Genomic DNA, 57,671 nt, shown 5'->3' with positions numbered 1-57,671 from the left:
TTTAATTAGAGGTTAAGTTGTTGGATGCAAGAAAAAATTCTGTATTAGTATATTTTGGACTTAATAATAAAGCGGACTTGGTAGTTTCAGTTGGCTTAATACTTGTTGTTGCTAGTTTTATTTTGCCACTTCCTGCATTTATTTTAGATGCTTTGATTGCAGTTAATTTGATAATAAGTCTTTTAGTTATGCTTATTGTCCTTTATTCTAAACGTTCACTTGATTTTTCAGTTTTTCCAACGCTTTTACTTGTGATGACTATTTTTGGTCTTGTTTTAAATATTTCTTCTACTAGGTTAATTTTGATAAAAGGAATAAGTTTTGATGGTCAAATGATAAGGGCCTTTGGAACATTTGTTGTTGGAAGTTCTGGAACTCAAGGTCTCTTTGTTGGTTTTATAATATTTCTTATTATAATTGCAGTTCAATTTATTGTTATCACTAAGGGTGCTACAAGAGTTGCTGAAGTAGCCGCTCGTTTTGCTCTTGATGCTCTTCCTGGAAAACAGATGGCTATTGATTCTGCCTATAGTTCTGGAAATTTAACAGAAGAGGAAGCTACAAGGCAGAAAAATGATTTGCAGGCTGAAGTAAATTTTTATGGTGCTATGGATGGTGCTTCTAAATTTGTATCAGGCAATGTGAAGGTTGGATTTTTAATAACGCTTATAAATATTCTTGGGGGACTTATAATAGGGGTTACTCTTCAAGGACTTAGTTTTAGCGATGCGGTTAATAATTATGTGTCTTTGACTGTTGGGGATGGACTTGTGTCTCAGCTTCCAGCGTTGTTAATTTCAACAGCAACAGGTCTTATTGTTACTAGATCGATATCAAAGAATAGTTTTGGAGTAGAGATTATTGAACAATTTACTTCTTATTCAGGAATTTATTGGATTGTATCTGGGTTTTTATTATTTTTGGCATTTCTTCCAGGGTTCCCTACATTAACACTTATTCTTTTAGGTGTGTTGATGGTCTTTTTAGCTTATTCACTGTCTAACTTAGATAAGAATAGGGAACTTCATGAGAGACAAAAAGCCGAAGAGCAAATATTAAGTTATGCTGATAAGGAGATTGCTCCTGTAGTGCCACTAGATCCATTGGCTTTAGAGATTGGATATAATCTTGTTCCAATAGTTGATGATTCAAAGACCTCAGAACTTCTTGATCGTATTGTGAAAATACGTCGTGAAATTGCTCTTGAATTGGGAATAGTTGTGCCTAAGATTAGAATAGTGGATAATATGCGACTTGAACCAAATGAGTATTCATTTAAGCTTAGGGGAGTAGAGATTGGCCATGGGGAAATTAAGTTGGGTAAATTTTTGGTTATAAATGTGGGATCTGATTCTGGTATTGAAGGAGATCTTACAAAAGATCCTTCATTTGGACTTCCATCTCTTTGGGTAAATGACAATGGGAGGGAAATTGCTGAAAAATTGGGTTATACTGTAGTTGATCCTCCTTCAATTATTGCTACTCATATGACTGAGCTTATTAAGAGGCATGCTTATGAGATTTTGACACGTCAAGATGTTCAAAATATTCTTGACATTTTTAAAAAAGATTATGGAGCTATTGTTGAAGAAGTTTTAAAGAATTTTTCAGTGGGAGAGATTCAAAGAGTGTTACAAGGTCTTTTAAAAGAACAAGTCTCAATACGTAATTTAGTTACAATTTTTGAAACAATAGCAGACTTTACGAGTATTACTAAAGATACATTTTTTTTAATTGAAAAATGTAGACAAGCAATTGGAAGGCAGATAGTTAGTGGATATTTAAATTCTAATTTAGAACTTAATGTGATAACAATAAATCCAGAATTTGAGCAAAAAATAATTGATTCACGATTTGAGACCAATAACGATCTTATAAGTTCTCTTGAGCCAAATTTAAAGACTAAATTTATTTATGAACTTTTTAGACTTGTAAATGAGGTTCAATCACAAGGATATTATCCTGTTATACTATCGAGTGAATCTGCACGACCTGTAATAAGGGTCTTAACCAGTAGAGAACTTCCAGATATTGTTATTATATCTGTTTTAGAGGTTCCTAAAAATGTTAAAGTTAATGTGCTTAAAACAGTAGAGGTTGAAGAGTAGTATTATGGTTCAGTATTTTACAGAAAGAGGTCCAACCTATAATGAGGTCATAGAAACGGTTAAGAGGAAATACGGAAAGAATGCTAGAGTTATGACTTATAAAACAATAGCTCATGGAGGAATATTTGGCTTATTTAGTAGAGATTGGATTGAAGTTTCGGGTTATGTTAGATATGACATTGGACAACAGCAAATAAATGTCGAAGAGGAGAAACGTAAAATTCTTCAAAGCATTAAAAAAGAAGAGAGTTCTTCAATTGAGGATGTAATTAAGGAAGTTAAATCTCTGAAAAATGAACTTGCACATAAAAAGGAACAAATTAATCATCCAACGATTTTAAAAATAGAAGATATTTTACGTAGTAATGATTTTTCCGAAAGTTATATTAGAGATATTAATAATTTTATTAAGAGAGAGTTTAGTTTATCAGATCTTGATGATTATGATAAAGTTAAAGATAGTGTTATAATATACATTGCTAAGACTATTAAATGTTCAGGTTCTATTATTGATAATCTTAAGAAAAGAATTTTTATTTTAGTTGGACCAACGGGTGTTGGGAAGACCACTACTATTGCAAAACTTGCAGCGATCTATGGAATTAATGGTGATGATAAAAGTTTGAATATTAAGATTATTACCATTGATAACTATCGTATAGGAGCTAAGAAACAAATTCAAACATATGGTGATATTATGGGGATTCCTGTTAAGGCGATTGAATCTTTTAAAGATTTAAAAGAAGAAATTACACAGTCAAAGGATTTTGATCTTGTTCTTATTGATACAATTGGTAAGAGTCCTAAAGATTTTATGAAACTTGCTGAGATGAAAGAACTTCTTAATGCTTGTGGTCGTGATGCTGAATTTCATTTGGCTGTGAGCTCTACTACAAAGACGGCAGATATTAAAGAAATATTTCATCAATTTTCTCCCTTTAGCTACAAGACCGTGATTTTTACTAAGTTAGATGAGACAACATGTGTTGGTAATTTAATAAGTTTAATTCATGAAATGAGAAAGGAAGTTTCTTATGTTACTGATGGGCAAATTGTTCCTCATAATATTAGTATTGCAGAACCGCTTACCTTTATCAAAAAAATAAATGGATATAGAATAAGTGATGATGTTGAATTTCTTCGGAAGCTAAAAGGTAAATCTTATTATTAAGGATAATATATGATAGAAGATCAGGCTCAAAGTTTACGTGATATTATGAGATTGAATAATAGGGCTAGTTTTGTTATTGATGATAAAATTCAAAATAATAGAACAAGATTTATTGCCGTTACTAGTGGTAAAGGTGGTGTTGGCAAAAGTAATATTGCTGTGGGTCTTGCTCTTAAGTATGCAAATCTTGGTAAAAAAGTTTTAGTTTTTGATGCAGATATTGGCATGGCTAACATTAACATTTTACTTGGAGTCATTCCAAAGTATAGTATTTATCACATGATTATGCAAGGGCGAGGTATTAAGGATGTAATAACAAAGACAGAATATAGTATTGATCTTTTAGCTGGTGCTTCTGGGACAACAGAACTTTTAGATTTATCAGAGACTGAGATGAATCAGTTTATAAAGGAGTTATTAAAAGTTTATGAATATGATATAGTGATAATAGATACCAGTGCTGGAATTTCAAGACAGGTTATTTCGTTTTTGTTTTCTAGTGATGATGTAGTTATTGTTACAACACCAGAACCTACTTCTATAACAGATGCTTATGGCATAATCAAGGTTTTATCTCATAAAATGGAAAATTTAAAAAATTTAAGACTGGTTGTCAATAGAGTAGCTAATTTAAGTGAGGGAAAATTAGTGGCTAAAAAAGTCATTGATATATCAAGTCAGTTTTTGAATTTGAATATTGATTATTTAGGATATGTTTATGAAGATAAAAATATTAGAAATTCTGTTTTTAAACAGAGGCCTTTTATTTTATTAAATCCCAATAGTAAGGCTAGTTATTGTCTTGATTCTATTGTGGCAGCTCTTGAAGAAATTACTCTTGATAATAAAAAAAGAAGGGGTGTCATAGGTTTTATATCTAAATTTTTTGGGATGGAATAGGTAATATGTTATTTACTAAGAGACGCAATTATGTTTTATTATTTAGTGCGTTTGCATTTGTTCTTGCGGTGATTCTTGGCATTTTTGCTCGCGTGTCTTTTATGATAGTATTGTTTAGAGCGGTTTTTCAGTTTATAGTTTTTTTCTGTATTGGGCTTTTACTTGAATTTATATACAAGAAGTATTTGTATGATCTGTTTCAAGATGATAGTTTGAGTGATGATACAAGGAAGAAGGATATTGATGAGGATAGTAACTGTAAGCTTGAAACAGATGGTAATAACTCTTTTTCTAAAAATATTACTCTTGATAAGAATAAAAGTGGTGATAATGACAATTATAGTCTTTCAGAAAAATTGAGTAACTATGATACAGTTGTTAAAAAGAGTAAATTAAATAGTAAGTTATTAGATCAAATTTCACATGTTGAGAATACTGATCCAAAAATTGTTGCTGAGACTATTAAGACTTTGATTAATAAAAAGGAATAATTATGGCTAAGATTAGCGATTTTGCCGATTTTAGGAATAGAATTAAAAATTATTTAGAAAGAGAAAATCGTATTAATTTAATAGAGGTGGAATCAGATACGCTTGAAGAGGCTTTAAATGATGCTTCTTTAGAACTTTCACTTCCTTATAAAGACTTGAATTATGAGGTCTTGGTACGTGGAAATAATGGACTATTTGGATATGGTAAGAAAAAGTGGAAAATAGTTGCTTATAAAAATTCTTATTCAAAGTTTGGTGTTACTGATGTTTTGAGTTCACAAAGTGAATTTGAAGAAGTTGCGTCTCTGGATGGGAAATTTTTTATCAGGAAAACTTTCAAGGGGGTATTTTTGAAGGTTACTCCTGCTCAAGGAGATGGGAGTGTTGTTAAGTTTAAAGATGTAATGGATAAATTTGCTTCATATAGTAACATTAAAGATTTGGATGAAAATTTTGTTAGATCGGTTGTTGAGGCTTCTAATGGTAAGTATGAACAAGTATCTACTTTTGAGGCTGATCTTGTTGAGAGTGTAACTATGATGGTTCATATATCAGAAGATTCAATGTCAGTAACTATTGAATTTACTGTTCCTGGACCTAATGGTGCTGAAGTTTTGGAAAAAGATATTTATAGTATTCTTAAAAAATATGGAGTATCAGATCGAGCATTGCTTAAGAATAGAATAAAAGAATTTGTAGATTATCCTTTTTATGGTGAACCAGTTGAGATGGCAAGGGGAGTAAATCCTGTTAAAGGAAGAGATGCTTATATTAATTTTGTTGCTAAGAGTAAGTCTTCAGGTGAGTATGGTGCTATAGGTAATGATTTTAGAAATGTTAATAGAGGAGATGAATTGGCAGAAGTTATTCCCTTATCAGAGGGTATTGAAGGGTATACTGTTTTTGGAAAAATATTAAGCGCAGAGCATGGTCGAGAGCTAGATTTGATTTTAGGAGATAATACCTTCATGGAAAGAAATAAGATTATTGCAGGATGTGATGGGTATATATCTATTGCAAATGGTATTATTTCTGTGCATGATGTTTATGTTGTTGAGGGTGATGTTGGACCTGGTACTGGAAATATAGTAAATAATGGTATGGTTCTTGTTAAGGGAAGTGTTTTAGATGGATATAATGTTATGGCTAAGAGTGGAATAGAAGTCAATGGACTTGTTGGTAGGTGTAATTTGAGAACGGATGGTTCTATTGTTCTTCGCAGTGGGGCTAATGGAAAGGGTGGTTCAGAGATTTGTGCAAAGAAGTCTATTAAGTCCAAATTTTTAGAAAATGTTAATGTACGATGTGAAGGCGATATTGAAGTTATAAGAGGAATTGTCAATTCATTTGTTTCTTGTACAAAGAAGGTGCTTTGCATTGGAAAAAAATCTAAGATAGTTGGTTCTGATATTCGTGCAAGAGAAGAGGTTCGAGCATATTCTATTGGATCTGAGGGTAATGCTGAGACTTCTATTTGTGTTGGGTGTGATCCTGAAATAAAAGTTTTACTATCTAGATTTACTGAATATCTTGTGAAGATTGAGAAACGGTTGGAAGTTTTAACAAAAGATATTTCTGTTTTAAAGAAGAACATTCAATTTACTGTTGATAAAGCTGAGAAATCTTTAAAAATTGAGAGTTGTAATGAGCTTATTAATGAGCGAGATATTTTAATTTTGGAAATAAAGATGGTAAAAGATAAGCAAGAAAGTTTACAAGATGCACTTGAAGATAGTAAGATTGATGGCAAAATTTTTGTTGAATACATAGCTTATACTGGCGTTAAGTTATATATTAAAGATGCTTATTATGAACTTCCAAGAGATTATCATAATATTACTTTTGTAGAGGATGACAATGTTATTAAAATGTTAGCTTATGTTCCTTTTAAATCTAAATAGGTTGTAAATTGTAGGAGGAGTTTTATGGATATTAATGGTTCATCTGAAATTGTAAAGATAATTACACAAGGTGCTTTTAAGACTAGTGAAATTTCAAATGAAGATTTAAGGAAGAAGGAGATAAGAGAGAATAAAAATCTGAGTTTAAATCAAAGCAAGAGTTATCATGTTGATTCTGAAATAAATAGCATATATCCGACTGATGAGATCACGAATAATAATGACAATTATATTACAATGTCAAAGGTTAAGACTGCTAAGAGAAATTCGCCTGGCATATATGATATTAATTTTCATGATCCAAAAATTGGAAGAAACATTGATATTGAGCGATAGTTTAAGTATAGGACATTCTGTATGTTTGTTGTTTTTTGTTTTATTTTGATTATATTTATTTTTATATATTTTCATGTTTATATTAGTTTGAAAATCAAATCTAATAGTATACTTAGGAAATTTAGGAGTGAGGTAGATAAAACTATTATTGAAATTAATCAAGCAACTGATAGGAATATAAATATTATTGAAATAAAGATTGAAAGCTTAAATAGGATTATTAAGGAAGTTGATGAGAGGATAGAAATACTTGATCAAAGATTATTGGGATTTAATGCTCATTCGGTTTCAATTGGAAGTAATAATTTTAGCATGAAAGGGGATAGTGGTGTTTATAAGAGTAATTTAGATTATTCAATACCTACTATTGAGAAAAATATAATCAAGGAAGGATATAATATTCGCCAACAAGTTATTTCACTTTATGAGCAAGGGATGTCTTTAGAAGTTATTGCTAAAAAGTTGAAATTGGATTTGGGTGAAATTGAATTAATTGTTTCAATTCATAGGGGTACTTGATGGGAAAATGGATAGGCATAGATCTTGGGACTACAAATACTGTAGCGTCTTATTTTGATGCTAATTCTAGGGTTATATTAAATGATAGGGGTGAGAGAATGACACCTTCTATTGTGTCTTTTACAGATTCTGGTGTTATTGTTGGTAGTATTGCTAGACATCAAATATTGGTAAATCCAGATAAGACTTTTTATAATTTCAAAGTTGATATAGGTACCGAAATCTCTTATGAAGTGGGTAGTAATACATATAGAGCTGAGGATATTGCTTCTTATTTACTTTTAAATGTGAAGATGAATGCTGAGAAATTTTTAGGTACAGAGATTTGTGATGTTGTAATCACTGTTCCCGCTTATTTTTCTGAAATTCAAAGAAGAGGTGTTGTAGAATCTGCAAGTCTTGCGGGATTGAAATGTCGTGCAATACTTAATGAACCAACAGCAGCCGCTCTATCTTATGCTTTTGAAAAACAAATAGATGGATTATTTCTTGTTTATGACCTTGGGGGTGGAACTTTTGATGTTACTCTTTTAGAAAAACAAAATGATACTTATACTGTTCTTGCAATTAAGGGCGAGAATAAACTTGGTGGAAATAATTTTAATGAAGTCATAGAAAGACATGTCTTAACCAGTTTTGAGAAAGAATATCCTGATATTAATTTAGATGATATTGTTATTATTGAACAGATAAGAGACAAAATTGAAGAAGCTAAAAAAAGTCTATCTATTATGGATGAGGTTAGTATTGTATTACCATTTCTTAATGGCAAACATTTGAATTATAAACTTAAGAGAGATGATTTTAATTCTATGATCAAGGAATTTATAGAGAAAACTATTAGTCTTACAAATGAATGTATTGCCGATTCAGGTGTTGATCTTGAACGTATTTCAAAAATAATACTCTCAGGAGGTTCAACAAGAATTCCTTTAGTTAAAGAGAGATTGAAGGAAATTTTTCCTAAAATTGAAGTATTGGATTCTTTAAATCAAGACGAAGTTGTTGCAAATGGTGCGGGAATTCATGCTTTTAGTCTTTCAAATAATAGTACTCTTATTGACTTTAAAGATGTAACGCCTTATTCTCTTGGCATTGAAACTTGTAATGATGGATTTTTTACGTTGATTAAGAGAAATACTTTATTACCTGTTTGTGAGCGAAAAATCTTTACAACAACTAATGATTATCAGGAAGAGATAGAGATACATGTCCTTCAAGGTGAGTATAGGAAAGCATCTTTAAATTATTCTATAGGTAGGTTCTTTTTTAGTAATATACAAAAGTCTTTAAGAGGTATTCCAAAGATAGAGATACTTTTTAGTTTGGATGAGAGTGGTATTTTAAGCATTTCAGCAAAAGATTTAGATACGCATGCTTCTAAGTCAATTCAAATAAGAATGACAAGTTCTTCTTTTGAGGGTGGTTTTGAAAACGAAGGTGTTCTTGCTTCATTAGAAGATATGGGATCTAATAGGGGGTCATAAGATATTATTAAATTGACTTGAACATTTATTTAAATTGAGATATTAATTTTGTTATTATAATTTTTTTTTACAGGCAGTATATTATTTTTCCAATAATATCATTGATATTTATAAATCCATATTCTCTTGAATCAAGGGAAACTTTTCTGTTTTCTCCTATTACCAGGTAATGATCCTTTGGGATATATATATTTTCTAAATTTTTTAGATATTCTTTATTTATACTAAAGTTTAAATTATGTATGGATATTACATTTTGTGGTAGCTTTGTAAATTTTTCGCCTGGTATGGCAAAAATTTTTTTAATGGATATTTTTTTTGTTATAGGGTCTTTAATAAGTACCATTTCGTTTTTTTTAGGCAAGCTCCATAACACAATATATGTTTTGCTGTTCTTTAGTCTTATTCCATAAGCTAGTTTGTTATTGATTATCCAATTTTTCTCTAAAATTTTTGGTGACATTGAAGAACCTTTGACTAAATGAAAAGACAGAGATATTTTGATGATTGATATCATTAATAATAAAGCCAGTATAATGGGTATTAATACTTGTTTATAAGTTTTGATCACTTTTTAAATTTCCAATTGAGATCTTTTAGCAAATTGAAATTTCTAGTGTATAATGAGTCATATCATGATTATACCAAAAAAGGATCAGAATGTATTAAAGAGAAATAGAAATTTTTTATTTGATAGGTCTATTAAAGGTAATTTTGAATTGAGAGATTTTGGTAATGTTCGTGACTTTCATAGAAAAAAACGGAAAAAATTTTTTCGTTTTATGAATATTCCAAAAAAACTTTTAGAAGTAATTCAGTTATTATTTTTGACTTTATTTGGTAGGATGGTAATCATTGATAATTATGAGTATAGATCTTCTTATAATAAGATTCGACTTAAAATGATTAATGATATCAGTCTAACTTATAGTTTTATTTTTAGATTTAATGCGATAATTTTTGTTTTAGTATTAGTTTTTTACTTGAATATTTTTTCGTATTATGGTTCGTACATTTTTTTAAATAAACTGAGTTTTCCCAAGGATTATTTTATTGATACTTTTTTATATTATAGCGATCAAGATTTAAGTCAGATCAATAATCATCTATTTGGAGTGGATACAAATAATTATGAGGCAACTGTAAGGAAACCTTTTGTTTTAAAGGTAGTTAAACATAAAATTAATCCTGGGGAGACACTTTCTCATATTGCAGCCAGATATAGCATAACGAGTGAAACTCTAATTTCTTATAATGATATTAAAGATGTAAGGAGCATTAAGCCTAATTTTGTTATTAATGTGCCTAATATGAAAGGCGTTCTTTATACTGTTGAGAAAAGTGATTCTCTCTCATCAATTGCAAAAAAATATAAAATTCCCAAAGTAGATATTCTTGATGCTAATAATCTTGATAATGAAGTTTTGTATTTAGGTCAAAAATTGTTTATTCCTGGGGGAAGAATGGCTAAAGAATTACTTAGAAATGCTTTGGGCGAGACTTTTTTATTTCCAACTCAAGGTATTATTACCTCAGGTTATGGTTATCGTCCTGATCCTTTTACCAAAATTATTAGTTTTCACAATGGGATTGATATTGCAAATGTAGCTAATACACCTATTTTTGCAACAAAAGAAGGTATTGTGGTAACAGCTGGATTTAGTGTTGGAGGATATGGAAAATATATTATCATTTCTCATAATAATGGTTTTCAAACTCTTTATGCTCATTTAGGTTCTTTTGCAGTGAAAGTCGGACAGAAAGTTTCAAGAGGACAAATAATAGGACGTATGGGAAGTACAGGGTATAGCACGGGCAATCATTTACATTTTACTATTTTTAAAGATGGAAAAACGGGAAATCCTATGAAATATCTCAGATAGCGGGTCTATACGTATTTTGATATATCCAATGTTTTTAATATTTGTATTAGTTTCTTTCCTTCTATGAGGTCAATTAACCTACCTTCAATGATTTGTTTGGCTTTATCAGAAAATGTAGCTGGTGCAATACAGAGTCCTTTTAATTTGCTCTCTTTGGTTTTTGCAATAAGGTCTTTTAGGAATAATTCTCCAAAATTTTTTTGATCTGTTCTTACAAATCGGACTATTAAATTTTCTTCCCATTGATTATTTGATAGTTGAAAATTTATGTCTATAAATTGTGAAGTTATTTCATTTATCTTTTTATCTCTTACTTGAAACTTGTTTTTATAGAGTTTAAGGATAATTGCATTAGCTAAATTATCAAACTTTTCTTTTGGGCTTCTAAGATATATTCTTAATGCTAAATTTTCATTTAGTTTTTTACTAAATTCTAATTTTTCAGTAATTTTTTGATATTGTGGATCGATCCTTTCAACCCGAGTAAAGGCTTCAGTTGCTTTCTTGTAGTTCTCATGTTCTATATACAGCTCTCCTAGTTTGTAAAATAGTTTAAGGAATGTTTTTGTTGGTAAATCAGGTTTGATTTTCATCATTTCTCTAATGTTATCTTCTAATTTTGCTAAGTTATGATTTTTTGAATTGATTTCAGATTCAATTAAAAGAGCTTCATATATCCTTCCATCTTTGTTTCTTATTTTGTTTGCAATTGAAAATGCAAGTCGGTCCTGATTTAATTGGGATAGAGATTGGGCATATGCTAATAGAGCATCTACGTCATTTTGTATATATTTGCTTATGCTGTTAAATATCCCAACAGCTTTAGTATAGTTTTCCGTATGAAAGAGTATTATTCCTATATATTTTAAGGCATCCTTGTTATTTTTATCAAATTTATATATTTTTGTGAGATAATGTAGTGCTTCTTTATAATGTGTATTTCGTAGGAAGGCTATTCCAAGGTAGTAATTTGCATCTACGTCGTTTTTTTTCAAGAGGTATGCTTTTTTAAGTAATTTCAATGCTTCTGCATTAAAATTCCTCTCAAGATTATAAAAACCGTAACTTAAGAAAGCCTTAAAAGAATCTATGCTTTGATTTGTAGGATTTTCTTCTATAAGTTGGCATAATTTTTTGGCATATTTAATACCATTTTCAAAGTCTTTATTGGAATAATAATAATCGTTTAGGGTTTGTAAGGCATTTATTTCGTTTGGATTTGTTTTTAATATGTTTATAGCTTTGTCTGTTAATTTTTTTGTTTTATTATGTTTACCTTTTTTTCTTATTTTTGTGTTTGATATTGCAATTTTGAAGAATAAAAATATCAAAAGAGATATTGCAGCTGAAGAAAGTATTATGAATAACGGTAGCACCCTAACTTCTCCTAAAAAGTCATATTTAGTAATATCATATAAAACAGTAGTTTATAGTCTTTGAGTATTTTCTCTGTTTAATAAAAGATTACTTGTAAGTTGAACATAGTATTAATTATATTATATTATTGTTATAGTTTAATTATATATAAATTTGTTTTTTACAAAAGAACAAAAAGGTTGGAATTTTTGAAAGGGTTTTTAGCCATAAGGCTGTCTAATGATGAATATTTTTCAATTTTAAATTTGGATGATACTGCTGTAAAGAGAGTGGTATTAGGTAAGATTGCAGATGAGACTAATGTAAAATTGGATTTTTATATTAGTGAGCATGACGACTTTTCTAATTCTGTTATTATTGGGTCTTTTTTCTTAGATAATCTTAGGAAAGAGAGTGCTAATATAAATGTTTATTTCAAAATAGATTCTATGATGCTTTATGTTTATGGTGAGTGTGATGGAATTGCAAATAAGTCTAAGTTTGATTTAAGCTCGATTAATCTTGCTGTAGGTTCGGAAGAAATTAGTGATTTAGAGAGTGCTAAGTCGAGTGATTCGCCCGTTGGTTTTAGTGGTGTAGAGCGTGGAGAGGAATTTGTTAAAGAATTTGGCAGTGTTGCTGGGCAGTATGATTCTTTAGATGGTGATTTAGATAATTTTAATGATTTACCTAATTCCCAAAATTTGTCTGCAGACGAAGAGCTTTTTAGTAATGAGAATAATTTTGATTTATTATCTGATTCTTTAAATTCAGATAATGGTACATTGGTAAGTGAAAATTTGGATTCTGATCTTAATTTAGAAAATTTTGATTTTGGCCTTACAGGAGATGGTTTTGAGAATAATATTGATGAGAGGAATGAAATTGAAGAACATGTCCTTGATGATAAAGATACTGTCAGTCGAGATGCTTTCGATTTAGATAATATTTCTGTTGATATTAGTGATTCGAGTGCTGCTTCTAATAATTCTGCTGCTAATACTGTTAAATTAGTTGAAGATGAGGACACTGATTTTAAGAGTGTTAATGTTTATACTCTGCAAGATTCTTATTCTGATAATTTGAACGTTGAGGACATTATTACCGATCTTGATAATGGGTTGGGTGAGAGTAAACTTGATGATGTTACTTTGGATTTTAGTAAGGAAGATTTTGCTACAGATATTGAAGAGAGTTTATTGGATTTAGATTCGGAAGAGGGTTTAATACAAACTTCTATGCTTTATTTAAGTCTTATTTCTTTATTTCTTTTGATATTTTTTTCATTGTTTTTGATTTTTTCTAAAGTATTAAATCCTAAAAATTTTGCAATTTATGGTTGTCCTTTTTATAGAGAAGAAAAAATTACTAAATGTGAAAATAGTAATTATGTTTAGTCAAATTATTTGTTTGTTCTTATTAAGTTTATTTTCTTGTTCTTTTGGGAAAGGGTCTTTAAATAACAATATAGTTAAAAGGAATGTTGATAATTTTGATTTAAGTCATTTGAATTGGTTATGGAATTTTGACTACGCAGGAAAAAATTTCGATGAATATTTTGGCATAGATTCAAATTCTTATGTTTATATTGCTTATCTTTTTAAAAAAATAGGATATGATAAAAAGTTTAAGGAATATATGTATAAGGCAATAAAGGGTAGCAATGATATTGCATCTCAATTTGCTGGAATTAAACTTCTTGAATATTATAATTCTAGAAGGGAATATTTTGAGGCTGAACTTGTTGGACGCAAACTTTACGAAAGATATTATAATAATAAATTTATTATATTAGGATATTTTAAAAGTCTTTATTGGCAAAAAAAGAATGATGAAGCTCTTTTGGTTTTAAATAAGCTTGAAAAGATGAATTTTGCACAATCTCAAGAGAATGAAAATCTTTTATTTAAGGCGGTGCTTTATTTTAATGCTTCTGATATTAATTCATCATTGATTTATTTCAGTAAATTGTTTGAAGAATTGCCATCAGAATATTTACACGTAAGGGCTCATGATTATCTTGTTCTTGAAGAGAGATCCAGTCTTTTAAGTTCCAGTTTTTTTAATCTTGTTAAGTTTAAATCCTTGGTAGCTAATGGAGATTTAAAAGGTGCAATCAGTATATTAAATGATGATTTTAAGAAATATTATAATAATTTTGTATTTTTAAATGATGTTTATAAAGCTTTTCTAGGTTCAGGCTATATTAGCAAGGCGTTGTCTTTTTTTAGTAGTTTAAATAGTGTTTATAAGGATTATTATTTAGGGCTTATTAATTTAAGATTAAAAAAGGACGTAGGGTTTTTTACCATAGTTAAATATTTAGAAAATACTTCTCTTGAGAATGAACCTTATAGGTTAGACATACTTAATGAAATTTTTGGCAATTTAATATTTCTGAAGAATACAAGAAATTATTTTGCTCAAAATGTAGCTAAATTTTATACGGATAGAGATAGGAATAATCTTGGCTTTATTAAGGTATTAGATGAATATATTCTAGAGGCTGTGCAACTTAAGGATTATGATAATTTATATGCACTTTATCGTAATGGTCAAAATATTATTGGTGGTGCTGTTTTATCTAAACTTGCCTTTATTAATGCAAGGCTTATACATCATAAATTGATTGCTCCTAAGTTGGGAAATGAGTATAACGAACTTTTGCGTTCTTCTATTAAGTATGATCGGATATCTTATGCCTCATTTATGAGCAAATATTTGTTGAATCAAAGTATTAATGATTTTTTTGAAAATGATTTAGATATTCATTATGATCAGTCTGATTATGAAAGGTTTTTAGAAGGGTTTTTAAAATTTAATCTTCATTCTTATGTTAGTGCTTTTGTTGCTAGTGATTTTAATAATGGTTATAAGTTTTCTCCTAATTTTTACCGTAACCTTTATGATGAACTTGTAAGACATGAATATTATTATGAATCTACACTTGCTATTAACTATCTTGTAAGACAAGATAACTCGGCTTTAAGTAGAGATGATTATAAGCGCCTCTATCCGTGTTTGTATAATGATTTAATTAGGTATTGGTCAGAGAGACGAAAACTTGAGCCCAGTCTTGTGTTTTCTTTAATAAAGGCTGAGAGTAGTTTTAAAGGAAATGCTGTGTCTAAGCCTGGTGCTATTGGACTTATGCAGATTATGCCTTTAACATCAGTTGATGTTTCTAGAGAAATTAAATATTATGATTATGATTTGAAACAACCAAAAGATAATGTTATCATAGGAACTTATTATTTAAGTAAAAGGATAAGAATGCTAGGAGAGGTATATAAAGCGCTTGCATCCTATAATGGTGGCATTGGAAATGTGCGTAAATGGGAGAGAGATTATGTGCATTTACCTAAGGAGCTTTTCATTGAAGCAATTCCTTTTGGGCAAACTAGAAATTACGTTAAGAAGATATTGGTTTATTGTGTGTTGTATGATGCTTTATATGAGGGTAAGGGAATGGATTTTATTATAGAATATATTATGGGTAAATTCCCCAAAAATTTTTAGGTTGTCGAGAACTGGATGGAAAATGTTTTAAGAGTTGTGATTTTAGGTTTTGTTCAAGGAATTTCTGAATTTTTGCCTATATCTAGTTCAGGGCATTTGTTGCTTTTAAAAAAGTTTATGCATATTGATATTCCTATGGTATTTGATATTTATTTGCACTTTGCAACTGTTTTGGTTGTAATGATTTATTATCGCAAACGAATATTAGAACTTGTGGTAGTTTTGGTAAAATTTGTTTTAAGAAAGACTACCAAATTGGATTTTGCAAAGTTGAGATTAATATTACTCATATTAATAATCACTCTTATTACAGCATTTGTTGTAATTTTTATGGAAAATTTTAATGAGTTATTTACTCTTGATTTAGTTTTAGTTAATTTTATTTTGACAAGTATTTTATTGTTTTTGCTTGAATCTAAGATTTTAATTTTTGATTTAAAAAAAAATATTTTGCTTGCAGGATGTTTAATTGGGATCATGCAAGGAATTGGAGCTATGCCGGGTATTTCTCGTTCAGGAATTACAATTTTTACCTCAGTTTTGCTTGGGTTTAGCAGGTCAGAGTCGTTTGAGATTTCGTTCTTATCTTTAATTCCTATTGTTTTTGGAAGTTTATTTTTAAAGTATAAGGAGTTATTTGAATCAGATATGCTTTTTAGTGTTTTTGAGATAAACTTGGGAGCAATTATTGCTTTTATGGTTGGATTATGTTCAATTAGTTTGTTTGTTAAAATGCTTAAGGATAGTAAACTTTATTATTTTTCGGTTTATTTAATTATACTTGTAAGTTTAGTTTATTTTCTTTTTTGATTTTAATAGAGTTATGAAAAATTTTTATCATTATTTTCATTTTTTGTTTTTTTTTATGTTGGCTGTTATATCATTCTCGCTTTTTGTTGCTTTAACCCCTGTAGGAAATATATTCATATTTTTTGTTTTTAATCTTATAGGTCATATGCTTCTAAATACTTTTTCATTTTTATCATTTTATCTAATACTTTATCCTCTTGTAAATTGGTACGTTTATCGCAACAATATGTTTAGCAAGAGATTTGTATTTAATTGGAATTATACGGTTATTTTATTTTTTACGCTGACATTTTGGTTAAGAATTAATTCTGATCTTGAGGGTTCTAATTTTATTAATTGGTTTTTGAGTAATTTTGGGATTATGCTTGGCAATTTTTTTGTTTTTCTTATTTTAATTTTGGAACTTGTTATTTGGATTTACTTAAATTATGTCATTTTTAATGATGCTAGTTTTATTTTAAATACTTTTCATTTTATAGTATTTAAATTGAAAATTTTGTTTGAAAGTATGTTTGCTTTTTTACCGTTTTTAAGTACTCTAAAAATTAAAAAAAATATTAGAGTGTATAATGATTATGATGGTAATTTGGATGTAGCTAAGACTTTTGATAAGGGAGATAATATTATTAATGATGAAGAATATCAGGCTTTATGGTCTTTTAAAGCCTTTTTAAGAAAACCTAATAAACCTTTAGATGTTAATTTAGATAAAACCATTTTTTGTCAATCAGGGGTAAGCGATGACAACTTATCGGAAGAGGAATCGTTTCAAGATTCTCAGTGTGATCTAAATATCACAGATGATTCTAAGTATAAAACATTAGCAGAATTTGAGGATAATAAGTTAGTGTCTAGTGGAAAAATTAAGGTTGGTGATATAAGGCATAAGGGCATAATAAGTAATCTTGTTAAGATTGATTATGGAAACTTACTAGTAGGTGAGAGTAGTGATAATTATTTAATAAATATTTCTGTTTTTGATCAAAGAGAACCTAAAAGTGAAACTGAAGATGTTGAATATGATCGAGAAATTCAAAAACAATCGATGATTTTACAGGAAACTTTTAAAGAATTTAATATTAATGCTAAGCTTATTGATGTTATTAAAGGACCCGTTGTTACAATGTATGCTGTTCGTCCTGATAAAGGTATTAAGCTTTCAAGAATAACTTCTATATCTGATAATATTGCCTTAAGGCTTGCAGCAGTTCGGGTTAGAATTATTGCACCAATACCTGGTAAAGAAGCTGTTGGGATAGAAATTCCTAATAAAAGACGAGAATTTATTTTAATCTCAGAAATAATAAATAGTAAAGAGTTTCAAAGTGATTTTAAAGTGCCTTTTGCACTTGGTAAAGAAATTAATGGAAGTAATGTTGTTTTTGATCTTATCAATGCTCCCCATCTTTTAATAGCAGGTGCTACTGGGGCTGGAAAATCGGTTTGTGTGAATTCACTTATTGCTTCAATTATTTTTTCAAAATCCCCAGATGATGTTAAACTTGTACTAATAGATCCTAAAGTGGTTGAGCTTAAGCTTTTTAATGATATTCCACATTTGTTAACCCCGGTTATTACTGATGTAAATAGAGCCTTGGAAGCCCTTCGTTGGTGTCTTGATGAGATGGAGAGAAGATATGTTCTTCTTGATAATTTTCTTGTGAGGGATATTAATTCTTATAATAAAAAAATACTGGAAAAAGAGTTAAATGAAGCCTCATTACCTTATTTGGTAATCATTATTGATGAATTTGCAGATTTGATCCTTTCTGCAAGAAAGGATTTAGAAAATTTGATTTCTAGACTTGCAGCTATGGCTCGGGCTGTTGGAATGCATTTAGTTCTTGCTACTCAAAGACCATCTGTTGATGTTATTACGGGAGTAATAAAGGCTAATTTTCCCTCAAGGATTTCCTTTATGGTTGCTAGTTCCATGGACTCAAGAATAATTCTTGGAGCATCAGGTGCTGAGAAACTTTTAGGTAAGGGTGATATGCTTTATGTTAGTCCTACTACACCTTTCCCTCAAAGAATTCAAGGTGGATTTTTGAATGAAAAGGAAGTTTATAGATTAGTTGAAGAAGTGAAAAAATTTGGTACCCCGAATTATATTGATGATGAAATATTTATTGATAGTGTTGTGGGAGCTGATACTGTGGTTCTAAATCCTTCAGATGAGCCTATGTTTGAGGAAGCTCTTGAAATTATTCGTTCTACGAAAAAAGCATCTGCGTCTTATCTACAGAGACGATTAAAGATAGGATATAATAGAGCTGCACGAATTATTGAGCTTATGGAAGAGATGGGATATATAGGTCCTGTAAATGGCTCAAAACCACGGGATGTGTTTATTTAGATATTAAAAAGGACATTCAATATGAATATCCCTCTATTTTATTATTTACCGATTTTTTGTTTTAACTTTCTTACTTTTTTTGCTTGTTTTCTTTTGAATGCTTTTTCTTTTTTGACGCGAATGGTAGATGGTTTTTCATAATATTCTCTTCTTTTCCATTCTCTAATTATCGCTTCTTTTTCAATCATTCTTTTGAAACGTTTTAGTGCTTTTTCTAAGCCTTCATTTTTGTCAACATTGACAGTTATCAAAAAAATCACCTCCTTATTTTTACTCTATCCTTTTAGTGTTATTGATTATTTGGTTTTTGTCAATAAGCATTTGTTCTAAGAAAAAATCTGGGTTTACTGCAACCCCATTAATTCTAACTTCAAAATGTAGATGAGGTCCTGTTGAAATTCCTGTATTGCCAACATGACCAATGTATTCACCTGTATTTACTATTGAATTCTCTTTAACTCCAAATTTTGAGAGATGTAAATAAATTGTAAATACTCCTGGTAAATGTTGAATTATTACGGTTTTGCCAGTAATTTCTCTATCTCTTGCGAATACTACTTTGCCTCTACCAGCTGAGAAAATAGGTGTTTTTTCTCTTTTAAGTGGGGCATAATCTTTTCCATTGTGCATTTTATGGCTTGATATTTTTTTCTTGTCTTGCATATAAATTCTTTGGTCTCCGTAAGGACTCGTTATTTTGTATTGATCTTTGATTGGATAAACCAATGTATCGTAGTGGTAAATTGTTGTATCTCCTATATTTCCAATTATATTCCATAATGTGAGAGCTTGTTTTTTTTCTTTAGGTGATTGTTGACTTTTAATAAGTTTGGATTTAAGCTTATTGAGCTTGACTGTTGTTTTTTTAAATTTGAGTTTTTTTATCTCTATTTCTTTTATATATGTTTTATGTTCAAATTCTATTTTAATTTTCCTTTTTCCTTCTTTGATCATTGGTGTAATTCCTATTAGTGCTATATGGTATTCTCTGTTTCCTACGTTGAATTTGAAGGGAGATGCACTTAAAATAGGTTTTTGATTTGTACCTAAAAGAGATAGTTTTTTGAAATTTTTGTTGCTTGCAAAGTAAATATTATCTCCCTGGAAAGTTTCTTTTTTATAGTAACTTTTTATGGTATCATTACTTATTGCATTGATGTTAAGTAGTCCTGTTATGAATGTAAATAAAAGGCTTTTGATGTTAAGCACTAATTTTGTCTCTTTTTGATATCAATAATTTTTAAAATTTTATCGTTTTGATTGTAAAGATCTTCACTAATTGTACATATTATATCTATATTTTGGCCATCTTTTATACCGAGTTTTTGGATACTTTGAGTTCCATTAAAGTAGATAGCTTTATAATAATCTTTATTGTTTTTGATTTTCATGCTTATATGTTTTGAATTTCCATTTTTATCAATTGTTCTGAGATCTTGAATGTATACGTTTTCCATCATAAAAATAAATTCTCTAAAACCATGTCCATAAGGTTCAAACAAGTTTATTATTTTTAAAAGTTCTTTTTTATTAAAGTCTTTAGGTATAATCGCATCTATGAGTATTGAATCTTCATATAATTCTTTGTATTCTATCTTTTCAAGAGCATTTTCAAGTTCTTTTATAAATTCACTTAATACACTCTCATAGAGAGTAAATCCAGCAGCGGCTTTGTGTCCCCCAGAATTTATTATTAAATGATTTGGTATCATCGAAATTAATTCTTTTGAATTTACTTTATTGTTTGATCTTATGGATCCTTTAATTATATTTTCTTGTCTTGTTAAGAAAACAGCAACTTTTTGGTAATAAGTAGAAAGTCTTGTTGCCATTCGAGAACTAATTCCTTTTGGAGTATGTTTGTCGTAACATACTATGAATTTATCATTTTTAAAAATAATATTCTCATTATGTGTATTCCAAGATATATCTTCTTTGCGTTTTCTTAAAATATTTATGTTTTTAATTTCTTTAAACTTATTTTCTATTTGATTAATATCTTCGGTTAATAAAAATTGAATTGTAATATCTGCTTTTTCAAGTCTTCCTGTTGAATTTAATATTGGAGCAATTTTAAACGCAATATCTGTTGCAGTGATCATTGGTTTTGTTAGTATATTTACCTCTTTTAATAGATAGTTAATGGATATGTTTTCTCTTAGTGCGATTTCTTTAAGTCCTTCTCTTACAATTATTCGATTTTCATTAATAATTGGCATGTTATCAGCAATAGTTCCTATTACGACAAATTTAAGTCTCTTAAGGCAGTTTTTTAGTAAATCTTTATTTATTTCAAATATTATGTTGTAAAATATGTAATATAGTTTTTCTTTAATATTAATTTCTCTATATTTAAAATATTTGGTAATTTGCATGAGCTCTTTTAGTGTTTTTTTAGCAAATTTAGGATATTTTTTTACGAAATTTTCACTAATGTCAATTGTTTCAATATCTATTTTTTGATTAAAAAATTCATTTAGAAGTTGATTTTGTTCATCTTTATTAAATACAATTACATATTTACTTTGTGAGAATTCTTCTAGTTTATTAATATTGATTTGTAAGTCATTATTGCTTTCTAGAGTTATATACTTTTTAAAAATGTAGTTGTTTATTTCTATTGCATGAAGTGTAATATTATTATTTAATCTTTCTAGAAATAAAAATACCATGTTTTTATTATAAAGATTGGTAGTGGAGAGGTATAGGGCAAGACATGCTTTAAAACTGACATAACATCCAGCTATTTCTTTAAATGGAGAGAGATCACCTTTTAAATGAGGGTTAATGATTATATTTTCTATGTCAATTTCTTTGTTTGGGAGATGATGGTCTGTAATTATTACTTCTATGTTTTTTGATCTTGCATAATTTGCTTCTTCAACGTTAGAAATTCCACAATCAACGGTAATTATTATTGATATTTTATCTTCAAATGCCTTATCAATTATCTCTTTTGTAAGGCCATAAAATTCTCCATTAGAGGGTATTTTATAGGTTACATTGATTCCAAAATCTTTAAGGGTTTCGTACATTATTATTGTAGCTGTGATTCCGTCGGCATCTTTGTCCCCAAAGATTAATACATTTTCCTTTTCTGAAATGGCTTCGTTCATTCTATAAATGAATTTGTTTATATTCTTTAATAAGAATGGATTGTGCATTAAATTTACGCTATTTTCAATAAAAAATAAAAAGTCTTCTTCTTTAATTTCTCTTCTAAGTAGCAGTGTTGCTTCAAAAGTGCTAATGTTATATTTTTTTGCAATATTGATTATATTTTCTTTTTTGATGTCAATTTCTTTTTTTTCCCAAATTTTCATGTCTTATTCCAGTTTACTTTATTTAAAGTAGCGTTTGTTCAAATTCTGTATTGATTTTATTTTTGATCATAATTTTGATAAGTTCTTTTGATTTACTGATTAAATTTACATTTAAGGTTTCTTTGATGTTTTTTTGAGTTGTATATTCTAAGTATTTAAAACTACCTGTATTAATATAGTTATTTTGATTACTTGTGCAATTTATGCAGTTAAATCCGTTAATGTTGATATCATAGTAGTAATGCTTGTCTATTTGTTTATTACATTGAAAACATAATTTTGATAAGTATAAAAATCCCTTTATTATTAAAAATCTTATCTTGTATTGTAAGTCAATTAATTGTGCTTTTTCTAAGCTTGTTGTGTTTAGTATCTTTGTTGATTCGATAAATAACTTAAAGCATTCTCCATCATCAAAGCTTAAATTAATAAGCTTGACCCAAAGATAAATAATTATTAGTTTTTCATAGATTAAATCTTGCATTATAAATTCTTCATCATTAACTTCTATTATTTTGCATAAATTATTTTCTTTCACTATCTCGAAATTGGCTTTTACTAGGTTATTGATGTTTGATTTAAATTTTTTTATAGTAGAATTATAAATTATTGTGTGAATAATTCCTTTTGAATGAAATAGGTTTAATAGAGAATAACTTTTTTTATGACATAAATTTGTTATGATAGCATTCACTTTATTAAACCGCATTATAACTATTGTATAATAAAAGAATTCATTATTAAATGAATTCTCAGAAAAATTTTCTTTTGTTATAATGAAGCTTAAGGAGATTGAATATTCTATGGAAGAAGTAAAAAATACTGTTTCTAAGGGAAAGAAGCCTTCAAAAAACTCTGGGGGCATTCTGCCGCATTTTGATAAGCCTGTAAGAGTACCTTTAATTGCGGTACCATCACATCCTGTGTTTCCAGGTATGTTTATTCCAATTGGTATAGTCTCTGATACTGATATGAAGGCTGTTGATTATGTGATTAAAGGTAATGGAATTATCTCCTTATTTGTATTACGTGATAAATTTTTAGAAAAATCAAAAAGTAAGAATGATAAATTAATTATCAATTATAAAAAGGATATTTATTCTGTTGGTATTACTGCTAAAATAGTTAAGAAAATTAATCTTCCTGATGGTGGATATAATATTTTTGTTTCAACTATTGATAGAGTAAAATTTGTCAAAGTTGTTCTTAATGAAGATTTTCCGATAATTGAAGTTGATTATTTAAAGCAAATTTCGATTAAAAAAGGTGATGTTCACTCAAAGGCAATTTATAGTAGTATTTTGCTTAGAACTAAAGAAATATTCTCACATAGAAAGATGCCTGAATTTCAGTTAAATATGGTTAATATTGAAGATAAGGGTAGATTGTGTGATGTTATTGCAGGAATGATTTCATCTTCAAAAGATGCTCATCAAGAAGTGCTTGAAACTTTAAGTGTTAAGGATAGACTTAAAAAGGTCTTGGAATTGATTTATGAGGAATTAAATTTAATTGAGATTCAAAATAAAATTGCTAAGAGCATTCAGGAAAAATTAGAAAAACAACAAAAAGAATTTTTTTTAAAGGAACAACTTAAAGCTATTAAGGCTGAACTTGGTGTAGGAGATGAAAAAAGTAATGAATTTTTAAAACTTAGAGCCAAGATTGATTCTTTAGCTTTAAAAGGCGAAGCTTTAGAAGCAGTTGAGAGAGAACTTGAAAAATTTTCATTTCTTGAGAAGCATTCATCTGAGTATGTTGTGGTTAGAAATTATCTTGAACTTATTACTAACCTTCCTTGGGGAGAATCTAAAGTTAATTTTGATAAATTTAATTTGCAAAGAGCAGAAAAGATTTTAGATAAGACGCATTATGGAATGAGAGAAGTTAAAGATAGAATTATTGAATATATTTCTGTTCTTAAATTAAGAAAATCTCAAAAAGGAGCTATTATGCTTTTAGTTGGACCTCCTGGAGTTGGTAAAACTTCGATAGGAACAGCTATTGCTGAAGTTCTTAAAACGAAATTTTTTAGATTTTCTGTAGGTGGGATAAAAGATGAGTCAGAGATTAAAGGGCATAGAAGGACTTATGTTGGAGCATTACCTGGAAAAATTATCCAAGGGCTAAGAATTACAAAGACCAACTCTCCTGTTTTTTTAATAGATGAAATTGATAAAGTTTCAGCATCTAATTATGGGGATCCATTCTCAGCTCTTCTTGAGGTTTTAGATCCTGAGCAAAATATTAATTTTAGAGATCATTATCTTGATTTGCCTTTTGATATTTCTAATGTGTTCTTTATTTTAACAGCCAATTCTCTTGAAACAATACCTACGCCTTTATTAAATAGAGTGGAAATAATTCAGCTTTCAGGATATGTTGATGATGAAAAAATAGAGATAGCAAGAAAGTATTTAATACCAAAGGTCTTAAATGAAAATGGTGTTAATAAAGATTCCTTAAAATTTCAAGGTTCAGCTCTCGTTCAAATTGCTAGAGAATATGCAAGAGATAATGGACTTAGGAATTTTGAAAAGTATTTAAAACAAATTGTTAGAAAAGTTGCAAGAAAACTTATTGAAGATAACTCTGTTAAAGCATACCAGATTTCTAAGGAAAATTTGGAAGAATATATTGGTATTCCTGTATTTAGAAAAGAAGAATTTTTGCATAATGTCATGTCTCCAGGTATGGTAATGGGTCTTGCGTGGACTAATTATGGTGGATCAACTTTGGTAATTGAAACTGTAAAAACTGAGTCTAAGTCTCCTGGTATCAAGTTAACAGGTAGACTTGGAGATGTGATGAAAGAATCTGCAAATATTGCGTTTACTTATGTAAATAGCATTAGTAATGAGCTTAAGTTAAATAAGTCTTTTTTTGAAAAATATATGATTCATTTGCATATTCCAGAAGGGGCTATACCAAAGGATGGACCTTCGGCTGGGATTACTATTGCTAGTGCTTTTATATCTTTAGCTCTTAATAAAGTGGTGAGACCTCATTTGGCTATGACTGGAGAGTTGTCATTAACAGGTAATGTAATGGCTATTGGGGGATTGAGAGCTAAAATAATTGCTGCTAAACGAAGTGGACTTGAGCATATTATTATTCCTAAATCAAATAAAGTGGATCTTGATGATATTCCTATTAACATCAAGAATGGCATAAATTTTCATCTTGTAGATAATATGAGAGAAGTTATTAAATTATTATTTTAAAACTTTAAAAAGTTAATTTTTATTTTGACTTTTACTATTTTTTGAGCAGAATTATTTCATTCTGTTAATATTTTATTTGTTGTCTTTAGTATTTTAACTGTGGGTTTACATAGGTAAATTAATAATGGAAGTAGTGTTAATGATGCAAGAGATGTTGTTAACATTGTAAAGGCTATGATTGCGCCAAGTGTTGCGATTATTTTATAAGTAGAAAATATTAATGTTAAAAATCCTATTCCTACTGATATTGAATTTGCAAATATTCCATTAAATACGTTGGGAATTGATTTAATTAAAGCCTTTTTATAATCTTTAGTTGTTTGATAATTTAATATAAATGCATTAAAGAAATGAATGGAGTAATCTACCCCTATACCCATACTAACGGATGCAATTGTTGCTGTTGCAGGATTTAGTGTTATTCCAAAAAGTTTCATTACGGCAAAATTTAAAAATACTGACCATGCTACTGGAATTACAATTATTATTCCGGTTTTAATGGATTTGAAGAATAACATTAGCAATATTGTTATTGCACTTAGTGTTGTAATAATATTTGTGATTTGTTCTATCACCATGGTTTTAGATATTAATATTTTGTCATACGCTCCTGAGAAGTTATATTCATGTCCTGGCATGTATTTTTCAATCAAATTGCTTGCATAGTTGGCAAAATTTTTGATTTCTTCGGTTGAATTTTGGTCAGTTCTCACAATAATTGATATTTGAGACCAATCATCATTAATGTACATCTTAGTCATGTTCTTAATAGAGTTGCTTCTACTAATTAAGAGTATTAGCTTGTTTAAAATAGCTTGATTTTCAGGAAATCTGTATTCTTTTGGATTTTCTTTTTTGAATTTGAAATTCATCAGTTTTATAATTCTGTTTATTGAACTGGATTGTGTTTTTTCAGTAAATTTATCAAGATTGTCTGTAATTAAATCCAAATTTTTCATATTTTTTTCATTTTTGAATTCACCAGTAGTCCCATTAATTTCAATTTTGATGATAGATGTTCCCCCTATTTCTTTTTGCATTAAATTGAGTGTTTGTTTGACACTTGTATTTTCTTTAAAATAATCTTTCTCGTCAAAGTTAATTTCTATTTTAAGGAGACCTATAATTGAGATTAATAAAATAATTAGAGTTATGATAGATGAGAGATATTTATTATTTAATATCCATTGTGTAACTGTTTGGTTTATCAGTGAAAGTTTTTCAAGAAAATCATTTTTTACATTTTTATTCTCCCTTTTTTTATATTTAAATGGTATGTAGGTTAATATTCCAGGTAGCACTAATAAGGACAGAAGCATTGCAATAATTACTCCTGTTGACATGAAAATCCCCATTGTTTTGTATGCCTGAATTGAAGAGTTTATTAATGATAAAAATCCGAAAGCTGTTGTAAGAGAGGTTAAAATTATGGGTGTTTTTAGAGTTTTAATTGTAGTTATTATTGTTTTTTCAGTGAAAGGTTCGTTTTTAATTCTCTTTAATATTCCATTTAGTATATGTACAGCATTAGCACATCCGATCGATATAAGGAGAACTATCATTGTTGTTTCTGGAACAGTAATGGGGGACATAACAATGCTTTTAATTCCAAATGTCCAAGTTAGTGCAAATGTTGCAATAAGTACAGGAATTATTGCTCCCAATACATTTTTTACAATAAAATAGAGTGATAAAATTACTACAAGGGTAGCAAGTGGGCCTAACAATTTAAAATCGTCAGCCATGTAGTTAAGTATTTTTTCCCTTACTATAAGATCTCCTGTTAAGTAAAGTTTAAGATCATCAGTCTCATATCTTTTAATTGCTGCTTCCATTTCTTCAAGTTCATTCTTTAAACTTCGGCTAAAATTTGTTTTGTCGTCTGTTGTTGATATGACTATAAAGTATATTAAAGTTTCATTATCATTTAAGAATATGTTTTTTATGAATGATGATGAATTTACTTTGTTTCTTATTTCAGTTATATCTTCATCTGTATATATATCTTTTTTAAATTGTGGAAAGTAAGTAAATATACTTGTAACAGAGTTGGGTTTTACTTTGAGTATTTTGGTTATATCATTTGCTACTTTATTAATTTTTCCAAAGGTTTCTTTATTAAAAATACTTTTTTTGTCTTTAAACATAACTATTGTTGATAAGAGCGAATTACTTTTGTTTATGTCTATTATTTTTTCGGTTTTTTCGTTTTTTGGGATAAGTTTCAAAATATTGGAATCGAATTTTATGTTTTTTAGGAAAAATCCTAAGTAAATTGTTATTAATGTAAATATCATTAATATAAAAACTCTATATTTAATACTTAGGGTTTCCAAATCCATTTTTGCCTCGTTATCTTGTTACTATATTTATCAGTTTATCTTTGACCGTAATGATCTTTATTATTTGCTTATTTTGTATATTTTGCATGATTTTGTGATTTTTAAGTGCAATATCTTTAAGAGTGTCCTCTTTTATACCTTTGTTTAATATAATTTTGTCTTTAATTTTTCCGTTAACTTGTAGTACAATCTCTCTTGTATTATCAATAATAAGATTTGGATCGTATTTTGGCCACTTTGCGTTTTTGAATATACTAGGTTTTTCGCCCATATACTCCCATAGTTCTTCTCCTAGATGAGGCGCAAATGGTGATAGGATAATGGTTAGGGGTTTGAAGATTTCCAAATAATTTTTATCATGTTTTAAAAGTTCATTTATGAATATCATCAATGATGAAATTGCGGTATTAAAATTTAAATTTTCTATATCTTCTGTTACTTTTTTTATTGTTTTGTGAAGTCCGGATATTATTTCTTTTGGTGCTGATTCTTTTGTTAGTTCTTTGTTTTTAATGGCCCATATTTTGTTTAAGAATCTAAAAATTCCAATTAGTCCTTGTGTATTCCAAGGTTTTGAATCAGTTAAAGGTCCCATGAACATTTCGTAGATTCTCATTGAATCTGCTCCGTATTCTTTAATAATGTCATCTGGATTTATTATATTTTTGAGTGATTTTGACATTTTGGCAATTATTTGTTTTAGTTCCTTATTATTTGTTTTGGAAAAAAACTTATTATTTCTCTTTTCAACCTCGTCATTGGGAATTAAAATGCCATTTTCATCTTGATATGCAAATGATGTTATCATTCCTTGGTTGATGAGTTTTTTAAAGGGTTCTTTTGTATTGACATATCCTAGATCATAGAGAACTTTGTGCCAAAATCTTGCGTATAGCAAGTGTAATACTGAGTGCTCAGCACCTCCGATATAAAGATCAACGGGCATCCAGTAATTAATTTTTTCTTTACTTGCAAATTCTTTTTCGTTGTTTGGATCAAGGTAACGTATGTAATACCAGCAGGAACCTGCCCATTGAGGCATTGTGTTTGTTTCTCTTTTATATGTTTTTCCATTACGTTTAACATTGACCCAATTTTGGACTTTTGCGAGAGGAGATTCACCTGTACCTGATGGTTTGTAATTTTCTATTTTTGGGAGTTTTAACGGTAATTCATCTTCTTCTAATGGTGTTTCATTTAGATTATCATCAAGTATAATAGGAATGGGTTCACCCCAGTATCTTTGTCTTGAAAAAACCCAATCTCTGAGTTTATAATTGACTTTTTTTTGACCCTTTTTGTTTTTTGTAAGCCATTCTATTACTTTTGTTTTTACCTCTTCAGTTTTGAGGTTGTTAAATTCTTCTGGGGTATTAATTGAAATTCCATTCTCAGTAAATGGTTTTCTTAGTATTTCATTGTTTCCTGTTTGAGACACTACTTGTTTGATTGGCAGGTTATATTTTTTTGCAAATTCAAAATCTCTCTCGTCGTGTGCTGGGACACTCATCACAGCTCCAGTGCCATAAGTTCCAAGTACATAGCTGCCTATCCAGATTGGGATTTCTTCTTCAGTTATTGGATTAATAGCATATGCGCCTGTAAATACTCCTGTTTTATCTTTTTCAAGCGAAGTTCTTTCAAGATCGCTTTTAAGGATTTCTTTGTCTTTATATTCTGAAGTTATAGTTTTAAGTTCATCTTTTGTGATTTCATCGACTATGTTATGCTCTGGTGCCAGTACTAAATATGTTACTCCAAAAATTGTGTCTGGTCTTGTTGTAAATACTTTTATCTTTTCTTTGCTTGCCTTTATTGAGAATTCAATTTCGGCTCCTATTGATTTTCCAATCCAATTTTTTTGCATTTCTTTAACAGATTCAGGCCAGTCTATCTCTTCAAGATCTTTAATTAGCCTCTCTGCATATTCTGTGATCTTAAGAACCCATTGTCTTAAGGGTTTTCTTTTTACTTTATAAAACCCTCTCTCAGATCTGGGCCCATCAGGTGTTTGGATAACTTCTTCGTTCGATAATACTGTCCCAAGATCAGGGCAGTACCATACGGGCATTTCTTTTATGTAAGCTAGACCTTTTTTGTATAGTTTTAGAAAAATCCATTGTGTCCATTTGTAGTAATTTTCATCGTGAGTTCTGATTTCTCTATCCCAATCATAGGCAAATCCTAATGCTTTAATTTGTTCTTTAAACTTTTCAATATTTTTTTCTGTTATTTTTTTTGGATGCTCTCCTGTTTGTATTGCATAATTTTCTGCGGGTAATCCAAAACTATCAAATCCCATTGGGTGAAGTACATTAAATCCATTTAAGAGTTTATATCTTGTTAAGATGTCAGTTGCTGTGTAACCTTCAGGATGACCGACGTGAAGTCCATTAGCTGAAGGGTAGGGGAACATATCAAGAATATAGATTCTTTTCTCTTTAGGAATACTTGTATCTTCATTAACTTTATATGTTTTATGTTTATCCCAATAATTCTGCCATTTTTTTTCTATTTTGGTAAAATTGTACTCAGACATCCGCCCCTCAGTAAATAGTAATATTCCATTTAAGGTTTATATATATTTTTTTATATTCATAGTTACTTCATTGAAAAGCAAATTAAATATTTAATACTTTTATTAACTTAACAGTTTGTAACATTAGATTTTCTCTTAAAGCATGCTGTGGACTGGACTTGAACCAGCATGGGCTTACGCCCACTAGCCCCTCAAGCTAGCGTGTATACCACTTCCACCACCACAGCGCATACATATTATATTTGCTATTTGAAAAGTTTGTCAACTTTTTTAATTTTTTTCTTTCTTATAATGTAAATTATTAAAATTATTATTGTGATGATGATAAATGCTATTAATGATATGATCCTAATTTTAGGAAATATTAATTTAAACGATTCACCTATCTTAAAGCTTAGTATAAAGTAAGTTGTAATTGATATCATGGCTGCAAAAAAGTCAGTTATAAGAAAATTACTGGTACGCATATTGCCCATTCCTGCTGATATAAATATTGCGTTTCTAAATCCAAATGGAATAAATCTTCCAAATAGTAAAGTTAGGCTTCCGTATCGTTTATAGTAATAGTTCATTTTATAGATCAATTTATTTGTTTGTTTTTTTTGTTTTAAGAATTTGTTAGCTAATAATTTGCCTATATAAAATGAGATTATATCGCCAATATAAGCACCCCAGAAAATTCCTAGAAAGATTAAGATTGTATACTCATTTTTTCGACTAGAAAGTATTCCCCCCATTATTACTATTGCATCTTCAGAAATGGGAATGTTAAAACCTGCAAGAATAAGTAGTCCAAAAAATACAATTGGAGAATAAGCTATATTGAAATCTATAAATTCTAGTATGGTATGCATAATACCTCGTTATTTTTTTTTTGTTTTGTAAGTTAAATATATGCTCATTAAGATTAGATATAGACAATAAAAAATTATTAGTGTTTTACCTATCTTTAAATAAGTGTCTGACAGTTTTGTGAATGTTATAAGTATTACTGATAGGGCTGTTATTACTGTTACAGGAAGTGTTATATGTTTGAATTCTTTTGTTTTTGAAGGGTAGATGAATTTAATTGGTGCAAAACTGAATGTGATACATAATAATATTATACTAAGATTTGTGGTTTGGTCTAGTTTGAAGATTATGTTAAAGATTATTAACAAATTCCATAAAGATGGAAAACCTCTAAAGTAATCGTCGCTAGTTTTTGCGTCTAATCTTGAGAATTGGTATGCTGATGCCAATAAAATTCCAATGCAAGTTATTATTTTGTATTCATTGCTTATGAAATTACCGTAGTAAAAAAATATTGTGGGAATGAACGTATAGTTTATGTAGTCTACTATATTGTCAAGAAGTTCTCCATTTATTGTTGGGATTATTTCTTTTATTTTTAATTTTCTTGCCAGTGTGCCATCAATCCCATCAATTAAAAGTCCAAGAATGGTAAGTTTTAATAAAAGATTATAATTTGTGTTTATTATGGAGATTATTGAGTAAAGACTGACTATTAATCCGGAAGCTGTTAAAATATGTACTGACCAGGCTAAAATAAGATTTAATAATTTCCTCAAAGCTTACTCCTTTATTAAAATAATTTTTTTACATCTTCAAGACGTTCTTTGAATATATTAATTGTATTTTTTATTGTTGATTTTAAGCTTAAATCAACACCAGTAACTTTTAAGGATTCTAAGGGATATTTAGAACCTCCTATTTTCAAAAAATCTATGTAATTTTTGGTAGCATCTTTTTTGTTATTTTTTATGTTTTTATATATCAAAAGAGCAGCTGTGATGCCTGTTGCGTATTGATATACGTAAAATGGTGAGTAAAAATGAGGAACTCTAAGACATTCGAGTGAACTGTTTTCATCGAATTTAAAATTTGGACCAAAGTATTTTTTTAGTAAGTTTAAATAGGTTGTCTTAATTGTTTCTTTTACCACTGGCTCATCTTGATTGATCATTTCATGGATGATATATTCAAATTCGGCAAACATTGTTTGTCTGAAAAATGTTGCAAGTAGGTCATCGATTTGGTTTAATTTAATGTATTTTATTTTTTCGATATCATTTTCATTTTTTAGTAAATAGTCTGCAAGTATTTGCTCATTCACTGTGGATGCTATTTCTGCTTCAAAAATAGAATATTGATATTGAGGGAATGGATTATTTTTGATACTAAAATAGGAATGCATAGAGTGTCCTGCTTCGTGGGTAAGGGTAAACATATCTCTTATTGATTCATCTTTGTAATTCATTAATATATAAGGTTTCCCATTATATGATCCTGCACTAAATGCCCCTGCTCTTTTTCCTTTATTTTCATATTTGTCAACCCAACGTTCTTCTAAGAGACCTTTTTTTAGTACTTCTGTATATTCGCTTCCTAGTATTTCTAGAGATTTTAAAATTTTGTCACAGGCTTCTTTAAAGGAGTGTTTGAATTTGATGTTTTTTGTTAGAGGAACATAGACATCATAATGATTAAGATATTCTTGGTTAAGTATATTTTTTCTAAATTCGTAATATTCATGAAGTACAGATAGATTTTCGTTAACCGTTTCAATTAAGTTCGTATAAACTTTTTTATCAATATTGTTTTGAAAAAGTTTCATTGAAATAGTATCTTCAAATTTTCTTGTTTTGGCTAAAAATTTATTTTTATTGATATCGGCAATTAAGAGGTTGGATAATGTATTTTCATGTTTTTTATATTCTTGATAAAATTTCAAAAAAGCTTCTCTTCGTATTTCTTGATTTTCATTTTGAAGAAATAGATTGTAAGTGGCATTACTTAATGACTTTCCATCAATTTCTCCAAATTCCATGTCCGCATTTGTTAGTGCAGAAAATATATCATTATAAGATGAGTAAAGAGATGTATAGTTAGCTAATATTCTCTCTTCGTCTTTGCTTAAGACGTGTTCTTTTTCTCTTAAGATTTTTTCAATAGCTATTTTTTTATCTTTGAGTTCTATGTCCTGCAGCCATTCTTTTATTTGGTTTGTGTCTGTTTTTAAAATTTTTGGGATAAAAAATGAAGTGGAATTTGATGCGTATGTTTCTAAGTTGATATTGATTGCTCGAAGTTCGTTTGAGGTCTGATTGCTTACATCTGTTTCTAATTGAATGTGTGTGTAATATACTGTTCTCTCCAGTTCTTCTTCAATTTCATAGTAATCATTTAATGCTTGTTTAAAGATGTTTAGGTTGAATTCTAATTTTTCATATTTCTTGAAGTCTTGAAGTTTTAGTTTTATTTTTTTGACTGTTTCCTTGTATTCTTCATTGTTTTTAAATAGAGAAGATAAGTCCCACTTGTCATCTTCATTAATTTTGCTTCTCTCTAGCATCAGACTTGCTCCTTGTTAATATGCCACTAATTGTGATTTATAAATAATAACCATTTTAAATCTTTACTTGTAATTTTACAATTGAGTTGAATACTTGATTTGTATTGTTTTTTAAAATCTGTTTTTTTTGGGTATTAATTTAAAGATTGCATTAAAAATTTTTTAAATTTAGCAAATGCAATTCCTCTATGGGATATTTTGTTTTTTTCTGTAAGAGTTAATTCACTGAGTCTTTTATTATTTGCAGTTAAAAATATTGGATCATATCCAAATCCGTTTTTTTTATAACAATCAATATTCGAAGCAATTGTTCCATTGAGGATGCCTTCAAAATTGGTTATTGTTCCGTCTATAGAGATATGACTGACTATACATATAAAATATGCTGTTCTATTTTTTTTATCTTTCATTAAGTCTATGATAAGATGGTTTTTTTCATTTGTTCCTAGTTTTTTTCCTAATTTATATTGATCATATCTTTTAGAGTAAATTCCGGGTTCTAAATTTAAAGCTTTTATGCATAACCCAGAATCCTCACTAAAAACAGATTTTTTTTTGTCTAAAGATTCAAATAGAGTTTTTGCTTTTAGCAAAGAGTTTTCTTTAAAAGTTTTGCCTGTCTCTTTTACATCGAAGTTTTTGGGAATTTTGATTTTTATGTTAGGTATATCTAAAATTTGTTTTACTTCGTTTATTTTATTTATATTAGTAGTTGCAAAGAATAATGTTTTCATTGTATATAATAATAAATCATTTATTTATATTTTTGGTATTTCTATTGTACTTATAGAGATAATTTATGATTTAATGGAGATAGTGATTATATGGAAGGTAAATTTTAGAATTGGGTGGGTATTACTTGATATTAAACATTAAAAGCATTAAATCAGAATTTGTAGCTTTCAAATAGGTTTTAAATGTTGAAATCTCTGTTGATGAGTGAATAAGTGGTGAGGGGTTTGTGATGAGAGACAGAAGAGATTTTAGAATTTTATCTTTTTTTAAAAAATTGGATAAGATCTTTTTTACGATTTTTAGTTCCTTTTTTAAACTTTTAAGTAGTGTTTACTCAATTTTTAGGCAAAATATTAGCTTTATGATTATACCTCATGTTAAAGGGGATGTTAAGAATATAAAGATTTCTTTCTTAACTCTGTTTTTATTTTTTCTATTTTTTCTTTTGATTTTTATAGGGTTTGTTTTGCTTTCTATTAATTATGTTACTCTTAAATCTATTGTTAAGTCTACTGAGAAAAGTTATGCACTTGCTGAATCTGAAATTGAGGATTTTAGAAACACAGTTGTAGAAATTAATTCTGTTGCTAGTAATTTTTCTAAGGTTTTGGATGAACTTAATGTTTCCTTAAAAATAAAAGAGAATAATATTGATCTAAATCGGAGTAAATTAGATGGGGATCTTGCGGATTTTCTTGATTTGCAAATGTTAGAAGCCAATGCACTTAAAGAATTAAATGATCTTAAAAATGTTAAGAATACAATAGAAGGGTCAATTTCTCCCCTTAAGAGTATTGTTAAATTACTTCATTCTCAAAATAAATTATTAAATGATATTCCTTCGCTTTGGCCAATTGTTAAAGGCGATGGTATTGTTTCTCTGCATTTTGGTCCGGCTATTGAGCCTTTTACCAGGCAATGGTATATTCATAAGGGTATAGATCTTGCAGGTGTGAGAATTGGAACAGCGATTGTGGCAGCTGCTGATGGTGAAGTTATTAGAGCTAGTTATCAGGTAACAGGTTATGGTAACTTTGTTCAAATTAAGCATAAGTATGGACTCTCGACTCTTTATGCGCATATGTCTCGTTTAAACATTTCTAAGGGTTCTTATGTTAGAAAGGGCCAAGTGATTGGTTTTCTTGGTCAAACAGGGTATTCAACAGGTCCGCATCTTCATTATGAGGTTCGCATAGGATCTCAAGTTGTAAATCCTGATATGTATTTAAATTTAGCAACGGGGGCTTCAAAATAAATGTTGAATCTATTGAGTATTAAAAAGGATAAGAAAAGTTCGTCATCTTTTATTTTTGCTGATGTAAAAACAATTGTTGGAAAAGGTGATTTTTTTAAAGGAGAATTAATTTCAAATAATTTTATTCGAATTGATGGTGATTTTTTAGGAACCATTAATTCTACTAAAAGGGTTATAATTGGAGAGACAGGACGAGTTAAGTCAAATATTAATGCAAATGAGGTTGTTGTTTCTGGGATAGTTCTTGGAAATGTGCAGGCTAGCAATAAAATTAAGATTTTTCAGTCAGGATGCATTATTGGCAATATTTCATGTAAGTCAATTGAGGTTGAAGAAGGAGCAATTATTGATGGGTATATGAATATTGGTATTGGAAGTCTTAGTTTTTCTGAAAAAGATGTGTTGATTTATACGGGTTCTTATAAGGTTGATGAAGGTGTTTTAATTGAAGTAAATAAGGAAATGAGTAGCGAAGAATTAACTAAGAATACTTGCATAGATGATCGTGATAAGTACTTATTTGATGACGAGCAAGATAGATGAAGATTAATAATTTAGTTGCAGGAGTTTTAAATCTTGATTCAAAAGACTATAAGGCTACTAAGAAGAAAGTTAATGTTAATAGAGCAAATATTTTTTCTTCGATATTTAAAGCTGAACTTGTAAGAGAAGATAAGCATTTTATTGTTTTTGAAAATGGTGAATTTAATCTTGAATTAATTAAAGATATGTTAGACAAGATTAATGATGTTGGTGAAAAGCTTTTAAGTGAACCTTCTCGTCAAAATGTAATTTTTTATAAAAAAACTATAGGGGAATTTTTATCTGTTGTTTTATCATTTTCTGTTTCGCTTAAAGAACAAAGGGGAGGTAATAATGGAGAGCTTAAAAGACCTAAATATCGTATTATTAGGATTATTAATGAAAAGCTTGATAGGCTTGCTTATTCTGTTTTGCAAAATCAGGTTTCTCAGATTAAACTTTTAAGTAGTCTTGAAGAAATTCAAGGATTGCTTATAAATTTGCTTAAGTGAGGCCGAGTTTTCTCTTTTTTTTGAGGTTAGTATTTTTATTTTATTTAAATTTGTTATAGACAAAAGATAGGACAGGACCTGAAAATTGAGCACTATTTTTGTACAGGTATAACTATTGAGGTATTCTTTTCCTTATAAAATAATATAAGCTTATGATACATGAGAATTTTGGAATATGGAGGATTATATCATATCCTCCATATTTTAAACTAAATATTTTGTTGCTATATCTTTAAAGCTTTTTATTTGCTCTGTTTTCCATTCTTTAGATTTACTAAGTTTATGCATCATAATTTCAGCAACCTTTGGTGTAGATTCAATTGTGGCTTTTGCATTGAAAAGTAACGATCTTGTTCTTCTTGATAAAATGTCTTCGACAGTTTTTGCTTGTTCAAATTCAATGGCAAAGGTTATTTGTGCTTCATTTAATGGCAAATCTGTGTGAATCTTTTTGTTAAAGTCTTTCATTTGACTTAAATATTCGAAATCACTTCCATAAGCTCTAAAATATTCAGGAATTTTAAGTGCTTCTTCTCTTTCTATGTATCCATGCAGCTTGAAATTTTCTGTTATAGACGTTGAATCAGGTATTAAATTTTCTTCTATTGCTCTTTTTAGAACTTTTTCAGCCATCTTTCTGTAAGTAGTATATTTGCCTCCGGCAATTGTAATGAGATTTGAGTCTGATACAAATATTTTATCGTTTCTTGATATTTTTGAGGTATTTTTTTTTTCTTTGGGATCTACTATTAAGGGTCTAATTCCTGAGTAAACACTTAAAATGTCATTTTTGGTTATTTTAATATCTAAGTAATTATTCATATTTTTTATTATGAATTCAATTTCACTCTCTAGTCTTTTAGGCTCTTCTTCAATTTTGTTTATTGCAATATCTGTAGTTCCGCAAACAATGACATCATACCAAGGTACAGCAAATAGGATTCTCTTATCACTTGTCTTAGTCATAAGCATTGCATATTCGGTATGTATTTTATCTTTTTTAATTACCAAATGTGTTCCTTGGGAAGGTTTTATAATGTTAGCTGCATTAGTATCATCTAATTTTCTGATCTCGTCTGCAAAGATTCCTGTTGCATTTATTATGCATTTGCTATTAATGATGACTTGTTTTCCAGTCATTCTATCTTTAATAATAGCACCAGATATTTTGCCATTTTTTTTGATAAAATTTGTGGGTTCTGTATAATTAAACGCAATTCCTCCTTTTTCAGTGAAAGTTCTAAGCATGCTTATTGCCATTCTGGCATCATCAAATGAATCATCGTAATATAAAACAGAGCATTTAAGGCCTTTGGTTTTGATATTTGGCATTTTTTCTATTGTTTTGGATTTTGATAATAGCTTTGTTTTATACTGAGATTTTTTATGCTTGCCAAGAAGGTTGTGATACCAACTTAATCCGAAATAATAGTAAGGGATATTTAAAATGTTATATATGGGCGTAACAAATGCACATTTACTAACTAAGTGGGGTGCATTTGTTTCAAGTAAAGCTTTCTCATATAAGGCCTCTTTTACTAAAGGCACATTTAATTGTGCTAAATACCTTACGCCCCCGTGTATTAGCTTAGTTGATCTAGAGGAAGTACCTTTTGCATAATCAAATTTTTCAATGAGTAAAGTTTTGTATCCTCTTGTAATTGAATCTATTCCAATGCCAAGGCCAGTTGCTCCTCCGCCAACTATTATTAAGTCAAAACCTTGATTATCAATATCTCTTAATTCTTTTTTTTTATTTTTACCCATAAAAATCAGATATTCTCCTTATTAAAATTATAGTTATAGTTTTATTGTTTTACAAACTTCACTACTGTATCAGTAAAATCTGTAAATAGGCCATCTATTTTAGTTTTATTAAATAATATATCTAATAGCTCATTTGCATCTTTTACATATGAAGGTAATGAGTCAATTCTAAATGTGTAAGCATGAACCTCCATGTTATATTTGTGTGCTAAACTTGTGAGTTCTGTTATTTTTCCATCAATGATAATTTGGGGTATCCAAGGTCCAATTCCATCGGCATATTTTGCAACCTCTGTCATACCTTCTTGTGATTTTATGTATTCATAGTCTGTTGGTGCTTCATCCCAGTCATTTTCGCCAACAAGCATTATTAATTTTCCTTGATATCCAAGTTCTTCCCTTATTCTCTTTAATTCGTCAAAGTCGAATGTTTGAAGATAAATTTTGTCTTCTTTTGACTTATATCCATACTTATTTAAAATTTCTATTACAATTTTAGAGATATCTTTACCTTGTTGTTTATGCCATAAGGGTCTTTTAATCTCAGGGTAAATTCCAACGTTTCTTCCTGTACTTTTGTTTAATCCTTGTATAAATTGTATTTCTTCCTCTAAAGTTGGGATTTTAAAGTTATATTCGTTTAAGGGAAAACGGTTAGGATATATTGGTTTTCTGGTTTCTAGATCAAATCTTTCGCTGAGACTTAGTGATTTAAGCTCATCTAGTGTGAAATCGACAGAATAGTATCTTCCGTTTTCTCTAGCTCTTTCAGGAAATAATTTTGCAACATTTGTTGTTGTATCAATTTCTGGGTCATGCATTATAATAGGAACATTATCTTTTGTCAAAACGATGTCTTGTTCTAGGTAATCAGCTCCTAAAGCATAAGCGAATGCTTTAGCTTCTAAGGTATGTTCTGGTAAATATCCACTAGCACCTCTGTGAGCTATAATTAATGGTGATTTTTTGTTTGTCATACTCATTTTTTCACTCTGACAGGCAATGATGAGAAAAATATTCATTGTAAGCATTAATAATTTTGGTTTAATTAATTTCATTATTTAACCCCTTATATTGTGATGATTACATTATAATATATTTACTTATTAAGCTTCCATGTTTATATAATTATTGTTTTATTGGTATTGTTAATTTTTTTTCTTGCTTGAGTGTTAAACTCATAAATATTATTGAAAATATGCAAGCAGTTATTAATAGATAAAAATAAACATTCCAATTAAAGTGTTACAGTACAAAGAGCCTGTAATAGCGCTAGCAGTAACAGAACCCCCTATATATCCAAATAATCCTGTAAAATCTTGCAGCAGTGCCCGCTTTTTGGCGCAAGATCAAGAGCATGAAGACCAATGAGCATAACAGGGCCGTAGATTAGAAATCCTATTATTGCTAAAAAAATAGTTGTAAGTGTTGGATTATTTTCTGGTAGTTGCCAATATATAATTATTGTAATAAGAGCAGCAGTCATAAAAATTATTCCAGTCTCAGATCTGCTTCCTTTAAAAATTTTATCAGATATCCATCCGCAAATTATTGTTCCAGGGATAGCTGAAAATTCATAAAAGGAATATGCCCATCCTGGATTTTTGATGGAAAAGTTTTTTATTTGAGAAAGATATGATGGTGCCCAGTCTAGGACTCCGTATCTGACAAAGTATATAAATGCGTTAGCAGTAGCTATGTACCATAGCAATTTATTGTTAAGGATATATTTTATAAATATATCTTTTGCACCAAGTTCTTTTTCTGCCTCTTCTGTATAGTCGTCAGGATAATCATTTTTATACTCTTCAATTGGTGGTAATCCTACTAGATTGAGGTGTATCTCGTAGTGTAATGAGAATAAATATTGCAATTCCTAATACTAATATTGCTGGTACATAAAATATGGCTTGCCATTCTTTAAAGTGAGTCAAAGCCCAAGTGGATATTATTCCAATTGCTCCTCCTATATTGTGAGCTAAATTCCAAGTAGCTACAATTATTCCCCTTTCTTTTTTTGCCCACCAGTGAACCATAGTTCTCCCGCACGCAGGCCATCCCATGCCTTGAACCCATCCATTTGCAAACATCAAAATGAACATTAGCATTATTGCAGTTGTGGGGTTTAGTAATTACCATGAAAATAATCCAAGTAACAAGGTAATTATTGTTGTAAGCAGTAGTCCTAGTGCTAGGAAATATCTAGGATTGCTTCGAGCTGAGATATTTTCCATAATAAATTTAGAAAATCCATATGCAATTGAAACTCCAGATAAAGCTATTCCTAATTGGCCTTTATTGAAACTCTCTTTTTCAAGCTTTGGTATAGCAAATGAAAAAATTTTTCTAGTTAAATAGAAACCAACATATCCAATAAATATTGAAATAAAGATTTGCAATCTTAACTTTTTATATAGTGAATCTTCTATTTCTTTGTTTACTCTCTTTATTTGAGGCGCTGGTTTTAAAAAATCAAATAATTTCTTCATAATTTAACATCTCCATTATGTTTATCAAATATTAATTTTATATGTTACGTTTATAATTTAAGAAATATTAGTCTTTGGATTTTAACAAATTAGTAATATAAATGTTATTGAATCCAATCCTTTGCTCTATTAATAGCTTGATGCCAATTATAGATTAAATCTTCTCTTTTGCTGTTTTCCATTGAAGGTTCAAATATTTTATCTGATTTCCAAAGATTTGTAATCTCTTCAGCACTTTCCCAATATCCCACAGCAAGTCCTGCTAGATAAGCAGACCCAAGAGCGGTAGTTTCTGTAATTTTTGGTCTGACAACATTGCACTGTAAAATATCAGCTTGGAATTGCATAAGTAGATTATTTTGACTAGCTTTTCCATCAACCCTTAGTTCTTTTATTGCAAAATCTTGAGTTGAGTTTTGCATTTCAGTTAGTACATCAAAGCTTTGCAATGCAATGCTCTCAAGAGCGGCTCTTGTAATGTGTTCTTTTGTTGAGCTTTTTGTAAGTCCAATAATTGTTCCTCTAGAATAGGAATCCCAATGAGGTGTTCCAAGTCCTACAAATGCTGGTACAAAATAAACACCTCCATTATTATTTACTGAGGCTGCCAGTGCCTCTGCATCACTACTTTTTTTAAATAGTTCTAGATTATCTCTTAACCATTGAATTACAGCTCCTCCAATGAAAACACTTCCCTCAAGAACATAAGTTATTGAATTTTTTCTTCCCCATGCAATTGAGGTTAAAATTGTTTGTTGTTCATTAATAATAGGGTTTTTTCCTATGTTAACAGTAACAAAGCAGCCAGTTCCATAGGTATTTTTAGCCATTCCTTTTTGAAGACATGCTTGTCCAAATGTTGCTGCAAACTGATCACCTGCAATTCCTGAAATAGTGATTTCTGTTCCCAGTGTAGAGGAGTCGGTTTTTCCATAAACTTCGGAACTTTGTTTAAGTTCAGGTAAAATTGATTTTGGGATGTCTAATATTTGCAATAGTTCTTCGTCCCATTTAAGTGATTTAATGTTTAAGAGTAGGGTTCTTGATGCATTGGAATAATCTGTAATATGTATTTTTCCTTTAGTAAGGTTCCAGACCATCCAAGTATCTATTGTTCCAAAACATAATTCTCCCTTTTCTGCTCGTTTTCTTGCTCCTGCAACATTATCCAATATCCATTTTATTTTTGTACCGCTAAAATAAGCATCTAATATAAGACCTGTTTTTTTTAAAAAAATTTTATTTTGTCCTTTTGCTTTTAATTCATCGCAAAATTGTTCTGTTCTTCTGTCTTGCCAGACTATTACGTTATAAATTGGATGTCCTGTTTGCCTATCCCAAATAATTGTCGTTTCTCTTTGATTCGTAATTCCAATTGCTTCAATTTCATTGGGAAAAGTTCTTGCGTTTGCTAAAGCTTCTGCCATGACTCTTAATGTCGAACTCCATATTTCGTTTGGATTATGTTCAACCCAACTTGGATATGGATAAATTTGTTTAAATTCTTTTTGTGCAAATCCTTTTATGTTTGCCTTTTTGTCAAATATTATTGCTTTTGAGCTAGTTGTGCCTTGATCAATAGATAGAATATATTTCATATTCATTTTTCCTCCTTAACATTATTGTCATAACCAATGTTAGTTTGAATTGTATTTAGGATCATTTTTTGTCTTCTAAGGTAAATTCGTAAACTTTAGCACCTAGGATAGCGCCAATTATTGGACCTAATATGGGCATGATGAATACAGTAATTTCGTCAAAACCGTGATTTTTAAAACCGGCTAGTAGTAATAATATTCTTGGTTCCAAATCCCTTGCTGGATTAATAGAGTAACCATTTATTCCCCCAAAGCTTATTCCAATGGCTAAAATTATTGATCCAATAATGAAAGGAAAAAATGGATTTTGAGTGTCTCTTTTTATAAATTTTCCAATAACTAAAACTAAAAACATCAGTAAAAATGTTCCAAATATTTGGTCGATAAATTCAGACCAAAACCCAGGAATAGCAGGAAAATTTGACATGATTCCTTGGGTATTTTCAAATTCAGGATTTATTTCTATCCATTTGGGGTAAAATACAATTAATGTCATTAGAGCCCCAGAAAATGTTCCAAGTATTTGTGCTGAAATGTAGTGAAAAAGTTTTACTGTTGAAAATCTGCCAATAGTAGCTAATTCAATGCTAATGGCAGGATTTAAGTGTGCACCACTAATTCTTGCTGTTGTATAAACCCCGAATGTTACACCAAGTCCCCAGCCAAGTACTATATTTGTATAGCCTCCCTTTATTGTTTCTCCAGTTACAGAAGGGTTTGATCGGAATAAGGTTGTCATTGCTACAAAACCTGTTCCAAGTGCCAGTAAAATAAGTATACCTAAAAATTCTGCAATAAATTCTTTGAATCTTATATAAATCATACTTTAACCCCTTTATATTACTTAAAATTTATTTTGAAATTAATTTTTTATAATTTTTTCAACTTACATGGTATTTTTTTATAATTTTTTGTTTTCATTTTCTCTCATAATATTTTTTTAATATGTACTAGTTATGTTAAATCCTTTAAATTATTGCCAAATATGGAAGCTTAAGAGAAGTCTTTTTGTGCTGATTAATTGCTCTTTTTTCATTTAATATTTCAATATCTATTATCTTAAAATTTGTGAAATTTGATATTAAAGCATTGATATGCTCTTTATATTTGTTTTTGTAGTATAGATTCTTATTCATTAATAAATCTTTTGCTATCAGGGGGATAAGATTATGAGTTATAAATTTTTGCCAATTGTGACCATTGCCTTTTTGTTCGTTTAAGATTATATGATTTGTGCTATATAAATTAAAAATTTTGATTAATTCTTTAATTTTATTTGTGAATCTTTTTGAGATGAAAATTTTTTTACATCTTTTCTTTATGAATTTTTTAATTATTCCTTTAAACAATGTTATTTGACTATTTAGATTGTATTTGCTATTCATCGAATATTCTCCTGAATTTAAACATTAAAGTATATGAAATTGTTTTGTATATTAGAGATTTTATTTTTTATTACTATTAATGTCAATAATTTAAAAATATTAATTTACTAATACTTTATTCATTTTTTTAAACATTTTATTGCTTTATATTTTTTAATAATTTATGTTTTTATGTGTTTAAATGATGTTGTTTTTAATTATTATTAATGTTAGTTAGAAATTTTGGAGGCAGGTTTGGTGATTGTAATTGAGGGTTTAATTGGGGCAGGGAAAACTACACTTGGATATGTTTTGTCTAAGGAGTTTAATATTCCTTTTTACAGTGAATTAAATAGTGAATTTACGTTGTCTATGTTAGATAAATTTTATAAAGATAAGTCTAGGTGGGCTTTTTTAGTTCAAATTAATTTTTTAAATGAAAGATTTAAGCTTATAAAGAGTGTATTTAAGACTAAGGGAGGGATACTTGATAGATCTATTTATGGGGATCGTGTGTTTGCTTCTCTTTTAAATGATAGTGGATATATTTCCAATGATGAATATAAGATATATCTTGATTTGCTTGATAATATGCTTGAACATTCTCAGAAACCTGCATTAATGATTTATCTTGATTGTAGCGTTGATGAAGTTGAGCGTCGCATTAAAAATAGAAATAGGAGTTTTGAGACAGGCATTCCTAGAGAGTATCTTGAAGGTCTTAATGAGAAATATTTAGGTTGGTATAATAGTTATGATTTATCGCCTAAATTGAGCTTTGATTACAATAACATAAATATTTTTGATGATAAACATAAAAGCAAGCTTATTGCTTTCATTAAAGATAAACTTGTAATATAATTATTTATAAATGATTTATGGTTTTATTTTTGTTTTTTTGAGGATGGCTAGATTTTATTGGAGGTTAGCATGAAAAAATTGGTATTATTATTTTTTTCTTTTGCTTTTATAAGTTTATTTGCAAAAAATGGTTCTGTGGTTGATGAGCAACAAAAAGAACTTGCTATTTTTTATTATGAGGTTGGACAGCGATACATTGATGTTGGCAAAATTAAAAAGGGGAAAATTTTTCAAAAAAAGGCTTTGGAAATTTATCCAAGACTGAAAGAAGAAGTTAATCTTGAAATTGCTGTAGAGGAAATTGATTCTAAGATTAAATTGGAGGGTGAGACTAACTTCCTTGCATTTGATGATGTTAAGCTTGATGATATTCCAGGGATAATTCATAGTAAAATTGAAATTAGTGAAATAACAAATGCTCCTAAAATAGAATATATTGCAAATAGAGAGAGAGAAAAATATAAAGAACAAGCAGTTAAATTTCAGTTTAGCAAATTTGTAAGAGCTCTTCTCTTGCAGGATTTAAATTTGCTTGATTCTGTTGTGGCTGATGAGGTTAAAGTTTTAGGTAGAATTGAGCCTAAAACAGATTTTATTTCAAGTTTAGAGCTGGTTTCAAATGATATTAATGAGGACGATATAAGTTATCTTGCAGTTGATGATTTTTATGACCTCAAATCTTTAAATATTGTAAAAAATACAGATGTTTCTTATAGTGTTAGAGTTAAAGCTAAGAAAAATGATGTTACTAGAAATATTCCATTTTGGAGAGATGTTCAAACTTTATGTTTTGAAAATCAGGATGATAAATGGGTCCTCTTTTCGATAAAATAGAATCTTAGTGTCATTATTACAATTACCATTGCCAAAACATATATAAATAGGTCTCCAATGTGTTCATAAATTGTTGTGAATCTTGGAGGCAATTTTATTCTTGATATTAGATATCCTTCTTTAAAAGTGTCTAAACTTTTAATATTTTCTCCATATTCATTTATTATAGCAGTGATTCCGGAATTTGTAGCTCTAACAGTCTTGATTCCATTTTCTATGCTTCTAAATTTTGCTACTACAAAATGTTGCCACTCTGATGAATTTGTATGTGACCAAGAATCATTTGAAAAGTTTAATAGTAGATTTGCGTTTTGTTTTTTGTAATTTCTTGCAAGATCTGGGAATGCATCATCATAGCATATTAAGAGTCCCAAGTTGAATTTTTTGAGTTTAAAGATTTCAAGTTTATTGCCGTTGATTTGTCCTGTAATGTTAAAGTTTTGACGGAAAAATTTTCTTACAAATTTATATTCATAAAATGGTATTTTTTCTGAAAATGGAACTAAGAATATTTTAGAGTATATATTTGCTATCTTAAGGTTAGGTTTTATTGCGTAAACTGAATTTTGATGTGTTAATGATCTTTTATCTGGTTTTGAAGGTGAACCAATGACAAAATGGGCTTTGCTGTTGCTTATTAGTTCATTTATTGAGTCGTATAATTCAATCAATTCTTCATCATAATAAATGTAATCTTTGTAAGAATTGAATGGCAAGGCTAATGCCCCTTCGCTCCAAAGTACAAGTTCTGTATCAGGATGTTTTCTTAAGGCTTGTTTTGTAAGCTTGATAGATGTTTGAATTCCTTTTTTATGATTCCCAGGTATCCATGGATCAATGTTGAGTTGGATTGCTGCAATATTTAAAATGTCTATTTCTTTGCTTAAGATTGGATTTAATTCTATTTTTTTCATGATTCCGTAAGCAAAAGATGTACTTACTAATAGAACTGAGAACAATACGCTTAATGTATTTATTTTGTTTTGTCTTATTAAAAAATTTGCAATTCCTGCATTAAAAAAGTAAACGATGAAGCATACAAAAAAAACCCCAAAAATATCAGTTACTTGTATAAGATCATTGAAGTTATTTACCATAAAGGCTGAAAATCCCCAAGGATATGCTGCAAATCCAATTGATTTTGAATAATCATAAAATGTGAAAAGTATAGCTAAAGTCAATGTTTTATTCTTAAAAGTTTTTAATGCATAGTATAGAAAATATCCTAAAACGAAAGCGTAGGGAATATATCCAGATACAGCTCCTAAGAATGTAATTAGCCCGAATGAATGAAAAAATGCAAGCCAAAAATTTTGTAGACTATTAGCTACTAAAAAGTAGAAAATTGTTAAACTGATGAGAATTTTTTTATCTTTTACTTTAATTAATGCAGTGAAAAGTGGTATGTATGCAACTAGACCAATACTTGAATATCCCATGTTTTTTATTTCATTTGGAATTGCCAGAGTGGTAAGCACCCCAGAAAATGTTGTTAGTAAAAAATATCTTGTTTTCATTTTCCCTCTATTTTTACTGATATTTATCTATAAAAATATATGGCATATTAAGTGCTACAGATATTAATATGCCGTATTGCATAGTATAATATATATAGTATGTTTTGTATAACAATATCAAATTTGTATAGTATTTGTTTAAGTATAAAGAGAATGATTTTAATATTTAATGTATTTGTTTTATTTTTTTTGAGTACATTTGTTTTAAATTCTCAAGGTATAGTTACCAACAAAGATGCTCAAGAAGAATTTAAATTGGCACTTAATTCTTATAATAATGGGCTTTATGATGATTCTTTATTATCTTTGAAAAGAGTTTTAAGTTTTGATCCAAGTAATCTAGATTATCGTTTTTGGATAGGTAATGTTTATTATAGGTTGGGATATGTTGAAGAATCTTTGAGGGAATGGCGGAATCTGCAGTCCCAAGGGTATAAGGCAGCTTATCTTAGACAGTTAATATCTATAATTGAACAAAGAAGAGGTATATCATTAAGTAATGAACTTGATGTTGAGAGATTTATTCAAGTTGCTTCTCTTAATAATTCTATTTATAGACGACCAAATGGATATCAGATTACCTCTTTAAAAGCTGATCAATATGGTGGGTATTATGCTGTTAATTTTGTAGGAAATGAAATATTACATTTTGATGCTAATAATAATGTTAGTGTTTTGATTAAAGATGGAATCACTTCTTTAAAGTCTCCTTATGACGTGATTGAACTTGGTAATCTATTGTATGTGACACTTTGTTCAAATGATGAGATTGGCATATATGATAAAACTTTTGGTATTAAAAGGGGTTCGATTGGGAAAAAAGGCACTGATGCTGGTGAATTGCTTGCTCCTCAGTATATGACGGTTGATGAGAGAGGTTATATTTATGTTAGTGAATGGGGCAATAAGCGGGTAAGTAAATTTGATGCTAAGGGAGATTTTATTTTGCATTTTGGTGTTAAAACAGTTGGATATATGGGGCTCTTAGGTCCAACAGGTGTTACATATTTAAATGGAAATATTTATGTTGCTGATACTTCGAAAAATTCCATTGAAGTTTTTGATACTAGTGGTAATCATTTATATTCTATTGCAACTTCTCTTGAGGGAATAGAAGGTCTTAGTAGTGATTTTACAGGCAATAATATTATTATATCTTCAAAGTATGGTGTTTATAAGTACAGTGTTTTAAGAAAGACATTTGTTAAGCTTTTAAAAGCAGATAAGATTGATTCTAAAATTTCATCTTCAATTATTGATGTTAATAATCAAATGATTGTTTCGGATTTTGATAATGCTCAGATTTCGATTTACAAAAGTGATGTTAGTGTTTATGATAGTTTAAATGTTGATATACGTCGGGTAATTAGGGTCGGAGGTCCTAAAATTTATGTTGAACTTAATGTTAGTAATAGAAATGGCTTGCCAGTTGTAGGTCTAAAGAGCGAAAATTTTTCGATTGCTAATGAAGAATATTATATTGTTAAACCTAAAATTGCTTATGATATTAATACTTCCAATGATATGAATATTGCAATTGTTTTTGATAAATCTTTTGCTATGAAAAATTATGAGTCAGAACAGATTATGGGTGTAAATACTCTTATAAAGTCTAGAGCGAACAAGAAATTTAGTTTTATAAATGCAACAAGTGTGCCTTTAGTAGATAATATTGAAAGTTTAGTAAGTACTATCCATAAGACAAATTCTCTTGGAGCTTATGATTCAAATTATGTAAAGACTGATGTTAGTCTTAAACTTGCAGGTTCTGAGCTTATGTCAAAGAGTGCAAGAAGAGCTGTGCTTTATTTTAGTAATGGAAATTTAAGTCGTTCTGCTTTTAATAGATATTCTATAGATACTATTTTAAGTTATTATAAGAATAATGATATTAGATTTTATTTGATATTATTTGGCAATAATCCTGTTGATCCTAAATTACAGTATTTAGTAAATGAAACTGGTGCTGCAATTATTCCTTTTTCATCTTATGAGGGAGTATCTAGGGTTTATGATTTGATGATGAAACAAAAAACAGGTACTTATTTGCTTGAGTATGATTATCCAGGACTTCAAGAACCTAATGGCTATTATAATCTATCTGTTGAGGTGAATTTTAATCAACAAATAGGTAGAGGCGAATTTGCGTATTTGGTTAATTAGATTTTAATTTTATGGAGTTTTAGTTATGGCACTTAATGTGGGAATAGTAGGGTTGCCCAATGTTGGTAAATCTACTTTATTTTCATCCTTGACAGCATCAAAGTCAGAGATTGCTAACTATCCTTTTTGTACTATTGATCCAAATGTAGGTATGGTGGAAATTCCTGATGATAGGCTTACAAGAATTGCTAGTTTGATTGTGACAAAAAGAACTGTTCCTGCTTTAATAGAATTCGTTGATATTGCAGGTCTTGTGAAAGGGGCATCTAGGGGCGAGGGACTTGGTAATAAATTTTTGGCAAATATTCGTGAGGTTTCTATTATTGTGCATGTTGTTAGATGTTTTGAAGATAGAGAAGTTATTCATGTTGATGGGGATGTAAACCCACAAAGAGATATAAACACAATTAATACAGAGCTATGTCTTGCAGATCTTGATACTGTACAGAAAAGCATTTTAAAGAATGAAAAAAATGTAAAGAGCGTTGATAAAAAGATTAGTGAGAATGCTAAGAAGATTGTTTCGATGCTTAAGAGTCTTGAAAAGCATTTAATGGATGTTAGACCGGTAATTGAATTTGAGTTTGATGAATTTGGATATAATTTTATTAAATCTTTAAATCTTTTAACTATTAAAAAAGTTATATATGTTTGTAATGTTGATGAAAATTCTCTTTGTGGTAATAAATATACAGATACTGTAAAGAATATAGCTTTAGATGAGGGTAATAATTATTTAATTTTGTGTGCTAAGCTTGAGGCAGAACTTATTGAGATTAAAGACTTGCGTGAACGAAAGGAAATGCTTGAGTCTATGGGAATTAATGATAGTGGTCTTAGCAATTTAATACGAACAACTTATTATGCTTTAGGTTTGAGAACCTATTTTACTGCTGGAGAGCAAGAAGTTAGAGCTTGGACTTTTATGGATGGAATGAAGGCCCCAGAAGCTGCGGGTCTCATTCACAGTGATTTTCAGAGAGGTTTTATTAAAGCCGAAGTATATTCATTTAATGATTTAATTGAATATCAGAGTGTCCAATGTGTCAAGGAAAAAGGACGTTTTAGGCTTGAAGGGAAAGATTACTTAGTAAGAGATGGTGATATAATTTTCTTTAAATTTAATGTTTAAATATAATATTTATTAATATGAATGAATTTTTTTTTAATAAAATCAGATTAATTTTTATTTTTCTTTTTAATTTGAGCTTTTCTGTATTTTATATGTTGTTATATAAAAATATCTTTGGTATTTTTATTCTTTTTTTAATGTTGATAAATCTTTTTTTAATAATTTTTTATTTAAGATATTTTTATGAGCTTGATTGTAAAGGAGATAAAATTTTTTGTAAAAAATTTTATTCCAAGGTTAATTTTACTTTTAATGATATTGTATGGTTTGAAAAGAGATTGTCAGATAGTATATTAATTCTAGGATTAAGTAATAAACGGAAAATAAAAATTTGTTTTTTAAGACAAAAATATTTAAGCAATTTCTTCAGGAAACTTAAAATTATGAGAAGTGATCTATTTATTGTAGAGAATGAAGAGTTGCCAATAAGGTATTATGTCTCAGGTATTTATTTGTTAATGTTTTTGAGTCGAATTTTAATTAATATGTTTGTTTGTTATATTGCATTTGGTAGCATAATAGTATTTTTTTTTATTTTTATTATTGGTATTAAGGTTTTAATAGATGATATTTTAGTTATTAAAGATTTGGTTATTTTTTATGAATTTAGAAAAGATTCTGTTTATGAGAGAAAAATCTTTTCTAATAAAGAATACTTTTATAAATTTTTTAACAGTATATTTGTTCATGTTTCTGAGCTTGGCAGGTATGGTTATTTTTCTTTTGTGTATAATCATAGAGGTACTCTTAAAAAGGTATACATTAATAATGAGGGAATATCTTATTCTATGCAAAAGGTATTTGCTTATATTGATAAATATTGTAAGCAGTGTGTTTAATGTATGATTGACTATATTGTAATTAGTTGGTATATTTATTTATTATCATGTTTGCTGCATTAAGGAGTTTAATTTGGGCAATAATCCATCAGCATTAAAGCGAGCTCGGCAAAATTTGAAGCGAAATTTGAGAAATGTAAGTGTTAAGAGTGAGTTGAAAACAATAGAAAAGCGTTGTATGAGTCTTGTAAGGGAAGGTAAAAAAGAAGAAGCTTTGGAGTTTTTTAAATTTGTTTCAAAAAAATTAGATACTGCTGCTAGAAAAAGAATAATTCATAGGAATAAAGCTGCACGTAAAAAATCAAATTTGAGTATTTTGTTATTACGATAAGGAATTAGTTTATGTCTTTTTCAAGAAGACCCAAAGTTACTAAATCAGATATTGTTAACCAAATATCTTTAAATATTAAACATAGTAATGAAAAATTAGAGAAAAAATATATAAGACTTGTAGTTGATGCTTTTTTTGAAGAGCTTAAAAATAGTCTTTGTCTTAATAATGTTATAGAGTTTAGATCTTTTGGTACATTTGAGCTTAGGAAAAGAAAAGGGCGTCAGAATGCTCGTAATCCTCAAACAGGTGAATATGTTAATGTTGATGATCATCATGTTGCTTATTTTCGTCCAGGAAAAGATTTAAAAGAACGAGTATGGGGCATTAAGGGGTAGTTAATGCCTGTTAATGTTAAGGATTCTTACAAATGGGACTGTAAGTTAGATTCAAGCTTGATTTTCAGAGGAAAGTTAAAGTTTGAGGGTGCTTTGTATCTTGATTCGTCTTTTGAGGGGGAGATATTTTCAAAAAGTGGAATACTTTTTATAGGTAAAAATAGTAAGGTTATTACAGATGTGGTAGTTTGCAATACGTTAATAATTGAAGGAATTTTAAAGGGAAATATTAATGCTAGCAATAAGGTTTATTTAAATAATGGTTGTAAGATATACGGTGATGTTAAGACAAAAAAGATATTTATTAATGATAATATAGTCTTTGATGGTAAGTGTGAAATGATTAAATCTAATGAGAGTATAGATTTATTTTCTTTTACAGTGTCACAATTAAAAGATACTTTTCAATGAATTAGTGTTATTGATTATTTAATGGTTAAGTATTATTTTTGATAAAATACCCTTCTTAAAAATTTATCTCATAGAGGAGATTATGAATAAAAAATGTGCGGAATTTGATTTAGAGGATGAAATGAAGCGTTTAAATTCTTCTAAAGAATTAAAGATTGAAGACAATTCTAAGAAAAAAATAGTTAAAGTTGTCACTAAAAAAGAATCTGTTGCTAGTGGACTTAAAAACTCTAATATTGATAAATTGAGAGAATCTAATGGAGTCTTGTCAGGTTTTGATTATGATATATCTGATCCAGATTTAGAAAATAGTATTAAGACTCTTGAGCAAAGCAACATTATTAATTTTTTAGGTGGTAAAGATTTTATCGTTATTGATAGTCTTTATGATAAGCCCATTACCGAAATCAGGAAAGTTGTTGAGGGTCTTGGTACTAATCATACTATTGCGGTAACAATGAAGAAGACAGAATTAATATTTTTACTTGTTAAGATATTAACTGAGCATAATATTAATGTTTTATTTACTGGCGTTCTTGATGTTTTAAGTGATGGGTATGGGTTTTTGCGTACAGCATCTAATTCTTATCTCTCAGGAGGTAATGATGTTTATGTTTCACCGTCTCAGATTAGACTTTTTAATTTAAGGACAGGTGATATTTTGTATGGGCAGATTAGGTCTCCAAGGGATGGCGAGAGATTTTTTGCAATGATTAAAATTAAAAGCATTAATAACCAGGATCCTACATTTGCACAAAATAGAATACCTTTTGATAATTTAACACCTTTATATCCTAGTTCAAAGTTGGATCTTGAATATGAAAATTGTAATATTTCCACTAGGCTTATTAATCTTTTTTCTCCTATTGGAAAAGGACAAAGAGCATTAATAGTATCACCTCCAAAGGCTGGGAAAACTACTTTGCTTCAAAAAATAGCCAATGCAATTACTACTAATTATCCAGATATTGTTTTAATGATTTTACTTATTGATGAGAGGCCTGAAGAAGTGACTGATATGATTCGGGGTGTTAAGGGAGAAGTAATTGCATCTAATTTTGATGAACAGGCTAGTAGGCACGTTCAGGTTGCAGAGATGGTTATTGAGAAAGCAAAAAGACTTGTTGAGAATAAAAAGGATGTTGTTATTCTTTTAGATTCTATTACAAGACTTGCAAGGGCTTATAATCAGACTATGCCAACTTCTGGTAAGATACTCTCAGGTGGTGTTGATTCTAATGCTTTACATAAACCAAAAAGGTTTTTTGGTTCTGCTAGAAATATTGAGGAAGGTGGAAGTCTTACTATTATAGCTACAGCTTTAGTTGATACTGGAAGTAAGATGGATGAAGTCATATTTGAGGAATTTAAAAGTACTGGTAATATGGAGTTAATTCTTGATAGGAGTTTGGCAGATAGAAGGCTTTTTCCTGCTATTAATATTAAAAAATCAGGGACAAGAAAAGAAGAGTTGCTTTTAAGTGAAGAGGAGCGTTCTAAAATTTTGCTTATTAGAAAAATTTTAGGTAGTGTTGATGATTATGAAGGTGTTGAAGCTTTAGTTGAAAAGATGAAAAAGAGTAAGAATAATGAAATTTTCCTAAAGACCATGAGTAATGGAGATTAGTAAAATTGACTTTATTTGAAATTTAGACTAAACTTTTATCAAATTAAGAGAGGCGTTATGAAAAAAGATATACATCCTGTTAGTAATTTAGTAATATTTAAAGATAGTTCCAATGGTATGATGTTTTTAACTAGATCTACTTTAACTTCAAAAGAGACAATTAAATATAGTGATAATAAAGAGTATCCATTAATTACAGTTGAAATTACAAGTAAATCACATCCTTTTTATACAGGTCAACAAAAGTTTGTTGATGCAGCAGGTAGAATTGATAAATTTAACAAAAAATATAAAAAGCTTAAGTAATTTTTTTTCTTATATATTAATATATTTTTTTTACCTTGTAGTTTGTTCCAATAAATGATTCTAGTTTTTCTTTTTCATCTTCATAAGTTGCATGATTAACAAGAGATGTAATGCTACTTTTTTGTTTTAGTTGGTGTAATACTTGTTCAGATATATTTTTAATGTCTGTGTTTGTTATTTTAAAGTAAGCGTTTCTTATATCTTGTCTTAGCTGATCACTAATGTTTAACATTTTTCTTTTGTAGCTTTCTAATATTTCTATGGATTTGGTTTTTATATTTGTACTTAAACCAATTACTCCTACTAAATATGTATAGAGTTCTTCGTTTTTAATTTTGTTATTAGCTAACTCTTCTAATGATGTTTCAAATGCTTGATATGTCTTTACAAAGTTAGGATCTCTATATGATGCAAAAGAAAATATTCCGTTTGTAATTGATGCAAATGCACCGTATGCTCCTCCCATGACTCTTATTTTTTCCCATAAGATTCCACTTTTTAATATATGTGTTAAGAAGTTTATTTTTGGATAATTTTCATCCGTTATTTTATAGCTTACAAAGCTTATGGAGTTAAAAGATATTTTTGATGGAATAATGATTATTTCTGTTAAGATATTGCTTGATGGTTGTATTGTAATTGGGTTATTGATATGAGTCTTTTCACTTAAACTTTCTCTTAATGTAAATAATTCACTTTCTAATCTTTTAATAACATCGTTAGTACTACCTATAAGCAATGATGAGAGATTATCTTTAAAAATTATTTTGTCCCTTAGCCTTTCTAAATTAGATGCAAGTTCTCTTAAAGATTCTATGTCTGTCTTTACTTTTTGCCAGTATTCTCTTCCTGTAATGCCAACTTGAAGTTCTTTTAGATATTTGTTTTGATTTAATTTTGATTCTGATCTTATTGTTGCAAAGATATGTCCTTTGGGTATTAATATCGATTTAAAATCATTTTTTAGGCTTAAGACTATTTCTTTTAATCTATCGTAATCATGAAAATTTATGTTGATTAACATTTCTTTAATTAATATAAATGATTCTTGAATTTTGTTGTTAAATGATTTGAAATTTATGTTAAACAAATTTATCATGTTTCTTTGTATATCTTCTTCATAAGTTTCATATATGTTTAATTGTCCCAAAGTGTTTTGGATTTTATTATTTAAATCTACATAGGAATAATTTTGGGTAGATAGATCTTGAATGGCTCTTTTTAATAAAGAAAGATGCATAAAATCTTCTTTTTGTAGAAAATTTAATTTAAAAAATAGATGAACATTGAAGATATTATTGTTTTTCTTTAATTCAAACGTATGTGTTTTAAGTTCAGGAATTTCATTAAGAGTCAAATTTTTTTCAACTTCTTTTGGTAAATCCTCTATTTTTAGTAAGGGAAGCTTAGTAATGTCGGATTTAAGATCTTCCTTTTTTTGATAGTCTTTAAATTGATTATAATCTTTAGTAAATTCTGCAAATTTTTCTGGATTTTTTTTAATGTCAATTTCTCTATCCATTAATTTTTTTTCTATTTTTTCTTCCATTTCTTTAAGGACTGTATCTGATGGATTAAATTGGATCAATGTATAATGATTATTATTGAGTAAATATTTTTCTATTAAATTTTCAAAGTAAGGTTCCCCTTTCTCTAGTTTGTTTTTAATCTCGTCTAGATAGCAATTGATTTTTAAAGTTTCAGTTGGATGCATTCCATGTATCCAACCTTTAAAACTTTTTATCATTAAAGAAATAGGCCATCCTTGGCCTTTTTCTTCTTTTAATGCAAATTCGTAACCAAAGAGAATACCTTGTATTAGTTCTTCTGAAATTTTTACTTTAACAAGATTTTTAAGTTCATTAAAAACCATATTTTTAAATTCTTCCATTTTTCCTGGAATTACGTTTTGTAATCCGAATGAAAATATACACTCTTTTATGTCTGTATTGATGCCACTAACATCAGCTATTACGTCACCAATGTTACTCTTTAGCATGTTTATAGTGAATTGACAGGAGCTGTCTAGAAGAATTTCTGATAGAATTTCGAGTCCAATATTTTCTTTGATATTTTTAATATCAGTACATAACCAGTTTATTGCATATACCCCTAGTGTATTTTCAGTTTCTTTTGGGATATCAAAATTTAGTGTTTTACCTTTATTCCATCTTGTGGTTTTTTCTATATTATAATTAATATTTAATTTTTCCTTTGTATAAGGTCTAATTATATATTTTTCAATGAAATTAAGATTTTTATTAGTGTCAATATTGCCAAATAAAAATATTTTACAATTTTCTAGTGTATAGTGCTTTCTGTGAAATTCTATAAATTCTTCGTATGTAAGGTCGATGATATTGATAGGATTTCCCCCAGAATCGTATTGATAGGTCCCTTCAGAAAAAAGAGAATTGGTGGTAGTTTCGTTAATTAAAGAATTTTTGTTGGAATAATTACCTTTCATTTCATTTAAGACAATACCAGATAGTTTAAAGTTATTTGGGTTTATATTATAACCTTCTTGCATAAAGGCTTCTTTTTTAAGTAATGGATTAAAAACAGCATCGGCATATATTTTGAATAAGTTGAAATAATCTTTTTGGATTGTAGATGCTGCTGGATAGAGAGTCTTATCTGGAAATGTCATTGCATTTAAGAAAGTGTTTAGGCTTCCTTTCATCAAATAAAGAAAAGGATCTTTTATTCTATATTTATTTGATCCGCAAAAAATCGTGTGCTCTAGGATATGAGCAACCCCAGTATTATTTAGGGGAATAGTCTTGAATGCTATTCCAAAAGCATTTTCTTTAAATGTGGTATTTTTTAGTTCAAATATTTCTAGTCCACTTTCATGTTTAAAATAACACCCTTCAGTATCATATTCTTCTAGGTAAGTTTTTGAAATTAAGTTGAAAATTTTTTTTCTTTTCATTTATGATTTATTTTATCCTTGTTTTATATATTTTTGTGCTTCTTCTTCACTAAATTCGAATATATTTTCGGTATCCTTTGTGTTGTCTAAATTAAATACATAAAATGGGAATTTTATTATGATTTTTTTATTTTCAAAGTAGATCACTGCTTGCTGTAAATCAAATAGTAGTTTATTTGGGTATGTTTTTTCAATTTTTTCTTTAATCCTTTGAGTAAAGTAGGGAAATGCTTCTTCTACATTAATGATTTCATCTATATTATAAATATAATCCCCGTTATCGCTAATATAATAGCTTCTATGGTTTGTAATAGATGTATCATTAATTTTTTGAGTGGCACTTACTATTATTGTGTAAATACCATATCCATGGTAGATTTCGTAATCTATGTTTAAACTTGGTTTTTTAGAGTCTTGTTTAATATTTTGAGAAGCACTCTCTAGGTTGTTAACTATTTCATTTGAATAATTTTCAACTTCATCATTGAATGTTTTTATTTTATTGTTTTTTGTTC

The 57,671-nt window shown here is 28.8% G+C and carries 48 protein-coding genes, 1 tRNA gene and 2 pseudogenes (2 of these 51 only partly in view); 28 read left to right on the top strand and 23 right to left on the bottom strand.

Going from position 1 to position 57,671, the window contains the following annotated elements; translation table 11 throughout:
• From flhB to bpuSUM_RS01325, 9 genes and pseudogenes are all read left to right on the top strand, one after another.
• Nucleotides 1-9 carry the 3' end of a flagellar biosynthesis protein FlhB gene (gene flhB, locus bpuSUM_RS01365; RefSeq protein WP_247065450.1) on the top strand. The gene continues 1,113 nt to the left of window position 1, outside the view, so the window shows 9 of its 1,122 coding nt (coding positions 1,114-1,122); its start codon lies beyond the left edge, outside the window; it ends in the stop codon at nt 7-9.
• Between the two features lie 8 nt (nt 10-17).
• Complete coding sequence (gene flhA, locus bpuSUM_RS01360; RefSeq protein WP_247065449.1) at nt 18-2,108, top strand: flagellar biosynthesis protein FlhA; 2,091 nt, start codon at nt 18-20, stop codon at nt 2,106-2,108.
• A gap of 4 nt (nt 2,109-2,112) precedes the next feature.
• Nucleotides 2,113-3,279 (top strand): flagellar biosynthesis GTPase FlhF, encoded by a 1,167-nt coding sequence (flhF, locus tag bpuSUM_RS01355; RefSeq protein WP_247065448.1) that lies wholly within the window; start codon nt 2,113-2,115, stop codon nt 3,277-3,279.
• Between the two features lie 12 nt (nt 3,280-3,291).
• On the top strand, nt 3,292-4,179 hold the full coding sequence (locus bpuSUM_RS01350; RefSeq protein WP_247066255.1) for a MinD/ParA family protein: 888 nt from the start codon (nt 3,292-3,294) through the stop codon (nt 4,177-4,179).
• 5 nt (nt 4,180-4,184) lie between these two features.
• On the top strand, nt 4,185-4,670 hold the full coding sequence (locus tag bpuSUM_RS01345) for a hypothetical protein (protein ID WP_247065447.1): 486 nt from the start codon (nt 4,185-4,187) through the stop codon (nt 4,668-4,670).
• 2 nt (nt 4,671-4,672) lie between these two features.
• Nucleotides 4,673-6,571 carry a FapA family protein gene (locus bpuSUM_RS01340; RefSeq protein ID WP_247065446.1) on the top strand — a complete coding sequence of 633 codons (1,899 nt, stop codon included), beginning with the start codon at nt 4,673-4,675 and terminating at the stop codon, nt 6,569-6,571.
• Between the two features lie 24 nt (nt 6,572-6,595).
• On the top strand, nt 6,596-6,907 hold the full coding sequence (locus bpuSUM_RS01335; RefSeq protein WP_247065445.1) for a hypothetical protein: 312 nt from the start codon (nt 6,596-6,598) through the stop codon (nt 6,905-6,907).
• 21 nt (nt 6,908-6,928) lie between these two features.
• Nucleotides 6,929-7,484 (top strand): annotated as a pseudogene (locus bpuSUM_RS01330) (hypothetical protein).
• Entirely contained in the window at nt 7,426-8,913 is a 1,488-nt protein-coding gene (locus bpuSUM_RS01325; RefSeq protein ID WP_247065444.1) for an Hsp70 family protein, read from the top strand. The pseudogene bpuSUM_RS01330 and the gene bpuSUM_RS01325 overlap by 59 nt, the downstream one beginning before the upstream one ends.
• 67 nt (nt 8,914-8,980) lie before the next feature.
• Here bpuSUM_RS01325 and lepB read toward each other — a convergent pair whose 3' ends face one another.
• Nucleotides 8,981-9,484, bottom strand: a complete 504-nt coding sequence (gene lepB, locus bpuSUM_RS01320; protein ID WP_283848850.1) for a signal peptidase I — start codon at nt 9,482-9,484, stop codon at nt 8,981-8,983.
• Between the two features lie 64 nt (nt 9,485-9,548).
• Between lepB and bpuSUM_RS01315 the strand changes: the two genes are divergently transcribed.
• The gene (locus tag bpuSUM_RS01315; protein ID WP_247065443.1) at nt 9,549-10,796 is read left to right on the top strand and encodes a peptidoglycan DD-metalloendopeptidase family protein; all 1,248 of its coding nucleotides are present in this window, start codon (nt 9,549-9,551) and stop codon (nt 10,794-10,796) included.
• 5 nt (nt 10,797-10,801) lie between these two features.
• Here bpuSUM_RS01315 and bpuSUM_RS01310 read toward each other — a convergent pair whose 3' ends face one another.
• Nucleotides 10,802-12,172 carry a tetratricopeptide repeat protein gene (locus bpuSUM_RS01310; RefSeq protein WP_247065442.1) on the bottom strand — a complete coding sequence of 457 codons (1,371 nt, stop codon included), beginning with the start codon at nt 12,170-12,172 and terminating at the stop codon, nt 10,802-10,804.
• 189 nt (nt 12,173-12,361) lie between these two features.
• Between bpuSUM_RS01310 and bpuSUM_RS01305 the strand changes: the two genes are divergently transcribed.
• From bpuSUM_RS01305 to bpuSUM_RS01290, 4 genes are read left to right on the top strand one after another with little or no spacing between them, the layout of a single operon-like run.
• Nucleotides 12,362-13,549, top strand: a complete 1,188-nt coding sequence (locus bpuSUM_RS01305) for a hypothetical protein (RefSeq protein ID WP_247065441.1) — start codon at nt 12,362-12,364, stop codon at nt 13,547-13,549.
• On the top strand, nt 13,542-15,671 hold the full coding sequence (locus bpuSUM_RS01300) for a flagellar assembly lytic transglycosylase (RefSeq protein WP_247066251.1): 2,130 nt from the start codon (nt 13,542-13,544) through the stop codon (nt 15,669-15,671). The genes bpuSUM_RS01305 and bpuSUM_RS01300 overlap by 8 nt, the downstream gene beginning before the upstream one ends.
• 15 nt (nt 15,672-15,686) lie before the next feature.
• The gene (locus bpuSUM_RS01295) at nt 15,687-16,481 is read left to right on the top strand and encodes an undecaprenyl-diphosphate phosphatase (protein ID WP_247065440.1); all 795 of its coding nucleotides are present in this window, start codon (nt 15,687-15,689) and stop codon (nt 16,479-16,481) included.
• A gap of 13 nt (nt 16,482-16,494) precedes the next feature.
• Nucleotides 16,495-18,837: a DNA translocase FtsK gene (locus bpuSUM_RS01290; RefSeq protein WP_247065439.1), complete on the top strand. Its 2,343-nt coding sequence runs from the start codon at nt 16,495-16,497 to the stop codon at nt 18,835-18,837.
• Between the two features lie 41 nt (nt 18,838-18,878).
• On the opposite strand, the gene rpsU is transcribed toward bpuSUM_RS01290, so the two are convergent.
• Genes rpsU through bpuSUM_RS01270 form a run of 4 tightly spaced genes read right to left on the bottom strand, consistent with a single transcriptional unit; the run spans nt 18,879 to nt 22,869 of the window.
• Nucleotides 18,879-19,088, bottom strand: coding sequence for a 30S ribosomal protein S21 (rpsU, locus tag bpuSUM_RS01285; RefSeq protein ID WP_025375292.1), 210 nt, complete (start codon nt 19,086-19,088; stop codon nt 18,879-18,881).
• A gap of 19 nt (nt 19,089-19,107) precedes the next feature.
• Nucleotides 19,108-20,046, bottom strand: a complete 939-nt coding sequence (locus bpuSUM_RS01280) for a M23 family metallopeptidase (protein ID WP_247065438.1) — start codon at nt 20,044-20,046, stop codon at nt 19,108-19,110.
• Complete coding sequence (gene recJ / locus bpuSUM_RS01275; RefSeq protein WP_247065437.1) at nt 20,046-22,160, bottom strand: single-stranded-DNA-specific exonuclease RecJ; 2,115 nt, start codon at nt 22,158-22,160, stop codon at nt 20,046-20,048. The genes bpuSUM_RS01280 and recJ overlap by 1 nt, the downstream gene beginning before the upstream one ends.
• Nucleotides 22,161-22,182: 22 nt before the next feature.
• Nucleotides 22,183-22,869, bottom strand: a complete 687-nt coding sequence (locus bpuSUM_RS01270; protein ID WP_247065436.1) for a hypothetical protein — start codon at nt 22,867-22,869, stop codon at nt 22,183-22,185.
• A gap of 67 nt (nt 22,870-22,936) precedes the next feature.
• On the opposite strand from bpuSUM_RS01270, the gene lon reads away from it, so the two are divergent.
• The gene (lon, locus tag bpuSUM_RS01265) at nt 22,937-25,384 is read left to right on the top strand and encodes an endopeptidase La (protein WP_247065435.1); all 2,448 of its coding nucleotides are present in this window, start codon (nt 22,937-22,939) and stop codon (nt 25,382-25,384) included.
• 56 nt (nt 25,385-25,440) lie between these two features.
• Here the strand turns inward: lon and bpuSUM_RS01260 are convergent, their stop codons facing one another.
• The 7 genes from bpuSUM_RS01260 to rdgB all read right to left on the bottom strand — a co-directional run bounded on the left by bpuSUM_RS01260 (nt 25,441) and on the right by rdgB (nt 34,354).
• Nucleotides 25,441-27,726 (bottom strand): efflux RND transporter permease subunit, encoded by a 2,286-nt coding sequence (locus bpuSUM_RS01260; RefSeq protein ID WP_247065434.1) that lies wholly within the window; start codon nt 27,724-27,726, stop codon nt 25,441-25,443.
• Between the two features lie 10 nt (nt 27,727-27,736).
• Entirely contained in the window at nt 27,737-30,265 is a 2,529-nt protein-coding gene (leuS, locus tag bpuSUM_RS01255; protein WP_247065433.1) for a leucine--tRNA ligase, read from the bottom strand.
• Between the two features lie 143 nt (nt 30,266-30,408).
• Nucleotides 30,409-30,492, bottom strand: a tRNA-Leu gene (locus bpuSUM_RS01250).
• Nucleotides 30,493-30,510: 18 nt separating this feature from the next.
• Nucleotides 30,511-31,119 carry a DedA family protein gene (locus bpuSUM_RS01245; protein WP_247065432.1) on the bottom strand — a complete coding sequence of 203 codons (609 nt, stop codon included), beginning with the start codon at nt 31,117-31,119 and terminating at the stop codon, nt 30,511-30,513.
• 9 nt (nt 31,120-31,128) lie between these two features.
• Nucleotides 31,129-31,836: a phosphatidylcholine synthase gene (pcsA, locus tag bpuSUM_RS01240; RefSeq protein ID WP_247065431.1), complete on the bottom strand. Its 708-nt coding sequence runs from the start codon at nt 31,834-31,836 to the stop codon at nt 31,129-31,131.
• 14 nt (nt 31,837-31,850) lie between these two features.
• Nucleotides 31,851-33,620 (bottom strand): oligoendopeptidase F, encoded by a 1,770-nt coding sequence (pepF, locus tag bpuSUM_RS01235; RefSeq protein WP_247065430.1) that lies wholly within the window; start codon nt 33,618-33,620, stop codon nt 31,851-31,853.
• Nucleotides 33,621-33,754: 134 nt separating this feature from the next.
• The gene (gene rdgB, locus bpuSUM_RS01230; protein WP_247065429.1) at nt 33,755-34,354 is read right to left on the bottom strand and encodes an RdgB/HAM1 family non-canonical purine NTP pyrophosphatase; all 600 of its coding nucleotides are present in this window, start codon (nt 34,352-34,354) and stop codon (nt 33,755-33,757) included.
• 230 nt (nt 34,355-34,584) lie between these two features.
• Between rdgB and bpuSUM_RS01225 the strand changes: the two genes are divergently transcribed.
• From bpuSUM_RS01225 to bpuSUM_RS01215, 3 genes are read left to right on the top strand one after another with little or no spacing between them, the layout of a single operon-like run.
• Nucleotides 34,585-35,610: a M23 family metallopeptidase gene (locus tag bpuSUM_RS01225; protein WP_247065428.1), complete on the top strand. Its 1,026-nt coding sequence runs from the start codon at nt 34,585-34,587 to the stop codon at nt 35,608-35,610.
• On the top strand, nt 35,611-36,153 hold the full coding sequence (locus bpuSUM_RS01220) for a bactofilin family protein (protein WP_247065427.1): 543 nt from the start codon (nt 35,611-35,613) through the stop codon (nt 36,151-36,153).
• Nucleotides 36,150-36,644 carry a YaaR family protein gene (locus bpuSUM_RS01215; RefSeq protein WP_247065426.1) on the top strand — a complete coding sequence of 165 codons (495 nt, stop codon included), beginning with the start codon at nt 36,150-36,152 and terminating at the stop codon, nt 36,642-36,644. Before bpuSUM_RS01220 ends, bpuSUM_RS01215 begins: the two co-directional genes overlap by 4 nt.
• 204 nt (nt 36,645-36,848) lie before the next feature.
• Here the strand turns inward: bpuSUM_RS01215 and bpuSUM_RS01210 are convergent, their stop codons facing one another.
• The 7 genes and pseudogenes from bpuSUM_RS01210 to bpuSUM_RS01180 form a co-directional block, all read right to left on the bottom strand.
• Nucleotides 36,849-38,411 carry a glycerol-3-phosphate dehydrogenase/oxidase gene (locus bpuSUM_RS01210; protein ID WP_247065425.1) on the bottom strand — a complete coding sequence of 521 codons (1,563 nt, stop codon included), beginning with the start codon at nt 38,409-38,411 and terminating at the stop codon, nt 36,849-36,851.
• A 41-nt stretch (nt 38,412-38,452) separates the two neighbouring features.
• Nucleotides 38,453-39,469 (bottom strand): glycerophosphodiester phosphodiesterase, encoded by a 1,017-nt coding sequence (gene glpQ, locus bpuSUM_RS01205; RefSeq protein ID WP_247065424.1) that lies wholly within the window; start codon nt 39,467-39,469, stop codon nt 38,453-38,455.
• A gap of 233 nt (nt 39,470-39,702) precedes the next feature.
• Nucleotides 39,703-40,284, bottom strand: a complete 582-nt coding sequence (locus bpuSUM_RS01200; protein ID WP_247065423.1) for an MFS transporter — start codon at nt 40,282-40,284, stop codon at nt 39,703-39,705.
• Nucleotides 40,220-40,900, bottom strand: a pseudogene (locus tag bpuSUM_RS09940) (MFS transporter). The gene bpuSUM_RS01200 and the pseudogene bpuSUM_RS09940 overlap by 65 nt, the downstream one beginning before the upstream one ends.
• A 104-nt stretch (nt 40,901-41,004) precedes the next feature.
• Nucleotides 41,005-42,498, bottom strand: a complete 1,494-nt coding sequence (gene glpK / locus bpuSUM_RS01190) for a glycerol kinase GlpK (protein ID WP_247066248.1) — start codon at nt 42,496-42,498, stop codon at nt 41,005-41,007.
• A gap of 61 nt (nt 42,499-42,559) precedes the next feature.
• Complete coding sequence (locus bpuSUM_RS01185; RefSeq protein ID WP_247065421.1) at nt 42,560-43,321, bottom strand: MIP/aquaporin family protein; 762 nt, start codon at nt 43,319-43,321, stop codon at nt 42,560-42,562.
• 145 nt (nt 43,322-43,466) lie between these two features.
• Nucleotides 43,467-43,883: a hypothetical protein gene (locus bpuSUM_RS01180; protein WP_247065420.1), complete on the bottom strand. Its 417-nt coding sequence runs from the start codon at nt 43,881-43,883 to the stop codon at nt 43,467-43,469.
• Between the two features lie 237 nt (nt 43,884-44,120).
• Here bpuSUM_RS01180 and bpuSUM_RS01175 point away from each other — a divergent pair, with 237 nt between their 5' ends.
• Both bpuSUM_RS01175 and bpuSUM_RS01170 read left to right on the top strand, forming a co-directional pair.
• Nucleotides 44,121-44,723, top strand: coding sequence for a deoxynucleoside kinase (locus tag bpuSUM_RS01175; RefSeq protein WP_247066232.1), 603 nt, complete (start codon nt 44,121-44,123; stop codon nt 44,721-44,723).
• A 69-nt stretch (nt 44,724-44,792) separates the two neighbouring features.
• Nucleotides 44,793-45,557 (top strand): hypothetical protein, encoded by a 765-nt coding sequence (locus bpuSUM_RS01170; protein ID WP_247065419.1) that lies wholly within the window; start codon nt 44,793-44,795, stop codon nt 45,555-45,557.
• Here bpuSUM_RS01170 and lnt read toward each other — a convergent pair.
• Nucleotides 45,521-47,074: an apolipoprotein N-acyltransferase gene (gene lnt, locus bpuSUM_RS01165; protein ID WP_247065418.1), complete on the bottom strand. Its 1,554-nt coding sequence runs from the start codon at nt 47,072-47,074 to the stop codon at nt 45,521-45,523. The genes bpuSUM_RS01170 and lnt overlap by 37 nt on opposite strands.
• Nucleotides 47,075-47,230: 156 nt before the next feature.
• On the opposite strand from lnt, the gene bpuSUM_RS01160 reads away from it, so the two are divergent.
• From bpuSUM_RS01160 to bpuSUM_RS01125, 8 genes are all read left to right on the top strand, one after another.
• The gene (locus tag bpuSUM_RS01160) at nt 47,231-49,237 is read left to right on the top strand and encodes a hypothetical protein (protein ID WP_247066230.1); all 2,007 of its coding nucleotides are present in this window, start codon (nt 47,231-47,233) and stop codon (nt 49,235-49,237) included.
• A gap of 25 nt (nt 49,238-49,262) precedes the next feature.
• Nucleotides 49,263-50,369 (top strand): redox-regulated ATPase YchF, encoded by a 1,107-nt coding sequence (gene ychF / locus bpuSUM_RS01155; protein WP_247065417.1) that lies wholly within the window; start codon nt 49,263-49,265, stop codon nt 50,367-50,369.
• Nucleotides 50,370-50,386: 17 nt separating this feature from the next.
• A complete protein-coding gene (locus bpuSUM_RS01150) occupies nt 50,387-51,208 on the top strand; it encodes a hypothetical protein (RefSeq protein WP_247065416.1) in 822 nt (273 codons plus the stop codon).
• Nucleotides 51,209-51,281: 73 nt separating this feature from the next.
• The gene (gene rpsT, locus bpuSUM_RS01145) at nt 51,282-51,539 is read left to right on the top strand and encodes a 30S ribosomal protein S20 (protein WP_247065415.1); all 258 of its coding nucleotides are present in this window, start codon (nt 51,282-51,284) and stop codon (nt 51,537-51,539) included.
• 11 nt (nt 51,540-51,550) lie between these two features.
• Entirely contained in the window at nt 51,551-51,877 is a 327-nt protein-coding gene (locus bpuSUM_RS01140) for an HU family DNA-binding protein (RefSeq protein WP_247065414.1), read from the top strand.
• 3 nt (nt 51,878-51,880) lie between these two features.
• Nucleotides 51,881-52,288, top strand: coding sequence for a bactofilin family protein (locus tag bpuSUM_RS01135; protein WP_247065413.1), 408 nt, complete (start codon nt 51,881-51,883; stop codon nt 52,286-52,288).
• 82 nt (nt 52,289-52,370) lie between these two features.
• Nucleotides 52,371-53,915 carry a transcription termination factor Rho gene (rho, locus tag bpuSUM_RS01130; protein WP_247065412.1) on the top strand — a complete coding sequence of 515 codons (1,545 nt, stop codon included), beginning with the start codon at nt 52,371-52,373 and terminating at the stop codon, nt 53,913-53,915.
• A 57-nt stretch (nt 53,916-53,972) separates the two neighbouring features.
• On the top strand, nt 53,973-54,221 hold the full coding sequence (locus bpuSUM_RS01125; protein ID WP_247065411.1) for a type B 50S ribosomal protein L31: 249 nt from the start codon (nt 53,973-53,975) through the stop codon (nt 54,219-54,221).
• 16 nt (nt 54,222-54,237) lie between these two features.
• Here bpuSUM_RS01125 and bpuSUM_RS01120 read toward each other — a convergent pair whose 3' ends face one another.
• Together bpuSUM_RS01120 and bpuSUM_RS01115 are read right to left on the bottom strand one after the other, a co-directional pair.
• On the bottom strand, nt 54,238-57,156 hold the full coding sequence (locus bpuSUM_RS01120) for an insulinase family protein (RefSeq protein ID WP_247065410.1): 2,919 nt from the start codon (nt 57,154-57,156) through the stop codon (nt 54,238-54,240).
• Nucleotides 57,157-57,168: 12 nt separating this feature from the next.
• Nucleotides 57,169-57,671, bottom strand: partial view of a hypothetical protein gene (locus bpuSUM_RS01115; RefSeq protein ID WP_247065409.1) — the 3' portion only. Its footprint extends 214 nt past the window's final position; 503 of the gene's 717 nt are visible here — the last part of the coding sequence; its start codon lies off the right edge, out of view; its stop codon occupies nt 57,169-57,171.

Origin of the sequence: Borrelia puertoricensis (genome assembly GCF_023035875.1) — a bacterium.
GTDB classification, from domain to species: domain Bacteria; phylum Spirochaetota; class Spirochaetia; order Borreliales; family Borreliaceae; genus Borrelia; species Borrelia puertoricensis.
Note: the sequence above shows the minus strand (reverse complement) of the source record. Positions and strands in the feature narration are given on the sequence as shown.

Bases quoted from the DNA above. Each gene is read 5' to 3' on its own strand.
- bpuSUM_RS01170 (WP_247065419.1), top strand. From the start codon at position 44,793: ATGAAAAAATTGGTATTATTATTTTTTTCTTTTGCTTTTATAAGTTTA.
- glpK (WP_247066248.1), bottom strand. From the start codon at position 42,498: ATGAAATATATTCTATCTATTGATCAAGGCACAACTAGCTCAAAAGCA.
- bpuSUM_RS01140 (WP_247065414.1), top strand. From the start codon at position 51,551: ATGTCTTTTTCAAGAAGACCCAAAGTTACTAAATCAGATATTGTTAAC.
- rho (WP_247065412.1), top strand. From the start codon at position 52,371: ATGAATAAAAAATGTGCGGAATTTGATTTAGAGGATGAAATGAAGCGT.
- lnt (WP_247065418.1), bottom strand. From the start codon at position 47,074: ATGAAAACAAGATATTTTTTACTAACAACATTTTCTGGGGTGCTTACC.
- bpuSUM_RS01290 (WP_247065439.1), top strand. From the start codon at position 16,495: ATGAAAAATTTTTATCATTATTTTCATTTTTTGTTTTTTTTTATGTTG.
- bpuSUM_RS01220 (WP_247065427.1), top strand. From the start codon at position 35,611: ATGTTGAATCTATTGAGTATTAAAAAGGATAAGAAAAGTTCGTCATCT.
- bpuSUM_RS01335 (WP_247065445.1), top strand. From the start codon at position 6,596: ATGGATATTAATGGTTCATCTGAAATTGTAAAGATAATTACACAAGGT.
- bpuSUM_RS01135 (WP_247065413.1), top strand. From the start codon at position 51,881: ATGCCTGTTAATGTTAAGGATTCTTACAAATGGGACTGTAAGTTAGAT.
- bpuSUM_RS01180 (WP_247065420.1), bottom strand. From the start codon at position 43,883: ATGAATAGCAAATACAATCTAAATAGTCAAATAACATTGTTTAAAGGA.
- bpuSUM_RS01185 (WP_247065421.1), bottom strand. From the start codon at position 43,321: ATGATTTATATAAGATTCAAAGAATTTATTGCAGAATTTTTAGGTATA.
- bpuSUM_RS01345 (WP_247065447.1), top strand. From the start codon at position 4,185: ATGTTATTTACTAAGAGACGCAATTATGTTTTATTATTTAGTGCGTTT.
- bpuSUM_RS01215 (WP_247065426.1), top strand. From the start codon at position 36,150: ATGAAGATTAATAATTTAGTTGCAGGAGTTTTAAATCTTGATTCAAAA.
- pepF (WP_247065430.1), bottom strand. From the start codon at position 33,620: ATGCTAGAGAGAAGCAAAATTAATGAAGATGACAAGTGGGACTTATCT.
- bpuSUM_RS01210 (WP_247065425.1), bottom strand. From the start codon at position 38,411: ATGGGTAAAAATAAAAAAAAAGAATTAAGAGATATTGATAATCAAGGT.
- bpuSUM_RS01340 (WP_247065446.1), top strand. From the start codon at position 4,673: ATGGCTAAGATTAGCGATTTTGCCGATTTTAGGAATAGAATTAAAAAT.
- bpuSUM_RS01150 (WP_247065416.1), top strand. From the start codon at position 50,387: ATGAATGAATTTTTTTTTAATAAAATCAGATTAATTTTTATTTTTCTT.
- bpuSUM_RS01225 (WP_247065428.1), top strand. From the start codon at position 34,585: ATGAGAGACAGAAGAGATTTTAGAATTTTATCTTTTTTTAAAAAATTG.
- bpuSUM_RS01125 (WP_247065411.1), top strand. From the start codon at position 53,973: ATGAAAAAAGATATACATCCTGTTAGTAATTTAGTAATATTTAAAGAT.
- leuS (WP_247065433.1), bottom strand. From the start codon at position 30,265: ATGTCTGAGTACAATTTTACCAAAATAGAAAAAAAATGGCAGAATTAT.
- bpuSUM_RS01270 (WP_247065436.1), bottom strand. From the start codon at position 22,869: ATGCGGTTTAATAAAGTGAATGCTATCATAACAAATTTATGTCATAAA.
- glpQ (WP_247065424.1), bottom strand. From the start codon at position 39,469: ATGAAATTAATTAAACCAAAATTATTAATGCTTACAATGAATATTTTT.
- bpuSUM_RS01295 (WP_247065440.1), top strand. From the start codon at position 15,687: ATGGAAAATGTTTTAAGAGTTGTGATTTTAGGTTTTGTTCAAGGAATT.
- bpuSUM_RS01245 (WP_247065432.1), bottom strand. From the start codon at position 31,119: ATGCATACCATACTAGAATTTATAGATTTCAATATAGCTTATTCTCCA.
- ychF (WP_247065417.1), top strand. From the start codon at position 49,263: ATGGCACTTAATGTGGGAATAGTAGGGTTGCCCAATGTTGGTAAATCT.
- lon (WP_247065435.1), top strand. From the start codon at position 22,937: ATGAAGCTTAAGGAGATTGAATATTCTATGGAAGAAGTAAAAAATACT.
- bpuSUM_RS01315 (WP_247065443.1), top strand. From the start codon at position 9,549: ATGATTATACCAAAAAAGGATCAGAATGTATTAAAGAGAAATAGAAAT.
- bpuSUM_RS01300 (WP_247066251.1), top strand. From the start codon at position 13,542: ATGTTTAGTCAAATTATTTGTTTGTTCTTATTAAGTTTATTTTCTTGT.
- bpuSUM_RS01120 (WP_247065410.1), bottom strand. From the start codon at position 57,156: ATGAAAAGAAAAAAAATTTTCAACTTAATTTCAAAAACTTACCTAGAA.
- bpuSUM_RS01325 (WP_247065444.1), top strand. From the start codon at position 7,426: ATGGGAAAATGGATAGGCATAGATCTTGGGACTACAAATACTGTAGCG.
- rdgB (WP_247065429.1), bottom strand. From the start codon at position 34,354: ATGAAAACATTATTCTTTGCAACTACTAATATAAATAAAATAAACGAA.
- bpuSUM_RS01260 (WP_247065434.1), bottom strand. From the start codon at position 27,726: ATGGATTTGGAAACCCTAAGTATTAAATATAGAGTTTTTATATTAATG.
- flhF (WP_247065448.1), top strand. From the start codon at position 2,113: ATGGTTCAGTATTTTACAGAAAGAGGTCCAACCTATAATGAGGTCATA.
- recJ (WP_247065437.1), bottom strand. From the start codon at position 22,160: ATGAAAATTTGGGAAAAAAAAGAAATTGACATCAAAAAAGAAAATATA.